Here is a 57,671-nt window from a genome sequence, read left to right on the forward strand (position 1 = left end):
TGGTTGCCTTCAACATCCTGGCGACCACGCGCGCGGATCTCGAACGCCTGTTCCGCGTCCTCACCGATCGTATCGCTTTCCTGACCCAGGGCGGCACGCCGCCGGTAATCGATTCCAAGTTCCCGCCGCCCGATTCCGGGCTGATGGGCCCGGTGGTCTCTCCCGACAATCTGACCATCACCGTGGGCGTGGGCGCTTCGCTGTTCGACCAGCGCTTCGGCCTCGCCGACAAGAAGCCGCGGCAACTGATCAAGATGCCGCAATTTCCCAACGACGCGCTGTCGGCCGAACTCTGCCACGGCGATCTGATGATCCAGATCTGCTCCAACACAACCGACAGCAATCTTCATGCCCTGCGCGACATCGTGAAGAATACGCCGGATCTGCTGATGGTGCGCTGGAAGCAGGAAGGCTTCGTGCCGCCACCCCGTGCTGCCGGCGAAAACCAGTCGGCGCCGCGCAACCTGCTCGGCTTCAAGGACGGCACGGCCAATCCCGACCACAAGGACGAGGCCGAGATGAACCGCCTGGTCTGGGTGCAGCATGGCGGCGCCGAACCTGCCTGGGCGACGGGCGGCAGCTACGGCGTGGTGCGCATCATCCGCAATTTCGTCGAGCGCTGGGACCGCACCCCGCTCGGCGAGCAGGAAGCCATCATGGGCCGGCATAAGCCGAACGGCGCTCCGCTCGGCATGAAAGCCGAAGCCGACATCCCCAGCTACCACGACGACCCAGAAGGCAAGCGCACGCCGCTGGACGCCCATATCCGCCTGGCCAATCCGCGCACGCCGGACTCGCGCAAGAACCTGATCCTGCGCCGCCCCTTCAACTATTCCAACGGCATCACCAAGTCGGGCCAGCTCGACATGGGCCTGCTCTTCATCTGCTTCCAATCCGATCTGGAAGCCGGCTTCGCCACGGTCCAGCAGCGCCTGAACGGCGAGCCGCTGGAGGAATACATCAAGCCGGTCGGCGGCGGCTATTTCTTCATTCTGCCCGGCATCCCCGACAAGACCGCCTTTCTCGGCCAGTCCCTCTTGGCGGAGACAGCCTGAACCGATCCTTCAACCTTGAACTGAAGAGAGAGAAAAACATGACATATCTCAAATGGCGCATGCTGCTGGGCGCCGCGATTGTCGGCCTGGCCACGACCGCCAGCGCCAACGCGCCGGCCGTCTCCCCGCTGGACCTGGTCCAGCCGGTGGCCGACTACAAGGTCTTCATCTCCAAGGGCGCCAAGAAGCTGGTGGAGGATACCGCCAAGTTCACGGCCGCGGTCAAGGCCGGCGATCTGAAGAAGGCCCAGGCCCTCTACGCGCCCACCCGCGTCCATTACGAGTTGATCGAGCCGGTGGCCGAACTGTTCTCCGACCTCGACGGCAGCATCGATTCACGCGCCGACGATCATGAGAAGAAGGAAGCGGATGACGCTTTCACCGGCTTCCACCGCCTCGAATATGGCCTGTTCGAAAAGAAGAGCACCGAGGGGCTCGCCTCCTTCGCAGACAAGCTGAATGCCGATGTCGTGGACCTGCAGAAGCGCATTGCCGGCCTCACCATTCCGCCGGAGAAGATGGTGGGCGGCGCCGCCGCGCTGATCGAGGAAGTCGGCGCCACCAAGATCACCGGTGAGGAAGATCGCTACAGCCACACCGATCTGTGGGACTTCAAGGCCAATATCGATGGCGCCCGCAAGATCGTCGAGCTGCTTCATCCGCTGACGGTGAAGGCCGACAAGGATCTGTCGCAGAAGATCCACGCGAATTTCGAGACGGTCGAGAAAATCCTGGCCAAGTACAAGACCAAGGATGGCTATGAGACCTATGACAAGCTGACGCCCGAGGACCGCACGGCCCTGCAAGGCCCGATCACCACGCTCGCGGAAGATCTCTCCAAGCTGCGCGGCACGCTCGGCCTGAACTGAGATTCGAGGCAAAATGATTCATCGGGCAGCGGGTCTTCGGGCCCGCCGCCTGTGCCACCGCCGCCTGGGTTCCTCGAGCGTATCTGCCCTACTTGTCGAGCAGTTCGATCGAGCGGGTCAGGGTGACCTTGCGGCCGCCGACATTATCCTTGAGCAGAACATCGATGCGATAAGGCCCCGGCTTGTCGTCCGGCTCGAAATGAATAGACAGGGTCGAGCGGCTGTCGACCAGGTTGAAACGGCCTGCAACCTTCTCCTTGAGCGCCGTCACTCCCTCCTGCGTCGAACGCGGATCGATCGTACCGTCGGGACCGGTCACCTTGATGTCATAGCTGACATCGGCGGAAAGATCCTTCTGCAGCCCCATGCCCGAAAACAGCACGCTCACGCCGATCGTGTCGCCCCGGCGCGCCTGCGGCATCGCTCCGGTCAGCGCCGTCGCCTCCGAGGCCCCGCCGTCCGCCGCGGGCTTGTCCGGCAATTTCAGCATGGCGATGCTGCCCGAAAAATCGCCGTCACGGTCAGGACCAGGCTTGAAGGCAACGCTTCTGCTGGCCAACAAAGCGTCGAGCACCTGCTTGTAGGGTCCCGAGGCCTCGCCAGCTCTCTGAAGGAGATAGCGTTCAAGCACCTCATGCTGGCGCAGATTATTGGCGAGGCCTTGCGCCGCATTGATGCGGATCGACTTGTCGAGTTGATTGTTGCCGGTCAACGGCCTGCGCGGATCGAGCGCATCGACCAAGGTTGCGAGGAACCCCGGATTGCCGGTCGCGAAGAAGGCGCCCCATTTGAGATCCATCTCCACCGGCCGGCTCGGCGCGAGCGTGTAGAGATTGCCGGGCTTGTCCCTGAGAAAACCGGGCTCCTCATGGAAAAGCGAAGCGATCAGGTCGGTATTGCCCGATTGCCACAGCGCGAAGGTGAGAACCGACTTGCTGTCGGGCGGATAGGCGCCGCCGGCCCCGATCCAGCCTTCCACGCGCGCGCGGTTCTGCAGGAACAGCATGGAGAAAAAACCCGCCAGCGTCGCGCGGGACAGACCGGTGCGAGCGATCGTTTCCGAATTCTTCAGGGCAGCGAATATCTCGGGCACCGCCGCAGGATCGTTGCGCACATAGAAGAAGACGATGGCCTCGGCGAGCCTGACATCGGCCGCGCTCGGCAGGGCCTTGGCTTGTGCGGGCGGCGAGGGCTGGGGCGGCAAGGCCGGCGGCGGCGGTGAAGGCGAAGAATTCTGCGCCGCAGCAGGAGCAAGGCAAAGGCTCGTCACAATGGAGGCCAGCAGCAAAGTGCGTATCAACGGAATTGCCATCCCAGCGGCGCCGCGGGATTGGGCGCCCAGTCCAGACCAGCTTACGGCACAAGGCGGCAAAATTGCGCTCGCCCCGCGGCAAAATGCCTTTGCAATGGGGCCCCTCAGCCGGCCGCCGAGCGCAATGCCGGATAGAGCGCGCGCCAACGGGCCAGCGCCTCGACATAGGCCGGTGCCAGAGCCGGATCGGGCTCGATCGTCTCGATACGGTGCGGCGGCGTGCAGACCGCCAGCGGGTCCTCGCCGGTGACGGCCAGGCGCGCCAGCCGCGCCGCCCCGAAAGCTCCGCCGGTTTCGCCATCCGCCAGGCGGTAGACCGGAAAGTTCAGGACATTGGCGAGGATCTCGAGCCAGAAGCGCGAGCGCGAGCCTCCGCCGATCACGTCGGCACCGGCAATTTCGGTACCCGCCGCCGCCAGGGCATCGCGACAGTCGGCAAAGGCGAAGGCGACGCCCTCCAGCACGGCCTGCACCATGGCCTCGCGTCCATTCTCATGGGCGAGGCCGGTGAAGGCGCCGCGGATGACGGCATCGTCATGCGGCGTGCGCTCACCGGACAGGTAGGGCAGGAACTGCACCGGCGAAGGCGCCGCCGGCTTGTCGCCGAGCGGAGCCAGCAAGGCGCTCTCCTTGGTCTGCAGCACACCGGCGATCCAGGCGAGACTGGAGGCCGCCGAGAGAATCACGCCCATCTGGTGCCAGGTCTTGGGCACGGCGTGGCAGAAGGCATGCACCGCACGGGCGGGATTGGGCAGGAAACGATCGGTCGTCGCCCACAAAACGCCCGAGGTGCCGAGCGAGAGAAAAGCCGAACCGGGCCGGATCGCGCCCAGGCCCACCGCGCCGGCGGCGTTGTCCCCGGCGCCGCCGGCAAACAAGGGAGCCTTGGCCATGCCCCAGCGCGCCACCAGGTCGCCTCGCAGGCGGCCGGCGGGATCGGAGCCCTCGACCAGGCGCGGCATGGCCTCGCGCGACAGGCCGGTAGCGGCAAGCGCCGCATCCGACCAGTCCCGCCGGCCGACATCGAGCCAGAGCGAGCCCGCCGCATCCGACATTTCCTCGATCGCTTCGCCGGTCAGGGCCAGGCGCACATAGGCCTTGGGCAGCACGACAAGACGTGTCGCGGCGAAGATCGCCGGCTCGTGGCGGGCCACCCACAGCAATTTGGGAGCCGTGAAACCCGGCATAGCCTTGTTGCCGGTCACCCGACGCAAATCGGGCCATTTGGCTTCGAGCTCCGCACATTCGGCATGCGAACGGCCGTCATTCCACAAGATCGCAGGCCGGAGCGGCTGATGATCGGCCCCGAGCAGCACGGCGCCATGCATCTGGCCGGACAAGCCGATGCCATCGACCGCAGCGATCTCCTTGGGATGCGTTGCCTTCAGGGCATCCACGGCCGATATGACCGCCTCCACCCAGGCCTGCGGGGCCTGTTCCGAGAAGCCGGGATGAGGCCGCTGTACCGTCAGCGCGACGTCATGGCTGGCGAGGACGCGCTGCTCGCCATCCGCGAGCAGCGCCTTGACCGAAGACGTGCCGATATCAAGCCCTAGAAACACGCATTCCTCCGAAGAATTATTCGAATCGATCATGCGCCAGGCTGGAAAGCCGGGGCAAGCCCCATCCTGCGGAAACTGCGCGCGGATACGGGCGCGGGGCGTCGAACCGCGAGTTTCACGGCCGTGTCACTGCGTCTGACCTATGCAAGGGGCTCGTGGACCCCGACTTCCATCAGGGGCTGTAGACGGCGACGCCATTCGCCGTCCTGGCCAGGGCACCTACGCTCTACAGCCCCTGATGCTTTTTTTGTCGCACGGTGGGGTGAACACGATGCCGATATCCTCCTCTGACAACATCGGCGCTTGCCTCTGATTCAATGGCCCGTCCTCGCACTCGACATGGGACTGGCTGAGGCGTGCGGCCTTGGACACAACCTGCCGGCCGCGCATCGGCGGACGGAAAGACGGCTCGCGCATGAACCGTGCAGCGAGCCGATGGGAATTGCACCAAGCGCACGGGTCCGCTCCCAATTCGTACGACAGGGCGAACGATTTTCTGACGGACACAAGCCGGAATAATGATTTTATGAAATATTCGTGAATAATAATTGAATACACCTACAAATCATAAAATAATTCAAAAGATTTACTAGTGCAATGTGGACGTAATGTTCGCCTGCATAATGGCCCATGTCTTTCAGGTGCTCGAATCGAGACAGGTGAGATGAGGCGAACCGCCATTGGTCGTTTCCTCCTCTGACGCCGAGCGCTGCAACGCCTGGCTGCGGTACGTCCCCGTGATTCTTACCGATGCCGGTGCGTCGCAGGGCGTTGTGATCTCGGCAAACCGTCACCACCGGCGAAAGACAGCCCGAAAGGGGCCGCTCCCTCAGCGGAGACACGGCTCCGGACCTGACAATCCGCGCGCCGGCTCGCCGTGGCAATTGCCGCGCAGCAGTCGGCGCGTGCAGTGGAGTAGACACGTGCGTACGCAATTGCCCATCCCCCTCGCAGCAGGCCTGTTGGCCCTCGCCGTGACCGGCTGCGGCCCTGCCTGGGCCGAGGACTATTACGACACTTCCCCCAGCTACGCGCCGCCCCCGTCCTTCAGCGGCTCCTATGTCGGCGTGCATGCCGGCGCAGCGTCGGCCAAATCGGCCAACCCCTTCGCCAAGGGCAACAGCCTCCAATTGGGCCTCCAGACGGGTTACGACATGCGCCTTGGCCCGGCGGTCATCGGCGCCGAAGTCGAGGGGTCCAATCTCGGTGGCGCCGAGCGGCAGGCGCGAGGCGGCAAGATCAGGGAAAAATGGCGGGCCGCGCTGAAGGGCCGGGCCGGCATCGCCCTCGATCGCACCTTGCTCTACGGCACGGCCGGCTTCGCCTTCACCAAATTCGAGGGCACCGGCGGCGCCCGCGTCAGGGACGGCTGGAAGACCGGCTATCTGATGGGCGCCGGCGTCGAACAGGCCTTGTCCGACAGGGTCTCCTTCAAGCTCGAATACAATTATGTCCGTACCCCCGGCCTGAAGACGCGTTCATCCTTCGGCCATGCCAAGGAAGACATCGGCAGCCACGCTTTGAAAGCGGGCCTCAACTACCGATTCTAGGGATCGCTGTTGGGGTCCCCGACCGGATCCGGCGCCAGGCCGGATCCGGTCGGCCCCTCGTAATGTCGGCGCAATCTTCAGCTTCTAGAGCTAAATACAGTCTGGAATCATCAATGTCTTTTCATCGCGCTTTCGCAGTCGCGCTCGCCGCAGGCCTTCTCCTATTGGCGGGTTGCGCTTCCGCCGTCATGAAGAACTATGTCGGTGGCCCGGTTGAAACGGTGATGCTGGACTATGGGCCGCCGACCAGCATACTCGATCTCGGCGCTGGCCAGCGCGCCTACCAGTGGCGCAAGGTTTCCACCAATGTGGTGCCCGGCAGCGCCAGGAGCGAAGTCCGCCGGACCCGGCGAGGCACCGACGTCGAAACCACGGAAACGCCCGGCTATGTCGAGCGACAGGAATGCTTCTATACCTTCTACGCCCGCGCCGCAGGCGAGCGCTGGCTCATCACGAATTTCCGCAAGCCAAGCCTGGAATGCGAGTGATCCGGGCTCGTTGTCGAGACCGGCGCGAACTGAAGACGGACGAAGGGTCCCATGCGCATCCTGCTGATCGAGGATGAACCGGAAATGGCGTCCGTGCTCAAGACGGCCCTGGAACGCCAGGACGTCGTGGTCGACCATGCCTCGAACCTGGCCGATGGCGAGGCAATGGCCCGCATCGGGTCCTATGACGCCATCGTGCTCGATCGTCGCCTGCCCGACGGCGAAGGCCTGACCTTGATCCCGCGCCTGCGCGCCCTGCATATCGAGGCCCCGGTCATCGCCCTCACAGCCATGAGCGGCCTGCAGGACCGTGTCTCCGGGCTCGACGCCGGAGCCGACGACTATATGGGCAAGCCCTTCGCCACCGAGGAACTGGTCGCTCGCCTGCGCGCCCTGCACCGCCGCCCCTATACGTTGCGGGCCGACCAGGCCGTCGTCGGCCGCCTCACCTATGACTTCCGCCATCGTGAGGCGCTGATCGACGACCAGACGCTCGACCTGCCACGGCGTGAGCGCCTCGTCCTGGAAACGCTGATCCGCCGCCCGGGACGCACCATCATGCGCAGCGCGCTGGAGGAAGCTGTCTACGCCCTCGACGACGAGATCGGCTCCAACGCGCTCGATGCGCATATTTCCCGCCTGCGCCGCAAGCTGGACGACCTCGCCGCCGGCATCGAGATCCGCGCCATCCGCAATCTCGGCTATCTCCTGCGGGCCGTCTCATGAAGCAGGCGCGAGCGCGGTCCCTGCAATGGATCCTAGTGCGGAGGCTGATCCTGCTGCAGGCGGCGATGCTCGTCTTCTTCATCGTGCTGTTCATCACCGCGCTCTCCGTCGCCAATCCCCAGCTCATGGTCGACAACGAGGCGGCGGTTGCCGCGATCACCGGTGCCATCGACCGCGACAAGGACGGCAAGCTCATCGTCAGCGACACCAAGGAACTGGCCGACTTCCGTACCGAATATCCCTATGTCTGGTACATCATCCGCGACCAGTCGGGACAGAGCCTGCGCATCGGCTCAGTTCCGGCTGACTATGATCGCGATCTCGGCGACCTGCTGCGGGCGGTCGATCACGCCAATATCGGCTTCGCCGGCAAGGAAGAGGGCCGGGAAATGCGCCCAGAAGCCTATGTGCAGAAAGTGGACACCAAGGCCGGCCCGGTCCAGATCGTCACCTCCACCCTGCATTCGCGGGCCGAAGCGGACGGCTTCATCATCAACGTGACCGCCACCGTCGACATGGCCCGCAATCCCGACGGCAGTGCCAATTGGGCCCGGGTCCTCCCGGGCATCGTCGTGGGCCTTGCCATCTTCCTGGTGCCGATCATCGTCGTCATGGGCGTGACCACATTGGTGACGACGCCCGCCGTGGTGCGCCGCTCCCTGGCCGGCCTGGTCGGCACCGCCAACGAGGCCGCGCGCATCGATGTCAGCACGCGCGCCATACAATTGCCGGTCGAGAACGTGCCGCAGGAGATCGTGCCGCTGGTGCATGCCTTCAACCAGGCATTGGCCCGCCTCGCCCAAGGCTTCGACCGTCACAACCGCTTCCTGACCGATGCCGCCCATGAGCTGCGCACACCGATCGCCATTCTGCGCACGCGGGCGGAATTGTTGAAAGAAGAACCCCAGAGCCTGCGGCTGAGGCAGGACATCGAGCGCCTCTCACATCTGGCCCAGCAACTGCTCGACCATCAATTGGTCGATCGCCCCGCCAACCACCGGCAGGCGGTCGACCTTGCCGAACTCGCCGGCCGCGTCGCCGCCGACTTTGCGCCGCTCGCGATCGAGGCCGGCTACGACCTCGCCTTCGAACCGCCGCACGGCAAGGTCGAGGTCGAAGCCAATGTGCTGCAGATCGAGCAGGCTCTCGCCAACATCATCCGCAATGCCATCGAGCATGGCGGCGGCCATGGCACCATCACGGTGGCGGTCGACGCAGCCGGCGGCCTGGAGGTGCGCGACGAAGGACCCGGCATCCCGGCCGAGGAGCATAGGAACGTGTTCGAACCCTTTTATCGCCTGCATCCGCTTTCGCGCGGCGCCGGACTCGGGCTGAATCTCGCCCGCCAGATCGCGCAGTTGCATGGCGGCAGCATCGCAATCGTCAACGGCTCCTGGAAAGGAGCTCACGTGCGGATCGAGCTTCCGCCGCTCCGCGCGGCGGCCTGAGGCAATACCCGCTCGGCATACCGGGGCCTGGCCAATCGCAGAGCGATCAGCGCCCGTCTTCGCTGGCAACGACGCCGAGTATCGGCACGACCAGGCGCGGTAGCTCATGCGCCACGGTCTTCACGAACATGTTCTCGATCTTCATGGCCTGGATGGGCCTCATCGCTTCCGTGCCATAGATCTTCGCGATCTCGTCGATACTCTGGTAGATCTTGGTACTGGCCGCCTGCACCGTCCTGTCCATGTAGCGCAACTGCCCGATCGGCGTTCGATAGGCATAAAAGGCATGGTAGCTCATCGAGCCGGAGCGTTCGAATTCCACAATGACCATCACCACGCTGCCATCGTGTCCGACCATACGCGCGACGTCCTGCTCCGCCTTGACGACACGGATGGCGCCGCAACGCGCACCGAGACGAGTCAGCATCCTCTCCATCCCCTGCATGGAAAGGCCGCCGAGCGCACCGATGTCGAGGCCGGCCGCCTTGGCAAGGTCGTCCACGGTGACGAAGAGCTTGCCGTCGACCTTGGCGCCGATCTGCGTGAGGGCCTTGGCCGAAGCAACCCAGGCGCAAATGCCGGCATTCGGATTGATGTCGACGATGAGCTTGGCCATGATCGCGCCCTTGACGGAGCGGACCATCTGGGCCGCCTTGCCTACCGGCAGGATCGCGAGGAGCCGCAGCCCATCCTGCCCGGCGCCGGCCGCCGTGCCCTTGGCGAGCCCATCCCCAAGCCGCAAGACGTCGACGAAACCGGCACCGAACGTCATCAGGGTCTTGGTACCGGCCCCCACGATCATCGCGCCTTGGCTGTAGTTTGAATCCTCGACCCACTTGTCCAGGATCGCTTCGGATTCCTTCTGCTGCTGGCTCCACCAATCCGCGAGCTCAGTGAACTTCCACATGGAACCTCCGTGCACAATCGCTTGCGCGAGAGGCCCTGCCGCCGCGCCGATCCCGCCGAGATATAGGTTCGGGCATACCGGGCCACAGTTCCCTGGAGAACCGCAACCCCAAGCAACGCGCCGAAAAATGAAGAGAGGTTTCGGCCAGAACGATATGACGGCATAGGCCGATGCCGCTGGCCCAATGCCGAAACCGGCGCGACGCGGGAGCGACGCAGCGCTTCACAAAGCGGAAAAACTCGGGAAACACCCCTCCGCTATAGTGCCATCCTTCACACGGGAAGGTGCGGGACCTTGACCATCGCAGCCATGCTCTTCGTCATGCTGGCATTGCTGGGCCTCATCTATGTCACCTTCGACATCTGAGGAGGCCATTAGTCCAGCACGGCCAGACAGCCGACGATCCCCATGAGAATGGCCGCAGACAGCATCAATACGGTCTCGGCCAGGTTGTCCCGGCCGGCGAGACGCTCCAGCCAGACTGGTCCGGCGGCTCCGGCGATGGTCTCGTCGCATGGCAGCAAGCCCGTTTGCCGCGGTGGCTCGCCACAGCCGAGGCCGATCAGCAGATCGGCCGCCGTCGTATGGAGATGGGCGGAAAGCCGCGTGGCCATGGCCGGTCGCAGGTCGCGTTGCCCGCGGGCCCAGGCATCGATATCGCCCGCATTCACTCCGGCACGGCGTGCAAGCGAGGCGGCGTCCACCCCGGCTGTCGCCATGGCCGCCGCCAGACCATTGGGGCGAGGCGTGCGATCGAAACTCGGCTTGATCGGATCCAACATCGCGCAGCCGCCTCCGATCAGGCGTGACCGGGACGGGTCCTTGCCGGCGAGTTGAGCCGGCGGCCGTCCAGACAATCGTCGTGTGCGAGATATTGAGGCGATCTACAAAGGCCGAGCAAAGCTGCATCGGCGATGGGATAGGGACACATGGCCTGTCTTCCACGATGACACCTTCCAGCATAGGGCGCGAATCACCCTGAAACCTTCGATGTTTCCCCTATCGCTCGCCCATATTGCACGGACATTGCGTCCCCTCCGTCCGGCTGCCAACCGGTCCACATGGCTTCCGCCGGTAGGGCATGCCCCCTCATGCCGGACAAACAAAAATCCTCCGGCCCGTGAAGGCCGGAGGACTTTTGTTGGCAAATCCGGCGGACAGCTCAGATCAGGCTGTATTGCCTGGCCTTGTTGCGCAGGAAAGGCAGGCCCTCGGCCAGGATCTCCTCGCGGCTGTTGGCGACAGGACGCCAGACCGACAGGGCGGAGGCGAGCTGCGGCGGCATATGGATGAAGCTTTCCATGGCCATGCCCCCCTTGAAGCCAATGCCGGCCAAGCCCGCGAACACCTCGTCCCAGGCGATCGTGCCGGTACCAGGCACCCCGCGGTCGCTCTCGGAGAGGTGGATATATTTGAGGTGCTCGCCGGCCTTGAGGATGCCGTTGGCCTGCCCCTTCTCCTCGATATTCATGTGATAGGTATCGAGGTGGAGGAAGACGTTGGGCGCACCGATGCGCTCGATGACGCGAACCACCTGCTCGGTGGTGTTCATCATGTGGTTCTCGTAGCGGTTGACCGCCTCGAGCCCGAGTTCCAGGCCGCGCTTGCGGGCATGGGCCGCCGCTTTGTCCATCACCTTGACGACCGCGTCATATTCGGCCTCGGTCGGCGGGTTGCCGGTGCGCTCGCCGATCGAGCCATAGACGACGCCGGACAGGGCCTTGGCACCGATCTCGGCGGTCTTGTCGAGCGCGAGGGTGAGGAATTCCAGCGCCTTCTCCGGATTGTTGGTGGGGCGGGAATCATTGGGCAGGCCGAGAGAGCAAACCGCATCGACGCCGTGCTTTTCCAGCAGGGCCCGGGTATGGCCGGTGTCGGCCTTGGCCGGCTCCAGCAGGGCGATCTCGACGAAGGCCAGCCCATATTTGGCTGCCTCCGCGATCGACAATTCCGCGGCTTCGCGGGTCCAGCTATGCGACCAAAGGCTGGTATGAATGCCAAAGCCCTTCATGGCGATATCCTCAATGTGTTGGCTTTCGGGTGAAGAGAAGTTGAAGGAAATCCCTGGCCCAGACCCAGCGCAGGATCATGACCACCAGCAGGAAGGCGCCCCACATCGCCGTGGCCAGATGCTGGTTGGCGCCGAGCAGGTTCAGGCCGGAGGCGATGACCTGCAGGATCACCAGGGCGATCACCACCGGGATCACTCGTCCGAATCCGCCGAAGGGATCGACGCGGCCGAGGAAGCAGGCGAGCACGGTGATCAGCAGATAGGCCTCGCCATGGCCGACACGCACCGAATTGAAGCGGGCCAGCATCACCACGCCGGCAATGCCGCACATCAGGCCGGACAGCGTATAGATCAGCGTCACCGACCGCCGGGTATCGATGCCGGAATAGCGCGTCGCCTCGATGTTGGAGCCGATCATGCGCGTGGCGAAGCCGAGCCGGGCCCGCGTCATCACCACATGCCAGAGCAGAGCCGCGGCGGCGAGGATCCAGAGCGGCACGGGAATGCCGACCAGCGTGCCATGGCCGATCTCGCGCACGAAATCGGGAAAGCCCGATATGTCGCCGCCATGGGTGAGGAATTCGCCGAGCCCGCGCAGGAAGATCATCATGGAGAGCGAGACGAGGATCGGATGGGCACCGGTATAGGCGATGATGATGCCCATCAGCCAGCCGGCCGCCGCACCGGTCAGCAACGCCGAGGCCACCCCGAGGACGAAGGCACCGACGCCGGCATCCACGCCGCCGTAGGATTGCAGCACCCAGGCCATGGCAAGGCCGGCTATATTGGCCGTAAACGTCGCCGCCAGATTGAAGCCGCCCGAGATGATCGGCATCAGCATGGCCAGGGTCAGCAGGCCGAGCTCGGGCAGCTGAAAGGCGATGGAGGCAAAGGTCGTAGCGGTGAAGAAGCGGTCGGTGCTGAAACTCAGCACCGCAACGACCAGGACGAGGAAGCCGATCAGGCCGGCAATGTCACTGCTCAGCAAGCCCGCGAGGCCGGGCTTGCCGCTCTGGCTGGAGGTAGACGTCGGTGTCATCAGGCCGCCCTCCGGGCATTGGGCGTGCGCCGCGAGCCATTTTTCATCGATCCGATTAGCCGAGCGACACCGTCGCTCGACAGGGTGATGGCGATCAGGATGATGGCGCCGATGATCATCTTGAAGGCATAGGGGGTAATGCCGAGCAGGTTCAGGCCGTTCTCGGTGATGGCGACCAGGAAAATGCCGAGAATGGCGCCGAGCAGCGTGCCCCGGCCCCCGCCGAGCCGCGCACCGCCGAGCACGACGGCGGCCAGAACGTCGAGCTCGCGGCCATAAAGCGCGTTCGGCACCACTTCCTGGGCATAATGGGCCTGCATCAGCCCGGCAATGCCAGCCATCAGGCCGAGCCAGCCGAAGGCGAGGTAATGCATGGCGCCGATATTGATGCCCACCCGCCGCGCCGCCTCGGGATTGTCGCCCATCGCGTAGAGGCGGCGGCCCGGCGTGGTCCGGCGCAGCAAGAGCCAGGTGGCGAGTACGCATAGGGCCATGACGGCGACGGGCAGCGTCAATTCGGCCGAGCCGTCGCCCGTCGGGACGCTGACCAGCACGATGCGGTCGGTCAGCCAGTCCGGCAGGTCGTAAAGCGAGACGCCGCCGGTGAGGAACATCAGCGTGCCGAAGAAGAGGTTGAAGGTCGCGATCGTCACCACGATGGAGACGATGCGGAAATGATAGATCAGCGCGGCATTGAAGGCGCCGAGCAGGAAGCCGAAGCCGCCGGCGACCATCAGGCCAACCGCCCAATTGCCGCCGCCCAGCTGCATCACCGTCAGCGCGGTGAGGTACTGCACCACCGAGGCGCCGACGGCGAAGGAAATGTCGATGCCGCCGGCAATCAGCACCACCAGGAGACCGGCCGCGAAGATCACGTTCACCGCCGAGGTGTTCAAGAGGTCGAACAGGTTCGACAGGGTGAAGAAGGTATCGGTGGTCAAAGCGAGGCCGGCGACCAGAGCCAGGATCACCAGGATGAGCCAGCGTTCCGTGGCGCCGATCGGCCAATTGCGCTTGTCAGGCATGCACATCCTCCTCGATCTTGTCGATGGACACCTCGCCCGGAATGTATTCGTCGATGATGCGGCCATCGCGCATGTGCAGGATGCGATCGGCGTTGAAATAGACTTCGGTGATCTCGTCGGAAATCAGCAGGATGGCCATGCCCTCCTGAGCCAGCCGGTGGATGATCGCGAAAATGCCGGCGCGGGCACCGACATCCACGCCGACTGTGGGTGAATCCAGGATCAGGAGCTTGGGCTTGGTGGCCAGCCATTTGGCCAGCACGACGCGCTGCTGGTTGCCTCCCGACAAGGTCGACACCGCGTTGTCGGGGTTGAAGACCTTGATGGCGAGAGCCTTGACCCAGTCGTCCACCAGGGATTTGCGCCGGGCGGGCGAAATCAGCCGAAAAAGATCGAGCAGCCTGTCCAGCACGGTGATGGCGGTGTTGTCGCCGATCGATTGCGGCTGGATCAGACCGAGCTGCAAACGGTCTTCGGAGACATAGGCGATGCCGGCATCGATGGCGGCCCGGTTGGAGGCAAGCGACAGGGCCTTGCCCTCGAGGCGAATGCTGCCCGCGCTCGGCCGGGTCAGTCCGAACAGCGAGAGGGCGAGTTCGGTGCGCCCTGCCCCCAACCGTCCGGTCAGGCCCAGCACCTCCCCGCGCCGGACAGTCAGGCTGATATCCTCGTAGTCGCCCGGGCGCGTCAGCTTCTCCACCTGCAGGACCACGGGCGAGGCGGCATGATCGCGCGCCTGCACGGCCTGGTCGAAGGTCTTGCCGGTCATCAGCTCGGTGAGGCGGGTCTGCGTCATGCCGGCGGTGGGATAGGTGCCGACATAATGGCCGTCGCGCAGCACCGTGACGCGGGTGCAGACATCGAGCACCTCGGCGAGGCGATGGCTGACGAAGACCACGGCGATGCCATCGGCCGACAGGCGCCGCACGATCACCAGCAGCGCATCGGTTTCAGCCTGGCTGAGCGAAGCGGTCGGCTCGTCCATGAAGACCAGCCTGGCATCGGCGACCAGGGCGCGAGCGATCGCCACGATCTGGCGTTGGGCGATCGAGAGCGTGCGCACGGGCGCATCGAGATCGAGATCGACGCCCAGCCGTTCCAGGATGCGCCGCGCATCCGCCTTCATGGCCGCATAGTTGACCAGGCGCGGCGCACCGCCGAGATTGCGTTCGAAGGCGATGTTCTCGGCCACTGCCATTTCGGGAAAAAGCGCCAGATCCTGCCAGATGACCTGGATGCCCAGCGCACGGGCCCGCGCCGGGCTGAGGCCGTCGATGGTGCGTCCGTCGAACAGCATCTCGCCGCCCGGCTCGGGACGATAGACGCCGCTGATCAGCTTGATCAGCGTGCTCTTGCCGCAGCCATTCTCGCCGGCAAGGCACAATACCTCTCCGGGGAGCACCTCGAAGGAGACGCTTTCGAGCGCGCGCACACCCCCGAAGCGCTTGGAGATGTTGCGCAGGAAAAGCAGCGGCGTCGCGGACGTATCGCTGATTGCGGCTGTGGCGGCCATGACGGTCTCCCGGCCAGGGGGAAGGAATGAAGCGAAGCAGGAGGCATGCCCAAGCGTGGAGTGTCGACCTCCAGGTCGACACCCTCCTTGCCGGCAGATGTCTCGGTTCCAAGAATGTCGACCTGAAGGTCGACACGCCGAGCTTTCGATCCCTACAGGCCCATTTTGGCGAGGTCGTCGACGGTATCCTTGTTGAGGGACACGAGCTGGTCGACGATGAGGTTGTGCCCGTCGGGATGAACGACGCCCAGCCCTTCGATCGTGGTGCCGTCCTTGATCTCCTGCCCCTTGGCCACCATGGTGCCCAGGGTGACGAAGACCTCTCCCGCCAGCATCGGATTCCACATGAAGCCGCCGGTCAACGTGCCGTCCTTGACGAGCTTGCGGCCCTGGCCGGGAGAGAACGGGCCGAGCACCTTGATCTGCCCCTTCTTGCCTTTCTCGGCCACGGCGCGCGCGGCACCGATCGGGCCCTGGCTGCCGAAGGCCAGGAAGCCCTTAAGGCCGGGATGGGCACGGATGAGGTCGAGAGCCGTCGAACGGGACGCATCGACATCCTCGGCGACGCCGTAGCGATCGCCGACCAGTTTCATCTCCGGCGTGTTCTGCTTGATATAGGCGATGGCCGCATCAGCCCAGGCATTGTGCAGCGGCACCGTAAGCGAGCCGACGAACACGGCATATTCGCCCTTTCCGCCCAGCGCTTCGACCAGCTGCTTGCCATAGGCATCGCCGAAGCCCTTCACCGAGGCGAGCTCGAAATCCCAATCCGCCTGCTTCTGCTTGGGCGATTCATGCGTGATCACCTTGATGCCGGCCTTGCGGGCCCGCTCCAGCACCGGCTCGAGCACTTCGGCGTCGTTCGGCACGACGCCGATCACGTCGACGCCCTTGGCAATCAGATCCTCGATGGCGCGCACCTGCAGGGCCGGATCGGCGCTGGTGGGCCCCACCATGAAAGCCTCGACGCCGAGTTCGGCCGATTTCTTCTTGATCCCGGCTTCCATGGCGTTGAACCAGGGAATGCCGCCGATCTTCACCACCACGCCGATGACGGGCTTGTGCTTGGAAGCGTAAGCCGAGCCGAGCACGCCCGGCAGCAGCAGCGAGCCGGCCCCCAGGGCAGACGCAAGAAATCTGCGGCGATCGAGCCTAGCCGCGCGAATGGAATCAGAATTCGACGCCATGGAACAGTTCCTCCCTCATTGTTCTGGCTGCCGCGGCTCCGAATTCCGCCAGCAGTACATCCGAGCTAAATCCATTCAGCATTTGTTGTCAAGGTAGCTAAAAGGATTTAGCATGGAGGCGATGATCGAGTCTGCAATTCGATCCGCAAGACAAAAGAGGGACGATGGCGCGCTTACCCAGCGGACGCAGGTCCACCATCTATGATATCGCCGCCGCGACCAAGGCCTCCCCTTCCACGGTCAGCCTGGTGCTCAATGGCAGCTGGACTCGCTACCGTATCAAGGAGGACACCGCCAAGCGCGTGCTGAAGGCGGCCCAGGAGCTGGGTTACGCCGTCAACATGAAGGCCCGGGGCCTGCGGCTGTCGCGCTCCGGCCTTGCCGGAATGATCATCCCACATTACCGCAACCGCTTCTTCGCGGGCCTGGCGGAGGCCTTCGAAACCGATACGCGCCAGCGCGGCCTGTGCCCCATCGTGGTGAGCACGCAGCGAGACGAAGCGATCGAGGCAAGCGTTACGGCCACCCTGCTCTCCCAACAGGTCGAGTTCCTCTTCATCGCGGGCGTGCGCAATACGCAGCCTCTCAATGCGCTCTGCCGCGCCGCCGGCATTCCCTGCGTCAATCTCGATCTGCCCGGCAGCGACGCGCCTTCGGTGGTGACCGACAATTACGGCGGCGCACGCACCCTCACCGAGAAGCTGATCGCCAAGCTGCAGAAACGCCGGACGGCGCCGCGCGACCTGCTGTTCCTCGGCGGCATCGCCGGCGAGCATGCCACCGACCGCCGCATTGAAGGCTTTCGCGACGCTGTGGCGGCCAACGGCCAGGAGATGACGCCGGAGGTTTCCTGCTGCGGCTACCGTCCCTCATCGGCACGCGAGGCGCTCGCCGCCCGCTTCCAGGCTCTCGGCCGCATGCCGGACGGCCTGTTCATCAATTCCATCACGGCCTTCGAAGGGCTGGTGCAATTCTCCCTGCAGGTGCCGCGCCAGGCCATGCGCGAGGTCAGTACGGTATGTTCCGACTGGGATCCCTTTGCGGCCCATCTGCCTTTCGACGTGACGATGACACGCCAGAACGTCGAAGCCATCATCGCCGAGGGCTATGCTCTGGTCGACAATTACGTTCCGGGCGAGAATCCGATGGTGGTGGTGCCGCCCGAATTCGCGCCGAGTTCGGAACGGGAGAGCAATTGGCGCTGAGGATCGCGCCGATCGCGCGCAACCGACCTCGCGGCAATCCACCGTCTTGAACATCCTGTCTGCCCGGGCACAAGGTCCTGACCGGGCCATGGGCGCGCTCGAAAGCCCCGCAAGCGCCAAGGGAGGGAGCATCATGAGAAAGCTGAAAATGTCATCGGCCGAGATGGTCGCGGCCGCTCGCGCCCGAATCGAGGAAATCGAGACCAGGGACGCGATCGCCATGGTCGGCGATCCCAATGTGGTCATCGTCGACATCCGCGATCCCCGGGAGAGGCAGCGTTCGGGCTACATTCCCGGCAGCTTCCATGCCCCCCGCGGCATGGTGGAATTCTGGGTCGACCCCGAAAGCCCCTATTTCAAGGAAATCTTCGGAGAGGACAGGAAGTTCGTCTTTCATTGCGCCTCCGGATGGCGCTCGGCCCTGACCGTGGCAACGTTGCAGGACATGGGCTTTGCCGCGGCTCATCTCAAGGACGGTTTCTCGTCCTGGGAAAAGGCCGGCGGGCCCATCGAGTTTCCCGAGCCCCGTGACGGCAAATGAGGACGGGCGTGGTCCATCTGCCTTTCCATCGCTGCTCGTTTCAGCCGGAGCGAACAGAATTGACCGGGGCCTGACCCCATAAGGCAAGGCAGGGAAAGGCGAAAGAACGTTTGTCTCCAACATGATGGCGGTCATCCCTGAATCGGACGCGCAGCCGTTTCCTTATGCAATCCTGATTTGTTGGAGCAGCGCCGACGCCCTACCCTCGCGCTCATTGTCGATGTCAATCTGTCTGTCGCACATGACCGTACCCTATCTGCGCGAGGCGAGTCCGGCGGATCTTCCCGCCCTGGTCGACCTCGAAAACGAGGCCTTCGCCGGCGACCGCATCAGCCGCCGCGATTGGCGCCATCTGCTGACCAGCCCTTCCGCCCTCGTCATCGTGAGCGACGATGCTGAGGGCCTCACGGGCTGCAGCGTCATTCTCACCAATCGCCGCACGGCTGTCGCGCGGCTCTATTCCCTTGCCGTCGCACCGCGCGCCCGTCGACAGGGCATCGCACAGGCGCTCCTCCGGCAAGCCATGGCCAGCAGCGCCGGGATCGGCGCCCATCTGCTGCGCCTGGAAACCCGCAGCGACAACCTGCCCGCCCAGGCCCTGTTCAGCCGTCTCGGCTTTCGTCCCTTCCGGCGTGTGGCGGACTATTACGAGGACGGGGCCGAGGCCATCCGCTTCCAGCGCCTGATCGACCGCGACTGCCTGAGGCAAAATGCGCTGCAGTAGATGCGCCTGCAGCCATAAGCCCTTGCTTGAACGCATCTTTCGGCTTTTCAAAATCACTTGCGGAAAGACGCATCAGGCGATCGCAACGCCGCGCGCGCCTTCCTTCTTGAAAGCAGCCAATGCCCGCTCAACTGATCATCGTCGAAAAATCCAGTGATTTTCGCTGGTCCGTCCCCGGTGTCCGAGTGGTCACCGCACAGGACTTCATCGCAGAAGGGCCGAGCCTGCTGCAGCGGCCACGCCGCATCGTCAATCTGTGCCGCAGCTATGCCTATCTCAGTATCGGCTACTACGCCTCCCTGCTCGCCGAGGCGCGCGGCGAACGGGTGACGCCGAGCATGGAGGCGATTACCGACCTCCAGGTGAAGGCGGTGCAGAGCCAGAAGCTCGCCGGCCTCGAGCGCTGCCTCGGCCCGCTTGCTGCCGTACCCCGGGCGGTCGATGCGATGCGGATCCAGGTGTTTTTCGGCCAGGTCGAAGACAAGGATCTCGCCGAGTTCGCAAGCCGCAGCTTCGAGCTGTTTCGATGCCCCCTGCTGGCCATCGACCTCGAGCGCCTGGAAGGCGGTGGCGGCTGGAAGGTCGCAGCCCTGCATCCGCTCGATCCGCGCGATGTCGATCCGGCCCGCGACGGCCTGTTCCTCGACGGGCTTGCCCGCTTCTGCCGGCGCCCCTGGCGCCATGCCCCCTCGACCAGCGGCCCACGCATGGACCTGGCAATCCTGCACGATCCTAAGGAAGCCCTGCCGCCTTCCAAGCTGAAGACACTCCAGGCCATGATGCGCATCGGGCAGGACATGGATATTGCCGTGGAGTTGATCGAGAAGAAGGATTATCCGCGCCTCACCCAGTTCGACGCCCTGTTCATTCGCGAGACCACGGCGATCGCGCACCACACCTTCCGGTTTGCCCGCAAGGCTGCCAGCGAAGGCATGCCGGTGATCGACGATCCCGGCTCGATCCTGCGCTGCACCAACAAGGCCTTCCTGTCCGAGCTCCTGGGCGGCAACGGCATCGCCACGCCTCGCACGCTTTTCCTCACCCGCCGCACGCTGGCGGGCTTCGAGACGCAGCTGACCTATCCCGCAGTGCTGAAAGTGCCTGATGGCGCCTTCAGCCTCAGCGTGAAGAAAGCCGAGAATTGGCAGCAATTTCAGGATATTGCCGCGGCCATGTTCAAGCAATCCGGCCTCATCCTGGTGCAGGACTATGTCTATACGCCCTTCGATTGGCGGATCGGCATCCTCGCCGGCGAGGTGATCTTCGCCGCCAAATACTTCATGTCCTCCGGCCATTGGCAGATCATCCAGCATGGCGAGGCCGGAGCCTACACCGAAGGCCGCACCCAGGCCGTGCCAGTCCAGGAGGTGCCCCGCGAGGTGATCGAACCGGCAGTGCGGGCGGCAGGCCTGATCGGCACCGGCCTCTACGGGGTCGATCTCAAGCAGACCAAATCAGGGGTCGTGGTCATCGAGGTCAACGACAATCCCAATATCGATCTCGGCCTGGAGGATGCCGCCGCCGGCGAGGGGCTCTACCGCAAACTGCTCTCCCACTTCCAGGCCCTGGTCGATGCCCGCCATCGTCCGCCCACACCTGCGCTTCCCTCCGGGGCTATTCACCGCCCTCGTCTGGTGCATGATCTGCGCGACACGGGCTCGTAGGATCAGCTCGCAGAACTTCGGGGCTAGAGCGTTTTGCGATTAGACGGAGTTACCTAGAATCGCAAAGACGCGTCAGAACAATGAGCTAGAGCAAATAAGCGTTCACGCTTGAACGCGCTTTGCTCTAGTCCTCACCGCTACAGCAGACGCACCAGCCCTTCGTGAAGAGCGATGATGAGCACGGCGAGCATCGCGCTCACCGCCAGGAGGGCGGCAACGCTCGTCAACGCTCCCTGCAGAAAGACCGAAACGGCATTGGCTCGAAACGACATGGCAATCCTCCCGATGGAGAATGCAGTATCGGGCCCGGATGCTTCCGGCCTCGGTCTGCCATGTAAAGTTTCGTTGCGACTGCGGGGAAGACGCCAGGGTGACGCGTCGAGCGCCTTCAGATGTCGTAGCTGACGTAATAGAGGCAGCAGGCCGAGGCCAAGGCGAACAGCAACGCATAGAACATGACACGACCCTTCGTAACCAAGGCCGCATCATGCCCGGCAAACCTTTCCAGGACGTGTCTGGCCGATGGCCGGATCGTGTTAAAGTGTGCTCTGATGGACTTAGTTTGAAAGTTCGCACATCACATTGAAAATATGGAAAAAAATGGATTAACGAGACACTCTCTTCGCCATGGCTAGCCATCGGTTTGCGGGCACTCGGCTCCCTTCCGTTTCAGCCTTGGAAAAGCCCTTTCCGGCCCCGTCCCCGCCTGTCGAAAGAGGCCTGCTCAACCACCGATGATCAAATCGTTCTGCAACTTGAGCTGCCCCTTGAACAGCATCACCGTCAGCACGTCGTCGAGCCGCTCCTTGAGCACGGAGCTGGTGGCCGCAAAACCGAACAGGCGGGCGGCCGCCACGATCAAGGCGTCGCGGGGCGCCCCGTAATTGGCGGCAATTACGGCCAGGAAGGCGGCTTCTATCTCTTCATTGGGCAGCATATCGGGGCGCCGGAGGCCGGCGCTTTCCACCGCGGAGCGATCACGCAAGACCACCTGCGTTTCCGGCAGCTTGTAGAACGGGCCGCCGACGATCCTGCCGGTGACGCGGGCGACGTCGATGCCGTCCTGCACCGCTTCGCGCACCCGGTTGCCGGCCCGTGCCAAGCCGAAGGAATCGCGGATGCGCGCCACGATCTCCTGCTCATGTACCGGCCCCTCGATTTCGACCACATCGAGGACATAAGCCGCCATGCGGGCCGTCGGCACCTCGTGCAGTTCAGCCGTGCCCGCCACGCGGAGGCGCGCCTCGACATAGGGACGTGCCAGCGCGGATAGTGCGGGCCCTTCCGCAGGCCTGGGCCCGGCCAGCGGCTCATCAAACGGCGGCGGCCGCGGCTCTTCTTGCATCCCGTCTTCCGGCTCGGTCGGCACGGCGAGTTCCTCGTCCCGTTTGCGCCAGACAGCCCTGGCGCGTTCGATGGCGGCCTCCACCTTGCCGAGTTCCTCACGGGGACGCAGATACCAGTCCGTCGACCAGATGCGATGGATCACCCAGCCCTGCCCTTCCAGCACATGCTGGCGCAGCCTGTCGCGGTCGCGGGCCGAACGCGAGGCATGATACTGCGCACCATCGCATTCGATGCCGAGCAGGAAGCGTTGAGGGCGGTCGGGGTCCACCACAGCAAGGTCGACGAAGAAGCCGGCACTGCCGATCTGGTGTGCGATCTCATGCCCGCGCGCCCGCAGCTGGCCGGCGACCTGCTCTTCGAACAGGGAATCGGGCGCCTTGCCGGTTTGGACGGGCGTGCCGAGCCGGCCGGTCTCGGCATAGTCGAGAAACAATTTGAGCGCCGCAACGCCGCGCGCATTGGCGCGGGAAAGATCGATGTCCTCCCCCCGGATGGAGGAGAACACCTCACAGCGATATTTGGCGCGCGAGATCAGCACGTTGAGCCGTCTCTCGCCGCCGTCCAGATTGAGCGGGCCGAAGCTCATGGCCAGATAGCCCTCGGCGCTGCGGCCATAGCCCACCGAAATGAAGATGACGTCGCGCTCGTCGCCCTGGATGTTCTCCAGGTTCTTGACGAAAAAGGGCTCGTTTCCTTCGCGGTTGAAGAACACCTCGGTGGCGGGGCTTTCCCGCCGCAACAATTCGAGTTCCTTAAGGATGGCCTGGCGCTGCGCCACCGAGAAGGTGGCCACCCCGAGCGAAAGCGAGGCGCGATGGCGGGCATGCGCCATGATCGCCTGCGCCACGGCCCGGGCTTCCTCGGCATTGGTACGGCTGTTGCCGCGATCGTAGACGGCCTTGGGGAGATAGCGGAAGATCAGGCCCATCGCCTCGCCACCGTCCGCCGTGCCATTGGGAAGGCGGCCGCCGGCATGCGGGCTCGGCACCACCAGCAATCGATTGTCGTAAAACTCACGATTGGACACGGTGATCAGCGATTGGTGACGGGAGCGATAGTGCCAGTTGAGCTGGCGATAGGGCATGCCCTTGGCGAGGCAGAGATCGAGGACGCTTTCGGCATCGCTCGCCTTGAAGGTCTCCTCGTCGGCTTCCTCCTCCGGCACCTCGCCGGTCAGCTTGGCGAAGAAGCGCGTCGGCGGCAATTGGCGCTCGTCGCCCACCACGACGAATTGAGACGCGCGCGCCACCGCACCGAGAGCATCGACCGGTTCGATCTGTGAGGCCTCGTCGATGACGAGCAGGTCGAAGCTGAGCGCTCCGGGCTTGAGAAACTGGCTGATGGAGAGCGGGCTCATCATCATCACCGGCTTCAATTGCTGGATGGCCGGGCCGGCCCTGTCGAGCAATTGCCGGATCGGCAGATGGTTGCGTTTCTTGGCAAACTCGCCATTGAGCACGCCGAGCGGTCCGATGCCGCCGGCCGCGGCCGGACGTTCGCGCAGATGTTTGAGCGCCACGCTCTCGCGCGCCAGGGCGATGCGCCCCTTGTCCAGGGAGCGGAATTGCTCGACCGCACGGTTCTGCAATTCACCATCGAAACGCTTGAGATCGGGGTGCCGGGCAAAGAGATCCTCGCGCAAGGCCTCGTAATAGGCCCGCTCGAAGGTCGCCACCAGGCTGGCGCCCGGGATGCGGCCATCGAGCAAGCCGCCGACGAGTGCACCGAGCCCCGCCTCTCCAGCCACACGGCAGCGATGGGTGAACGCTATCCAACGGGTGATGCTTTCGAGATTGGCCAGCCAGAGGCGCAGTTGCCGCGCAAGAACCGCTACCTCGAGGTCGGCGCAATCGGCGATGCCATGACCTCCCTCCAGGTCGTAATCGAGGAAATCACTGAGCGCCTTCAGATCCTCGAACAGGCGCGGAACACTTTGTACGATCACCGCGCCCATGGCGCCGAACTCGCGGCCGCCTGGCCGGGCAGCCAGCCGATCCAGAAAATCAGGAGCGAGCGCGGGATGGCGATGATCGCGCCACCAGTCGGTGATCGCCTGCAGGCGCGCCCAGTCGGATTTCTCGCCGTCCCAGAGCGCGCCGAAGGCACGTGCACCCAGATCCTTCTGGCTCTCGAAACGCCGGCGAATCTCCTGCGCGGAAATCATGCCGTCGAGAAGCTGCAGCCGCTTCACGAGATCGCCGGGCATCTCGGTGGCAAGCAGGGCCTTGAACTGGGCCTTGGCGCTGCAGTAGCGCCCGGAGAAGAAGCGCAGGAAGGATGCGCCATGCGCAGCGAAAGCCTCGCGGACCGGCCGCAGATCCGCCATCCAGGCCTCGGCGCGATAGACCTGCGCCATCGTGTCGACGACCTTGCGATAGGCCTTGCCGAGAGCGACAAGCTCGCCGAGAGCGCCGGCATCCTCGCGCCACGCCGGCTGGGCCAGCAGACGCCGATCGGCATGGGCGGGCAGCGACACCGCCGCACAGGTGGTGCGCCAGACCGCATCGAGATCGCGGATCGTCACCACTTCCAGGGTAAAATCGCTGATGACACCGGCTGCCGCCTCCTCCACCGCCTCCAGATCCGCCTCGACGCTGCGCATCAGGCCGGCGAGCCGTTCGAGTTCGGCGGGATCGATGGCATCGCGCCTGACCCCGCGCCAGATGCTGGCGGCGGGATCGCCGACCGTGGCGAGGCGTTCGGCGAGTTCGGCCATCAGCTCCTTGTTGGCGCGCGCCTGCTCGGCGTCCCATCGGCTGGCGCCATCGACGGCAAAGCCGGGCAGGCCGCCAGCCTCGCGCAAGGCGACGAGCTGGCCGAGCAACCGGTAAGGCGTGAGGCCGCTCGGCCTCATCGGCTCATGCAACAGGGTGGCGTGGCGGTTGAGCCCGTCCTGGACGTCGGCCAGGCGTTGGGTGACGCCCGCATCCTGCACCGGCACCTTCTGGGTTAGTTCACGCGTTCGGCGCAGTTCCTCCAGGAGCAGGCGCTTATTGGCCTTGGTCGAGTGCAGTTCGAGCGTCATCGGCCCGAGCCCGATCTGGCGCAACCGCCGATGCACCACGTCGAGGGCCGCCATCTTCTCGGCTGCGAACAGCACCTTCCTGCCCTGCAGGGCGGCGCCAGCAATGATGTTGGCAATGGTCTGGCTCTTGCCGGTGCCCGGCGGGCCCTTGATCACTAGGTGGCGACCGCGCAAGACCTCTTCGATGGCGATCGCCTGTGATGAATCGGCGTCCAGCACATGGTTGAGCGCCGGCGGCGGAATGACCGGATCGATCGGCTGGCCATCGGGAACGATCGGCTCATGGGCCTCGAAACCTTCTCCCAGCAAAGCCGCCACCGGCCCATGTTCATGGATGGCGCTGCCTTGGGGCCAGTTGTCGGGATCGAGATCGCGATACATCAGGAATTTGGCGAAGGAGAAGAAGCCGAGCACCATCGCATCCGGCAACACCTCCCAGCGCGCCTTGCCCGAGACGGTCCTGGCGATCCCGGCGACATAGGCGGGAATGTCGACCTCGTCCTCGTCGGGCAAATCGTCGATCACCATGCCGAAATCGCCGCGCAGCTTGGCCTGGATCGACAGATTGGGCGAGGCCGGTTCACCCCGTGTGCGCAGGCTGAAGCGCTCGGCGGCGCTGGAGCGCTCGAGACGCACCGGCAGCAGCACCAGCGGAGCGTGGCGGGCAATGTCGGATTTGTCGTCCTCGTACCAGCGCAGCAGGCCGAAGGCGAGATAGAGGATGTTGACGCCCTGCTCTTCCTCGATGGTACGGGCATCGTACCAGATGTCGAACAGGCGCTTCTGCAGGGCCTCGGCGGCCAGGCGGGTCTGCAGCCGGTTGGGGGCCGGCGCTTCGCGGCTCGGTGCGGCTTCCAGCGGTGCCGGTGCCGAAGGGGCCGCGCCTTCGATGGCCAGCTCTTCCTGTACGGTCTCCTGCGGCTCCTGTCCGGGCAGGAAGGTCAGTGCCTTGCCAGCCGCCAGCAGATCATAGGTTTCGGCCGCCTTGGCCTCGATGATCTCGATGGTGCGCACACCCTTGGTGCGCATCGGCAGGTCGATCAGCCGATTGCGCAGGCCGAGATCGAGCAAAGCCTGCCGCTGTTCCAGCAGACGCTTGCGCACCGGATTGTCAGGCATCGATTCGAACCCCTCCGCGGAAACTCTATACTGGCGGGGGTCGCGTTTTCCAGCGTGACACCGCTGGCCGGCGCAAAATACCTCACCATATGGAAAACGGCGCAGCACCGGGGTGCCGCGCCGATTCCGAGCCTGTGTGCCGGAGGATCAGGACGGAATATTGTCGAGATCGCGATCCTTGGTTTCCGGCACGAACAGCATGCCGATCACGAAGGTCACCGCCGCAACCACGATCGGATACCACAGGCCGTAATAGAGATCGCCGCTGGCCGCTACCATGGCGAAGATCACGAAGGGCACCAGGCCGCCGAACCAGCCATTGCCGATGTGATAGGGCAAGGACATGCCGGTATAGCGGATACGGGTGGGATAGAGCTCCACCAGGGCAGCCGCCATCGGGCCATAGACCAATGTGACGAGGACGATCAGCACGATCAGCATCACCACCAGCATGGGCTTGTTGATCGCGGACGGATCGGCCGGCGCCATCGCATAGGTGGTGGCGGTCTTGTCGGTACCGTCAGGGTTCTTGACGACGGCGCCGCTGGCATCCTTCACGGGCGCCTGCTTTTCGGCCACCGGATATTCGTGATCCTTCAAGGCCTTGTAGAGCGCCGTGGTGAACTCCGCCTTCTTGGCCTTGGCGGTTGCGGCGTCGAGACCCGTCGCGACATAGGACGGGATCACGGTATTGCCGATCTTCACCGATGCCGGCGTTCCCGGCGCGGCGACTTCATTGGTGTAGGACACCGAACTCGAGGCCAGGAAATTCTTGGCCACATCGCAGGACGAGGTGAATTTGGCCGTCCCGATCGGGTCGAACTGGACCGAGCAGTCGGCCGGATCGGCGATGACGGAAACCGCCGATTTGGAGAGCGCCGCTTCGAGGGCCGGATTGGCATAGTGTGTGATGGCCTTGAAGATCGGCTGGTAGAACACCGCCGCTAGGAGGAAGCCCAAGAGCATGATCCATTTGCGGCCGATCTTGTCGGAGAGCCATCCGAAGAACACGTAGAGCGGCAGGCTGATCGCCAAGGCGACGCCCAGCAGAAGCGAAGCGGTGGTGAGATCCACGCGCAGGGTCTTGGTCAAATAGAGCAGGGCGTAGAACTGCCCGGAATACCAGACGACGGCCTCGCCGGCGACCATGCCGAACAGAGCGATCAGGCCGATCTTGAGATTGGACCATTTCAGGAAGGCCTCGCTCAAGGGCGCCTTGGAGGTCGCTCCCTCCTCCTTCATCTTCACGAAGGACGGGCTTTCGGCGAGCTGCATGCGGATCCAGACCGAGATCAGCAGGAGGATGATCGAGATCCAGAACGGAATGCGCCAGCCCCAGTCGCTGAAGGCGGCATCGCTCATATATTGCCGGATCAAGAGAATGATGATCAGCGAGAGCAAGAGACCACCGGTCGCCGTCGCCTGGATCCAGCCGGTATAAAGGCCGCGCTTGCCGGTCGGCGCATGCTCGGCCACATAGGTCGCGGCGCCGCCATATTCGCCGCCGAGAGCCAGGCCCTGCACGATGCGCAGCCCGATCAGGATGGTGGGCGCGATGGCGCCGACGCCGAGATTTTGCTCACACCAGGCATAGCTGGGCAACAGGCCGACCAGGAAGGTCGAGGCGCCCATCAGCGTGATGGTGACCAGGAAGGTGTATTTGCGCCCGACAAGATCGCCCACGCGGCCGAAGACGAGAGCCCCGAAAGGCCGGACGATGAAGCCCGCCGCCCAGGCCAGCAGGGTGGCGAGGAAACTTGCGGTCTCGCTGAGCGAAGAAAAGAAATGGGCGGCGATATAGGTCGCCAATGAACCATAAATAAAGAAATCATACCATTCGAAAGCCGTGCCCAGAGAAGAGGCGAAGATAACCTTCTTGTCTTCCCTGCTCATCGGAGCCGAAGGGCCCGCACTTACCGTACTGACTGACATCGATGCTCTCCCCCGCCGGCCGGGCACAGCCCAGCGCACCCCGTGCCGGATGTCGTGTTTCCTCATCGGCCGTTGACCGGTCCGTTGTCGGCTGTCATGCCGGTGGACGATGCCTGAGATGCAGGATTCCCCAGACGATCGTCGCTCTGTTCAATCAAGTTTCAGCACGTGCCGGCGACTCTGTCCGGAAAAACCACGGGCCCGAATTCGAACGGTTTCATAGATACTTGGCAGCGTCAAATCGTGATTGGAGTTATACTTAGCGACGTTGAGGTGTTCAGCTTCATGGGGCAGGCATCGGGTTCGCCTTTCGCCTGCCATATGGAGGAGAGGCAGAGGCCCCGGTGCCATCGCGTGTTACCGGCATGACTGTCGCAGGCGCTCGGAGTGCCGTATGATAGACCGCAACCCCCGGTTGAGACTTTTTCCGATATCGTAAGGAAGCCCGTTATGCGGATGGCCTGGTTGACCTGCCTGCTCCTCGCAGCCGGCCTTTCGATCGGAACGCCGGCCGCGGCCCAGATCAAGCTCGGCGTTGCCGGCCCCATGACCGGGCCGAATGCCGTCTTCGGCGAGCAGATGCGAAAGGGCGCCGAGGCGGCCGTGGCGGCCATCAATGCCAGGGGCGGCATTGCAGGCCAGCAGGTCGAGATCGTCATCGCCGATGACGTTTCAGACCCGAAGCAAGGCGTGGCGGCCGCCAACAAGCTTGCATCCCAGGGCGTCAAGCTGGTGGTGGGTCATTTCAATTCGGGCGTCACCATTCCGGCCTCCGAGATCTACGCCGAGCGCGGCATGATCATGATCTCTCCTTCCGCCACCAACCCCAAGGTGACCGAGCGCGGCTTGTGGAACGTCTTCCGCGTCACCGGCCGTGACGACCGTCAGGGCGGGGTCTGGGCCGACTATGCCGCCAAGAACTTCAAAGGCAAGCGAGTAGCCATCCTCAACGACAAGACCATCTATGGCCAAGCGCTGGCAAATAGTGCCCGCGATGCCTTCGCGCGGGCGGGGTTCAAGCCGGTGCTGGAGGCTGGCGTCGACGTCGGCGAGAAGGACTATTCCGCCATCGTCGATCGGCTGGGCAAGGCGCGGGCCGACCTTCTGCTCTGGGGTGGCCTCTATACCGAGGCGGCGCTCATTCTCAGGCAGCTGCGCGAACGGGGCCTCAACACCGTGCTGTTTTCCGGCGACGGCCTGATCGGCAGCGAGTTTCCCGCCATCGGCGGCGATGCCGTGATCGGCACACTGATGACCTTTCCCCCGCCGCCCAGCCGGAACCCCGCGGCCGCCGACGTCCTCCGTACCGCGCCGGGCCTCGTGGACGGCTACACCCTCTACGCCTATGCCGCGGTACAGGTTTTCCAGCAGGCTGCTGCCCAGGCCGGGACGCCCGAACCACGGCGCATGGCGGCGGTGATGCACGCCAGCGCCCCCTTCCACACGGTGCTCGGCGACATCGCCTTCGACGCCAAGGGTGACCGTACCACGCCCGATCTGATCGTCTATCGCTGGCAGAAGGGCAGCGACGGCACCATCACCTACGAGCCGGTCGAACCGCAGACCCCGATCGCTGCGGCCGGCACCCCGCCGGACAATGCCGCTGACGAGATCGAAACGGCCCAGGATACGCCAAAGCCCGCGCCCGCCGTCGAGACGGCTCCCCTTGCCGAGACCGTCCCCGTCGCCAAGGCAGCCCCCGTCGTCGACACGCCCGCAGATGCGCCTCGCCGCGTCGCACTGGTCATCGGCAATTCGGCCTATCGTTCGGTGTCCCGGCTCCCGAATACCCTGCGCGATGCCGATCTCATCGGGCAGGCTTTGCGCCAGACGGGTGTGGACGACGTCACGGTTGCGCATGATCTCGATCGCGCCGACATGATCGCCGCTCTCAAAGCCTTTGCGCGCAAGGCCGACCAGTCGGACTGGGCCGTCATCTATTATGCCGGGCACGGCATCGAGGTGGACAACAGGAACTACCTGATCCCGCTGGACGCCGTGCTCGAATCCGATCGCGACGTTCCCGACGAGACCATTGCGCTCGATCGGGTGATGAGCACGCTCGACGGCGCACGCAAGCTCAAGCTCGTGGTGCTCGATGCCTGCCGCAACAATCCCTTCGTCGCGCAGATGAAGCTGAGCGTCGCGAGCCGTTCGATCGATCGCGGCCTTTCGCGTGTGGAGCCGGCCGGCGCCACCCTGGTCGTCTATTCGGCCAAGGAAGGCACCACGGCCGCCGATGGAGATCAGGCCAACAGCCCCTTCGCCCTCTCCCTCGCCAGGCGCCTGGTCGAGCCGGGCGTCGAGATCAACAAGATCTTCCGCTTCGTGCGCCAGGACGTGCTCGACGTCACCGGCAACCGGCAGGAACCCTATGTCTACGGCTCGCTGCCGCCCACGGATTTCTTTTTCGTCTCACCGCAATGACGAGGCTCGTTCGCCGGCTTAGCCGGGGTCGCCATTCCGGCGCAACCTATCATGGATGCGTTGGTCCCGGCTGGCCGAGGCCCACCTCATCGAAATAGCGTTGCAGCAATGCCATCTCAGCGGAAGCAAGGATGGCGCCGACATAGCCATCGGGCCGCACGAGCACCCAATCGCCCGGCGTGAGACCATAGATCTCGCCGACATGGCCAGCATGGTCGAGAATGTCACCGCGTTCGCCGATGGAGTGGATATGCAGCCCACGGCGGGGCGGCAATGGCGCCTGATTTGCCTCGTAAGCCAACAGAGTCCAGTGCGCACCTTTGAACAGGTCGAACAGGCGCAGGGGCCGGCCGGCCGCCCCGCGGACCGGCGCGTCCGGCGCACGGTCTCCCGCACGCACGCCACCTTGTCGCGGCGGCCGCTCGATCGCCAGCGACGACTTGGGATAACCGAGATCCAGCTGCTGCGTCTCGCGTCCGCGCCGTATCTCACCGCGCTTGAGATCATCCAATAATTTGGTGGAAAGCCCCAGCATGGACGCCGCGACGGGTCGGCGCTCCTCTTCATAGGTGTCGAGCAGTTGGTCGCCGGCACCAGCCAGAACAGCCGCCAGCTTCCAGCCCAGATTATAGGCATCCTGCACGCTGGTATTGAGCCCTTGCCCGCCGGTCGGCGGATGCGTATGCCCCGCATCTCCAACCAGGAATGTGCGTCTGACGCGATATCGATCGGCGAGGCGGGCGTTCATGGCGTAGGCCGAAGCCCAGGAGACTGAAATCACCTGGATGTCGTCCCGGCCGGTGCGCTGCGCAACCATGGCATTCAGCCCCTCTGCGGAAAGGTCGACGTCGCCTTCCAGCGGAACCGGCCCCTGTATCTGGAACAGATCGGTTCCCGCGAGCGGACAAAGCGAGATCTGCCGCTGCATGTCCTTTTCGGCAAAACGATGCCAGACATCGCGGCTCAGACCGGTCAGGGAAACGTCGGCGACGATGGCGCGAACGCCGAGCGTCCTGCCCGGGAAGCCCACCTCGAGCGCCTGGCGCACGAAACTGCGGCCGCCATCGGCGCCGACAAGCCAGCGCACGCGAACATTCTCCTCGCCCTCTTTGCCGGCGATCCGCAGGGATACACCGGCCTCGTCCTGGTCGAAGCCAACCAGTTCAGAGCCAAACTCGGGGCAGTGTCCCAATTCTGCAAGACGATCGCGCAGAATGCTCTCGGTCAAGAACTGCGGCAGCATCAACGGGATGCGATAAGGTTCGGCCGGTAATGAAGCCTGCTGCTCCATGATCCCGGAATCGCTGTAACTGCCATCATCATGATGGCTGCGCTGCGGCGGATAGGGGCCGCCCGCCGCAGCGAGGCGGTCGAGAACGCCGAGATCCTCGAAGATCTCCAGCGTTCTTGGCTGGATCCCCTTGCCGCGTGAGCCGTGAAACGGCTTGTCCATTTTCTCGATCAGCCGGAAGGACACTCCGCGCCGCGCGAGATCGATAGCCAGCGTCAGCCCGGCCGCCCCCGCCCCGCAAATGAGAACATCGACTGCGAATTGCTCTGTCATGGTCGCCTCCATATGTGTAATATGCACATAATAGGAGAGCAAAGATGCCGTCAACAGATAATGTGCAAAATACACATATGAGTGCCTTGCTGCGCGAGCTTCACGGCGCTCTGATCGATATCGCCAGCGTGATGAACCGCCCCCAGCGCGACGAGGCGATGGTGCGCGCAGCCGGCATCTCCCTCGATCGTGCTCTTTTTCCACTGCTGGTCATGGTGGAACGCCTCGGCCCCATCGGCGTGGTGGAACTGGCCGACCGCGTGGGGCGGGATTACACGACGGTCAGCCGGCAGGTGGCAAAACTCGAAAGCCTCGGCCTGGTGGACCGTCAAGGCAGCCCCGCCGATCGTCGCGTGCGCGAGGCGACCATCACGGCCAAGGGGAAGGCCATGACCGATCTGGTCGATGCCGCCCGCGAGAAGATGGGCCGTGCGATCTTTGCCGGATGGGAGCAGGATGATGTTCGCGAACTGGTGCGGCTCATGCGCAAGTTTGCGGATGACATCAATGCGACCTCTCCGGAATGACCGATAGCACCTGCCGCGTAACCCCCGAATTGGCTTGACCATGCATGCCCGGCCGGTGCTGGAATCGCCGGCCTCACATCCACGGCGTCGAGGCTGGCTCACGGCCCCGGCATCATATGTTCGCTGATCGAGGAGCCCATCATATGCGGCACATCGCCCTGCTGCGCGCCATCAATGTCGGGGGAAACTCGACGATCAAAATGGCCGAGTTGCGTGCGCTCGGCGAAAGGCTCGGCTTTACCGGGGTTACAACCCTGTTGCAGAGCGGAAATCTGACGTTCGAAGCCGCCGGCACCGAACCACAAGCCCTCGAGCAGCGCTGGGAACAGGCGGTCGTCGAGACCTTCGGCGTTCCGGCTGCCTTCATGATCCGCACCCTGCCGGAATGGCGGGCCCTGATCGCAGCCAATCCCTTCCGGGACGAGGCGGAGGCGGACCCTGCCCATGTGCTGGCTCTTCCAAGCAAGGGCGAGGTTACCGGCTCCGCCGTCGTTTCCCTGCGCGCGGCGATCCAGGGGCGCGAGCGCATCGCCGCCGGCGGGCGCTGCCTCTATGCCCATTACCCGGACGGCATCGGCCGCTCCAAGCTCACCACCAAGCTGATCGAGCGTCATCTCGGCACGCTGGTGACCGGCCGCAACTGGAATACGGTCTTGAAACTGGCCGCCTGACGGTGCCGCGCTGGGTAGCCGGAATCATCATTGATTCCTGCCGCCGCCTGGTTGGAGCGTCCTACCAGCCGAGTTCGCGCAGATAGGCCGCGCGGGCGCCGACGCCCGTATGCGTGAAATCGGTGAAGACGCCGTCCACGCCCAGGCGGAAGAACTTCAGATATTCCAGGCTCGGATCGCCATGATAGTCGGCGGCCAGATATTTCTTCTCGTTGCGGAACGTGAAGACATGCACGAACAGCCCCGCCTTGTGCGCATCGGCGACAAGGCTGCTCGGATCCTGGGTCGAGGCTTCCGGCGTCGAGCCCTTATAGGGCGTGCCGTCGGCGTTGCTTTCCTTCCAGGGCGAGATCTTGAGCGAGACAATCTGCGGCTTCCAGGGCCCGATGCCGTCCGCGTAGGTCTTGATCTCCGCCAGGCCCTCCGGGCTCAGCATGGCGTCGAACCAGCGCGCATCGCCGGCGACCGTCCAGTCGAAGGGGCGTGAATTGGTGATGTCGTCATAGAGCACCTTACCGGTCTTCAGGTCGACACCATCCGCATCGATGAGTTGGACCTGCCGGGTCTCCAGACCGTGTTGACGCATATATTTCAGGCTGCTCGGCTCGAAGCTCTGCACCAGGATGGGAGCATCCTTGGCGTTCAGGCCATTGTCCTTGATGATCTTGATCAGGGCATCCTCGAGCGGACGGCTGCCCGGCGCGCCGCAGCCATTGGCAATGGCCTGCGCATTGTTCCAGGTCGGATTCTTGGTCTCGGGATAGACGGCGATCGGGCGGCCGGTCTCCTTGCTCTTGGCCCTGGCAATATCGATGATCTCTTGGAAGCTGAGGACCGGGAACTTGCCGTTGAACACTTTCGGCCGCTCATTGGCCGCGTCATAGGTGGTGCCGGCGATCCAATTCTTCAGCTCGGCCATAGTGAAATCGGTGATCGACCAGTCATTGGTATGATCTTCGCCGTCGACGACCAGGGATTTCAGCACCGATTTGGGATTGGCCGGATCGGTCAGGTCGGTGAGATATTCGGCAGGCCCGCTGGTCGGCGTCCGGGCCCACTTCACCGTGACCATGACGCCCGGCACCGTGCGCTTGCGGGCGGCGACCTCGGCATTGGTCCTGGCCACTTCGGCGATGTTGGTATTGTCGCTCAGCCAGGGATTGTGACGTGCCACCAGTACGCAATCCTTGGTCAGGTGCAGATCCTCTTCGAGTGCATCCGTTCCGAGGGCAGCGGCCAGGTCATAGGAGGCCTCGGTCTCTTCCGGCACCAACCCGGGCACACCGCGATGGCCGATCACCAGCGGCGGCTTGCCGTCGAGGGTGAGGAAAGGCCTGGCGCCAGTCGGCGCTGCATCCGCCTGGGCAAGAGCCGCCGACGGGACGGCAAGCCCCAGGGCGGCAGCGCCAATCAACGCTACAGCGCCCCGTACATTCCATCGCGCGCAACCATATCTCATGACCGGATCTCCAACCTTTTGCTCGCATCAACCGTGAAGCCCCCCGGCTTTCTTGTCGTAATTTCCTGACAAAGGGATGACCCGCGGAACGGACCGGCGAGCAGGGACAGAGACCCTCTCTTGGAGCATGCGTCATTGAGCCGGGGACAAGAACTCAGCCGAATCTGCGGCGACGGGATCAAAAAAGTATCAACACAACTCGTGAAACGTGGTGGCACGTAGTTTCCTCAATGGGTTAGCTTGCCGTTACTGGAGAGCCGCTGGCTCGACAGCAAGAGCGGCAGGCTCAAGCCGGCCGCATTTGGGGGAGACGGTCATGCCCAGGCATCCGATAGCGGTCCTGGAGAGGCGCTGCGAGCATCATCGCCGATCCATGTCATCCCGGTCCGAAACGGCGTCGCGCTCGGCGGATAACGCGCCGGGGCTCCCCGCCACCCCGCTTGTTGCTTTCGGCCATGACCCTGCTGCAAGCCGGGCCTGACACGCCGATCAAAAAATAGCAGCGCCTTGGCACTCCGCGGCTCGCCAATGCGTTGTACCGCCAAACTCCACCCCGGAACGCGGCGGAAGCAAGACCGGTTCTCGGCCGCGCAACGTCACCATCGCTCAAGTCCAACAATCATAAAGTCCCAGGGAGAAGCCCAATGAAACTCACCACCTTGAAATCCGCCGGTATCGCCGCCCTGGCCCTGTCGCTGCTCGGCAGCGCATCGGCCCTGGCCCAGGATGCCGCCGTCAAGGACGCCACCGTGGCGTTCCTCATGCCCGACCAGGGCTCGACCCGCTATGAGGAGCATGATCATCCCGGTTTCGTCGCCCAGATGAAGAAGCTGTGCGAGAGCTGCAAGGTGCTCTACCAGAACGCCGACGCCTCGATCTCCAAGCAGCAGCAGCAGTTCAACTCGGTGATCACGCAGGGCGCCAAGGTCATCGTGCTCGATCCGGTCGACTCGGCCGCCGCCGCCTCCATGGTCAAGCAGGCGCAGAGCCAGGGCATCAAGGTCATCGCCTATGATCGCCCCATTCCCGATGCCAAGGCCGATTTCTACGTGTCCTTCGACAACAAGGCGATCGGCAAGGCCATTGCCGAATCTCTCGTCGAGCATCTCAAGGCCACCAAGGCGCCGACCGAGGACACCGGCGTGCTGCAGATCAACGGCTCGCCGACCGACGCGGCCGCCCGACTGATCCGCGACGGCATCCATGAAGGCCTCAAGGACAGCGGTTACAAGACCCTGGCCGAATTCGACACGCCGAACTGGCTGCCCTCCAACGCCCAGCAATGGGCCAGCGGCCAGATTTCCCGCTTCGGCAAGAAGATCGTCGGCGTGGTCGCCGCCAATGACGGCACCGGCGGTGGTGCGATCGCGGCCTTCAAGGCCGCCGGCGTGGACCCCGTGCCGCCCGTCACCGGCAATGACGCCACCCTGGCCGCCCTGCAGCTGATCATCGCCGGCGACCAGTACAACACCATCTCCAAGCCGAGCGAGATCGTCGCCGCCGCTGCCGCCGATGTCGCCGTCGAGCTGCTCGCCGGCAAGACGCCCAAGGCGGAGGCCACCTTGTTCGATACGCCCTCCAAGCTGTTCGTGCCGGCCATCGTGACCTCGAAGAACCTGAAGGCGGAGATCATCGACAAGAAGATCGCCACGGCCGACCAGCTCTGCGGCGGCCGTTATGCCGAAGGCTGCAAGAAGCTCGGCATCACGCAGTAAGCCTGCCGTCGCCCCCGGCCGCCTGCGCGGCCGGGAGATCATAACACAGGCGCGAACTTAACGGGATGACACGGGATTGAAGGGCCGATCCCCTCAGCTCCATCAGGGGATGGAGCGGGATCGACCATCTTCGCCCTCCATCTCGCCCGATGTCGCCAAGATGGTCGATCTGGAGATCGACCCTCCGGACTTCCGTACCGCGACGCAGCGCGAGGCCGGGCCCTATTGCCCTGCCCCGCCCGACAGCCAGGCATTCCCGATCCCTCTATGAAAGGACCCCGGCATGACTGACCTTTCTGCCAGTTCCGCACCGGCCACCGCGCCAACGGGCGAGCTCATTTTAAGCCTGCGCAACGTCTCCAAGCATTTCGGCGCCGTATCGGCCCTGACCGATATCGAGCTCGACGTGCATGCCGGCGAGGTGGTGGCGCTGGTCGGCGACAACGGCGCCGGCAAGTCGACACTGGTCAAGGTCCTGGCCGGCGTCCACCAGCCGAGCTCCGGCACCATCACCTTCCACGGCAAGCCGGTGACGCTCTCGACGCCGAGCGACGCCCTCAATCTCGGCATCGCCACCGTCTTCCAGGACCTCGCTCTGTGCGAAAACCTCGACTCGGTCGCCAATATCTTTCTGGGACGCGAACTCGAGCCCTACCGGCTCGACGAGGTCTCGATGGAGATCAAGGCCTGGAAGCTGTTGAACGAATTGTCGGCCCGCATTCCCAGCGTGCGCGAGCCGATCGCCTCGCTTTCGGGCGGACAGCGCCAGACCGTTGCCATCGCCCGCTCGCTGCTGCTCGAGCCCAAGATCATCCTGCTCGACGAGCCGACGGCGGCGCTGGGGGTCGCGCAGACCGCCGAGGTGCTAGACCTCATCGAACGCGTGCGGGACCGCGGCCTGGGCGTGGTGATGATCAGCCACAACATGGACGACGTACGCGCCGTGGCCGACCGTATCGTGGTGCTCCGGCTCGGGCGCAACAACGGGGTGTTCTATCCCCATGATTCCCATCAGGACCTGATCAGCGCCATCACCGGCGCCGCCGAGAATTCGGTGTCCCGACGCGCGACGCGGCGTCAGGCACAGACCGAACAGAGCCAGGAGAGCCAGCCATGACCAGCAATATCGAGCAGGGTCGCGCAGAATCGGGCCCTTCCAAAACACCGCTCGACCGCGCCGATGTGCGGGTGAAGCATGACGACAGCATCGGCGGCGCCATCAGCGCCTTCCTGGAACGGATACGCTCCGGCGATCTCGGCTTCCTGCCGGTGATCGTGGGCCTGATCCTGATCTGCATCGTCTTCCAGAGCCTGAGCCCGGTCTTTCTCTCGGCCAACAATCTGGTCAACCTGCTGTTCGACTGCTCGACGGTCGGCGTGATTGCGCTCGGCATCGTCTGCATCCTGATGCTGGGCGAGATCGACCTGTCCGTCGGCTCGGTGAGCGGCCTGTCGTCGGCCCTGCTCGGCGTGCTCTGGGTCAATCTGAACTGGCCGGTCGTGCTGGCCATCCCCGCCGCCATCCTGGCCGGCATGGCGATCGGCGCCGTCTATGCCTTCCTGTTCAACCGCTTCGGCATGCCGAGCTTCGTCGCCACTTTGGCGGGCCTGCTTGCGGTCCTCGGCCTGCAGCTCTATCTGCTCGGCTCGACCGGTTCCATCAACCTGCCTTACGGCTCGGAGGTGGTGAATTTCGGCCAGACCATGACGATGCCCGACGCGGTGGCCTATGTGCTGGCCGCCATTGCCGGCGCGGTGATCTTCTATGCCGATTTCCGCACCGCATCCCGCCGCCGCGAGGCTGGGCTCTCCGCCCGCCCCTTCGCCTTCATCGTGCTGCGCGCCGCCGCGATCACAATCGCGCTCGAACTCGTGGTCTTCTATCTCAACCAGGATCGCGGCGTGCCGTGGATGTTCACCTTGTTCGTCGTGCTGGTCGTGGTGATGAACTATGCCCTGACGCGCACCAAGTGGGGCCGCTCGATGAGCGCGGTCGGCGGTAATCGCGAGGCGGCGCGGCGTGCCGGCATCAATGTCCGCTTCATCTATGCCTCGGCCTTCGTGACCTGCGCCGGCCTGGCGGCGACGGGCGGCATCCTGGCCGCGGCACGCCTGGCTTCCGCCAGCCAGCAGGCCGGCACCGGCGAGGTGAACCTCAACGCCATCGCCTCGGCGGTCATCGGCGGCACCAGCCTGTTCGGCGGTCGCGGCAGCGCCTATTCGGCCCTGCTCGGCATCATCGTCATCCAGGCGATTTCGAGCGGGCTGACGCTGCTCGATCTGTCCTCGTCGCTGCGCTACATGATCACCGGCGCCGTGCTCGCCATCGCCGTGATCGTCGACTCCCTCGCCCGCAGGTCTCGCGTCTCCCACGGCCGCGCCTGACCTTTTCCCGAGCCGACGAGCCCTTATCGATCAAGGGTTTGCCGGCTGTTCTTTTCCTATTTTCCTTGTTCGTCGGCAAAGGCGGAGACGCCTTTCCGAAGATCTCTCCAGGAGACGACCATCATGCAACAGGATCCCAACAGCCAGAATTTGTCGGGGCAGGATTTTTCCGGCAAGGTCGCAGCCATCACCGGCGCAGCTTCGGGCATCGGCCTCGAATGCGCCAAGGCCCTGCTGGCGGCCGGCGCCCGGGTCGTCTTCGTCGACCGGGCCGAGGACGCCCTCAAGACGATCTGCGAGGAACTCGGCCCCAACGCCATTCCGGTGGTCACCAACCTGCTCGACCCGGCCAGCGTGTCGCGCATGATGCCTCAGATTCTCGACAAGGCCGGCCAGCTCGACATCTTCCATGCCAATGCCGGCTCCTATATCGGCGGCGAGGTGGTCGAGGGTGACCCCGACGCCTGGGACCGCATGCTCAATCTCAACATCAATGCCGCCTTCCGCACGGTGCGCGAAGTGCTGCCGCATATGGTGGAGCGCAAGACCGGGGACATCATCGTCACCTCGTCGGTCGCCGGCATGGTCCCGGTGGTGTGGGAGCCGATCTACACCGCCTCCAAGCATGCGGTGCAGGCCTTCGTCCACACGGTCAGGCGGCAGGTCGCCAAGCACGGCATCCGCGTCGGCGCCGTGCAGCCCGGCCCTGTGGTCACCGCGCTGATCAGCGATTGGCCCAAGGCCAAGCTCGACGCGGCCCTGGCGGCCGGCGACCTCATGCAGCCGACGGAAGTGGCGGCGGCGGTGATGTTCATGCTCAGCCGCCCCCGCAACGTCACCATCCGCGATCTGGTGATCCTGCCCCAGGCCAATGATCTGTGAAAGATCGCCGGGAATGGGCGCTGCTTCCTGAACCGTAGTGTAGCCCCTCACCCTTACCCTCTCCCCGTAAGAACGGGGCGAGGGGGCGCAAGCGTTGCGATTGGTTTTTGGAGTTTTCATCTCGCCCGACCGTTGGGCGAGACAACGGGCTTTCGGAATGGAACTCGATGTCGAAGTCCCCTCGCCTCGCCACCTGCGAGGAGAGGGTAAGGGTGAAGGGCAGCACTACTCTCGAGCAGAGCATGTGTTCTCGCCGAGGCCCGATGCTCCCCTGCGAGACGATCAGGCCTGCCGGCGCACCATGTCCAGGAACCTCGACAGGCTGGGGCTGGGTTCGTCCGCGCGCCGCGCGAGATAGAGCTGTGCGGTCAGCCGCGTCGTGCCGTCGAGGCGCCGATAGACGATGCCGTTCGTCTCCAGCTTCGCCATGGACGCCGGCACGATCGAAATGCCGAGGCCGGCCGAGACCAGGCTCAGTGTCGAGACCATCCTCGGCGTTTCCTGTCCCACCATCGGACTGAATCCAGCCGCGCGGCAGGCCGCGATGATGTCGTCATAAAGGCCGGGGCCGGAGGGGCGGCGATTGAGTACGAAGGTCTCGTTGGAAAGAGCGGCGAGCGGCAGGCGTTGCCGGCGCAGGGAAGCAGCGGCAAGCGGATGATGGTCCGGCAAGGCAACCAGCATCTCCTCGACATGGAGGGGTTCGACAAGGAGCCCGTCAGGCCTTGCAGCCGGCGCACGGACGAAGGCCGCATCCAGCCGGTCGGCGCGCAGCAATCCGATGAGATCTCCGGTGCTGCCCTCCTCCAGTGAGAGGGCGATGCCGGGCGCCGCCTCGCGCAGCCCGCGGACCACGGCGGAGACCAGCGGATGGAAGGCCGCCGAGGTCGTATAGCCCACCGCAAGCCTGCCCTGTTCGCCGCGGGCTGCCCGTCTGGCTGCTTCCAGGGCCGCATCGACATCCTGCAGGACGAGCCGGGCCCGCTCCACCAGCACCCGCCCCGGCTCGGTCAATCGGACACCGCGGGGCAGGCGCTGGAACAGGGGCGCGCCGACTGCGCGCTCCAGCACGCGGATCTGCTGGCTGAGCGGCGGCTGCTGGATGCCGAGCCGCTCGGCCGCACGTGTCACATGCCCTTCGTCGGCGACCGCGACGGCATAGCGAAGATGGCGCAGTTCGATCATGTCATATCCCATGGATATGGATATTGCAGCTATCATATATTGGACATGATGGATCGGGAAGCCTAGCGTCCGCGCAAGTTCTCCAAGCAAGGCCCAACTCCATGGACGCTGCAAGCTCTTCCCTCTCGGTGGAGAGAAAATCCCCCGACATTGCCGACCTCTTCTGTGGGTTCCTCACTCTGGGCCTCATCGGCTTCGGCGGTGTGCTGCCGCTGGCGCGCCGCATGGTCGTGGAAGAGCGCGGCTGGCTGAATGGGCAGGAATTTGCCGACTTGCTGGGCCTGTGCCAATTCCTGCCGGGCGGCAACATCATCAACATGTCTGTCGCCATCGGCCTGCGCTTCCGCGGTGTCGCCGGCGCCTGCGCGGCTCTTCTCGGCCTGATCGCCGCCCCGACGGCCATCGTCATCGGGCTTGGGATGCTCTATGATCGCTTCCAGGCCGATCCACATATCCACCATCTCTTCGGAGGGCTTGCCGCGGCCGCGGCGGGGCTGCTCATCTCGATGGCGATCAAGGTCGCCCGGCCGCTGCGCCGCGACCCCGCCGGCATCCTGATCGCCTGCGCCTGTTTCCTGGCTATCGCCGTACTGCGTCTGCCGCTGCCGGCCACCATGCTCGTCCTGGCGCCTCTCGGCATTCTGCTGGCCTGGAGGAAGGCATGATGGCATCGACCCTGCTCTCCCTCGCTTTGATCTTCACGCAGCTGTCCCTGCTCGCCTTCGGCGGCGGCAATACCATTCTGCCCGAAATGCACCGGCAGGTGGTCGACATTCATCACTGGATGTCGGCCCAGCAATTCGGTGCGATGTTTGCCCTGGCGCAGGCCGCTCCCGGCCCGAACATGATGATCGTGCCGCTGGTCGGCTGGCATGTCGCTGGACTGCCGGGCGTATTGGTGACCTCGCTCGCCAAGTTCGGCCCCTCCTCGCTCATCACCGGTATTGCCCTCAGGCTCTGGGATCGCTTCCGTGACCGACCCTGGCGGAAGAAGGTGCAGGCAGGCCTGCTGCCGATGACGGTGGGGCTGGTCACGGCGAGCGCCGCGGTGATCGCCGAAGCCTCAGCCGGAACCTGGCTGCTGGCCGGCATCATCGCCGTCTCCGCCTTTCTCACCACGACGACACGCATCCATCCCTTGCTGGTGCTGGCGGGAGGCGCCGCGGTCGGACTGAGCGGGCTTACCCAAATCTGAGGCGAGGACGACGAAGAAGGCTTTCGATCATGGCGACACCGGCATCCGATACGCTCGATCCCCTGCTGCGCGACCTCCTGGCCTGGCTGTCGTGCTGCGACCGCCCCTATGCCGAGGTGATGGACGCCTGGCGGACCTCCTGTCCGCGCCTGCCGGTGTGGGAGGAGGCCAATGATCGAGGCCTGGTCTCCCGCAACCGGATCGACGGCGCCGCCATGATCGGCCTGACCGAAGCCGGAAGGCTCTTTTTGCGGCAGGAAGACGGTGTCCGATCCGCCGCCGGCTTCGGGTTCTAGCCCAGGGCTACGCCGCGGGCCTCCAGGAATGACAGCAGCCACGGCTCGCCCAGAAATACTTCCGCCTGGAAACCGGCCTGCCTTGCAGCGTCCACATTGGCGGGCAGGTCGTCGAAGAAGATGCAGCCGGCAGGATCGATGCCGGCCTTCTCGGCCACCACCTGAAAGGAACGCAGCGAAGGTTTCTCATGCCCGATCTCATGACTGAGGAAGGGCTCGAAACCCGCCAGCACGCCGCCCGATGCCTCGCGCACGAAGTCCCAATGTTCCTGATTGGTGTTGGAGAAGATGATGACCCTGTTACGCTTCGCCAGGCGCTCCATGACGGCGAGCATCGAGGGATTGATGGCGAGATGGCAACTCCAATCCTCGACGAAAACCTCCCACGGCGCCTCATATCCACCGGTCTCCGCCAATTGCTGGTGAAACAGGCGGATCGGCGTTCCCGTTCCCCAACGCGATTGCCGGAACAGGTTCAACACGTCCCCGGCCGAGCAGGAAGGGCGGCATCGCGAAGCCAGGCGCTCGAACAGGACGGCATTGTCATGCTCGACCACGACACCGCCGAGATCGAAGACGAGCGCTTGGAAAGGCGACGACGACATGATGCCTCCTGCTTTCGACCGAATCCGACGCAAGGACTAGAAAAGTATTGTGGTGCCGATAGGTTCATCGGCGCCGCGCGATCACTTTTCCCATGTATCCGGTCGAAGACGTTATGGAATTGGCAGAGGTACTCAGCGGCGTTGGCCTTGCTACACTGCTTCCGTAGAGCAGCCATCGGTGGTTCGGTGATCCCTCCCGCGCGATAGCTTCCAACGCGCCTGGAAATTAGCGTTCGCCGGAGCAACACTGCATGGCTCCAACCTTAGTCCGCCCATGTCACGGTAGAGTTACGCTTGTGGACGTTAGTTCACCATGCCGTGCAATGACAGGGCAGAAGACCGAAATCGGAATGAAAGCAAAAACGCTATTGATCGAAGCCATGAATAGGGAGGAAACCGTGCACGCCACCAAATCTTGGAGCTGGCGGATATCCGTTGCCGCCATATGCGTCATCGCCTCTGGTCTTGCCGCATATGCAGGTGGTGGAAGGCTCGTTAGGGAGAACGACCTTCAAGCCTGCAAGGAAAACCGAAAGCAATTTTGTCCTCAAAGCGCACCTGGAAAGGCCGGCGCTTGTTTGCGCGAGCACATGGCCAAACTAACCCTCGCATGCCAAGCCAAGATCCGAGCGAATTCGTCGAAATAATGAACCGAGTCAGGGGGGCGCCACCCCCCTGTACTGAAGGGGCAGCGTCACACATGAAATGCCTTGTCCACCAGCTGTCCGGATCCAAAGATCGGATAGCTGAGAATGGCCAGAGCAGGCTCACTCCTCATGCACGCTCGAGAGCGGCAGACCCTCGAAGCGCTTCAGCGTGTCCAGCACGATCGAGGTCTTCACATGCTGCACGGAATCATGGGGCAGCAGTACGTCGTTGACGAAGCGCGACAGGCCGGCGAGGCCGCGCGTGGCGACCTTGAGGTGATAGTCCATCTCGCCGGTCAGAGCGTAGGCCTCCAGCACTTCGGGCAGGTCGTTGACCAGTTGGGCGAATTTACGCGCATTGTCACGGTTGTGGGTGGCGAGCGTCACGGAGATTACCACCAAGAGGTCGAGCCCGACCTTATGCGCATCGAGGCTGGCCTGATAGCCGCAGATCACCCCTGAAGCCTCCAGGCGGGAGCGCCGGCGCGAGCATTGCGAAGCCGATAGCGCGATCTTTTCCGACAGCTCGATATTGGTCAGCCGGCCGTCACGCTGCAGCTCCCGCAAGATTCTGAGATCATAAGCATCGAGATCGATCATTGCATAAATCCAGGGTGTCATGCGTGTTTCGTGCATAGATTTGCGGTGAGCCATCAAGAATGCAAGCACATTGCGCGATGATCCTGGCAGAATCCCTCTCAATGCGGAGGGCGCCCGGCCGCCCTCCTGACAACCAGGAGGAAATTATGGGCCCCTTCCCGCACGATGCACCGCCCGCGGCGATCACACCCGAAAATCCCGCCGGGACCGACGGCTTCGAATTCGTCGAATTCGCCCATCCCGAACCCGCCAAGCTCCAGGCGCTGTTCACCAGCATGGGCTATGTGCCGGTTGCCACCCACAAGACCAAGGACATCACGGTCTGGCGGCAAGGCGACATCAACTACATCGTCAATGCCGAGCCCGGCAGCCACGCCATGCGCTTCGTCGAGACCCACGGGCCCTGCGCGCCCGCCATGGCCTGGCGCGTGGTCAACGCCAAACATGCCTTCGAGCATGCGGTGGCGCGGGGCGCCACCCCCTATGAAGGCAACGACAAGACGCTGGACGTGCCGGCCATCGTCGGCATCGGCGGTTCCCTGCTCTATTTCATCGACGCCTATGGCGATAAAGGCTCGGCCTATGACCGCGAATTCGACTGGCTGGGCGAGCGCGATCCCAAACCGGCGGGCGTCGGCTTCTATTACCTCGACCACCTGACCCACAATGTCTATCGCGGCAACATGGACACGTGGTGGGCCTTCTACCGAGACTTGTTCGGCTTCAAGCAGATCCACTTCTTCAACATTGACGGCCGTATCACCGGCCTCGTCAGCCGCGCCATCACCTCGCCCTGCGGCAAGATCCGCATCCCGCTCAACGAATCCAAGGACGACACCAGCCAGATCGAGGAGTTCCTAAAGAAATATCACGGCGAAGGCATCCAGCACATCGCCGTCGGGACGGAAGGAATCTATGACTCGGTCGACAAGCTGGCCGCCAACGGCCTGAAATTCATGCCGGGCCCGCCCGACACCTATTACGAGCGTTCCCATGCCCGCGTGAATGGCCACGACGAACCGATCGGGCGCATGAAGAAGCACGGCATCCTCATCGACGGCGAAGGCGTACGCGATGGCGGCATGACCAAGATCCTGCTGCAGATCTTCTCGAAGACGGTGATCGGCCCGATTTTCTTCGAATTCATCCAGCGCAAGGGCGATGAGGGCTTCGGCGAGGGCAATTTCCGCGCTCTGTTCGAGTCGATCGAAGAGGACCAGATCCGGCGCGGCGCCCTGGCGGCGGAATAGGATCCTTCGGCGCTCGCCTCGTTCGCCCACGCCAGCCTGGCACGGGCCCGCCGTCGCGTCTCGGTCGGCGCGGCTCGTGTCATCCTGCACAGTGTCTTGGCCGCCCTCCCCCTAGAAGAGCCCCAGAGCAAAGCGCGTTCATGACTGAACGCTTGTTTGCTGCGCAAGGACAGGGAACGCCATGACACGCAACGACATCGCCGAGACACTTTTTGCCAGCTTCCTGCTCGGGTTGGCGGTCCTCTTGCTGCTGTCCTCCGGCGTTCTGGCGGCCGAACCTTTCACCAGTGCCTATACCCATTTCGACACCGCCAAGTGCCCCCACCAGCCGGGGAACGACGAAGAGGATTACGGCAGCTGGCGCTGCCCCGGTTATCGCGGCCTGCCCATGCGGCTCTCCGCCGGCGACCAGCGCATGTTCGTCAGCTTTGGTAAGCCTGGCGCCCATGATCTGGCTGCCAGCGAAACCTTCACCGGATTCAACAGCGCCGATCATGGCACGGTGGAATGGCGCCTTGCCGCCGGCCAACCGCAGCCCTTCGCCACCATCCTGCAATGGCAGGTGATGACGGAAGCGGACCACCAGGCAGAGGCCAAGGGTCCCTCGCCGGCCTCGGGCCGCGTCCTCGTCGTCACCAGGCTGGGGAAGGACGGCACCTGTCACGTCGGTTATGTCGACGCCCGCGCCAATGCCGGCACAGCCAACGCCCTGGCACGCAAAATCGCCGACGAGCAAGCCCGTTCCTTCCGCTGCGGCAAGGACAAGCCGGTCGTGCTTGGAGCCGTCTCATCCGGCTTGAGCCTGCCTGGCAAAGCCCGCTGACGACCGCTCTTCAGGCCATTCCAATTCCCTTGGATATCTTCCCGGCTGGTGCTTCACCCTGCCGGCTATCCGTGCCAAGCTGCGTCCTTCGATCGAAGCCCACGAAGATCGGGCGCTTAACGGGAACGTCAAAGGGAGACGCCGCGTGGGCCGTTCCTTCCGCGCCGATGCCGGGCTGCCGCAAGAGCTTGCGGCATGAATTACGAGTTCGAGTTCGCTGACGTCTTCGCCTATTGGCCGGAGCTCGCGGCCGGCGCCCTGCATACGCTGGTACTGTCGGGACTGGCCATGGCGATCGGCATGGTCGTGGCGGTGGTCGGCGCGCTTGCCAAGACCTCAGGGCCGCCCCCGCTGCGCTACGCCGTCGACGCCTATATCGAGCTGATCCGCAACACTCCCTTCCTCATCCAGGTCTTCATGATCTTTTTCGGCATGCCCTCGGTCGGCCTGCGCCTGTCCTCGAACAGTGCGGCACTGCTGGCACTGGTGGTCAATGTCGGCGCCTATGGCATCGAGATCATCCGGGCCGGCATCGAGAGCATTTCCAAGGGCCAGATCGAGGCCGGCAAATCGCTCGGCCTCAAGCCGCTGCAGATCTTCCGCCTCGTCATCCTCAAGCCGGCCATCCAGGCGATCTATCCCTCGCTGACCAGCCAGTTCATCCTGCTCATGCTCAACTCCAGCGTCTGCTCAGCCATCGCCGCCGGCGAGCTGACGGCCGCGGCAGGCGACATCCAGTCGCGCACCTTCCGCAGCTTCGAGGTCTATTTCGTGGCGACCAGTATCTATCTGGCGCTTTCGATCGTGTTCTGGTGCCTGTTCGCCGGCATCGAGCGCGCCTTCCTGCGCCAGCCGAGCCGGCGATAGGAGGCAGCATGCGGACCCTCGGCGAAGCCGACATCCTCTATATCCTGCTGGCCTTGCGCTGGACGCTGCTGCTTTCGCTGGTCGCCTTCATCGGCGGCGGCATCGGCGGCCTTCTGGTCGCCCTGGCGCGCACGGCCGAAATCCGGCCCCTACGCTGGCTGGCGCTGGGCTATATCAAGCTGTTCCAGGGCACGCCGCTGCTGATGCAGCTTTTCCTCGCCTTTTTCGTGCCGGGCATTTTCGGCATCGACGTCAATCCCTGGACGGCAGCGGCGATCGGCCTCTCCCTGAACGCCAGCGCCTTTCTCGGCGAGATCTGGCGCGGCGCCATCGAAGTGGTCCCCCCAGGCCAGAGCGAGGCGGCCCGGGCACTCGCCCTCACCTATCTGCCGCGCATGTTCAAGGTGGTCATCCCCCAGGCCGTGCGCATCGCCATTCCGCCGACCATCGGCTTCCTGGTGCAGCTCATCAAGGGCACCTCGCTTGCCTCGATCATCGGCTTCGTCGAGATCACCCGCGCCGCCCAGATCATCAACAACGCGGCCTTTCGGCCCTTCACCATCTTCGGCCTGGTGGCGCTCGCCTATTTCCTGGTGTGCTGGCCCCTGTCGATCTGGAGCCGCGCTCTGGAGCGGCGGCTGACGGTCGCCAGACGCTGAGATTTTCGATCAAGGAGAAAACGATTATGGCTTCGACAGATCCGATTTCGCGCCGACGGCTGGGGCTGTATCTGGCCGCGGGCATGGCCACCCTGGCCCTGCCTCTTGCAGCCGGGCCGGCGGCCGCCGCAACGCCCGATGAAATCAAGGCGCGCGGCAAGCTGATCGTCGGTGTCCTCACCGACTATCCGCCCTTCGGCGGCACCGATGCCGAGCAGAAACCGGCCGGGTATGATGCCGATGTCGCGGCCCTGATGGCCAAGAAGCTCGGCGTCTCGCTGGAACTGGTGCCGGTGACCGGCCCCAACCGCATCCCCTATCTGCTCACCAATAAGGTCGATCTTTTGATCGCCACCTTCGGCATCACGCCCGAGCGCATGAAGCAGGTTCTGTTCTCCAACCCCTACAGCACGCTGACCACCTACATCATGGGTCCGAAGGACCTGAAGGTGACCAAGCCCGAGAACCTCGTCGGCGTCACCGTGGGAGTCGCCCGCGCCTCGACGCAGGACATCACCGTCTCGCAGATCGCCCCTCCCGGCACCCAGATCATGCGCTTCGACGACGACGCCACCACCACCCAAGCCCTGATCTCGGGGCAGGTGCAGTCGATCGGCGCTTCCAACACCGTGCTTGCCCAGCTCACCAAGGACTATGCCAGCCTCGGTATCGAGGCCAAGTTCAAGATGAAGGAGCAGGCCAACGGCATGGCCTTCCGCAAGGCCGACACCGCGTTGCAGGAATGGTGCAACGGCTTCATCGGCGAGATCGTGGCGGACGGGCAGCTCAGCCAGATCAACCAGAAATGGTTCGGCGCACCCCTGGCTCCGCTGCCGCCCATGCCGAAATTCTGATGATCCCACTTTCGTAGACCGATCGACCCATCGACCTCGACGCCATCTGCGGCGGGCGGGTCTCCGGACCCGCCTGCAAGCGATGCGTTCCCCATAAGAAGCCGTTGAGGAAACCGACAGAGTTGGTATAGGCAACGAAAGTCCCGGCGCTCCCGGCGCGATCACTGCATAAGGGGCCTGACCTGGCCGAGAGAAGACAGCGAAGCAACGAAAGTCTGCCGTGGCAATTTCCTCCAAAGCGACGACCCTGACCTACGCCCCCGACGACATCGTCATTCGTTCCGCCCTGCATCGGGGATTGCTGCAGATCGGCCTGCCGCGCTTTGCCTTGCGCAAGGCTGCCAAATGGTCGCGTCACCGATATGGGCCGCGCGACGATTTCATGCGGGCCCTGGTCAAGCAGCGCTTCGGCATCAGCGTGGGCAAGTACAGCTATGGATACCGCCCTCTCTGCACCAAGCAATCCAAGATCGCCGAGATCGGCGCTTTTTGTTCGATCGCGACCGAAATCAAGGTTTCCGGCGGCAATCATCCCCTCGATCTCGTCTCGACCAGCCCCGCCACCTATCTCAAGGGCTGGGGCATCGTCGACGAAGCGATCGATCGCCATTATCCCAAAAACCAGCCGATCGTGATCGGACACGATGTCTGGATCGGCATGGGGGTGACCCTGATGACCGGCATCACCATCGGTCATGGCGCCGTGATCGCCGGCGGCGCGGTGGTTACCAAGGACGTGCCTCCCTACGCCATCATGGGCGGAGTGCCTGCCAAGCTGATCCGCTACCGTTTCGATGACGCCACCATCGAAAAACTGCTCGCCAGTGCCTGGTGGACTTGGCCGGACGAAGCCCTTCAAGCCAAGGCATCCCTCTTGCGAGACCCGGCCGCCTTCCTCGCCGCGCTTTAGACGCCCGGATTGGGCAATGTGAATGCCTTGGACCGATGGTGGGATATTCTCGCCCCACACATCGCTATGATAACCAGGGTATTATCTTAACGCCTTGGCGGAATAAATCACCGGACTCACAACTCCGAAATCGAGCATGACGACTGTTGTAATCACCCAACCTATGCTGTTCCCCTGGCCGGGCTTTTTCGAGCAACTCGCCTTGGCGGATGTCTATGTTTATTTGGATGATGCTCAGTTCTCGAAAGGAAGCTTTACCAACCGCGTCCAGGTCAAGGTGGGCGATCAGGTCAAATGGATGACCATTCCCCTTGCCGGCGGCGGCACCTACAAACCCATCATGGATCTGGATGCAACCGCGGTCGATTGGCGGACAACCCACCAGTCGCTCCTCAAGCAATCGCTCGCCGGCGCCTCCCACGCGCAGGATGCGATCGACATTCTCAGCAAGTCGTATGAGCGAGAGAAACTGTGCGACGCCCTGATCCAGAGCATTGAGCTGTCCGCGGCCTATATCGGCATCGGGAAATCGCGCAAGATCACGCATAGCAGTGAGCTGGATATACCGGGCTCCTCATGGAAACGCGTGCTGGACATCGTCCTCAGTCTGGGCGGGACGCGCTATCTCACCGGGCATGGCGCCGCGCGATATATGGACCATGAGGCGTTCGAGGCGAGCGGCGTGAGCGTCGAGTATATGGACTACAGCCTGACGCCCTGGCCGCAAGGCGATACCGCCTTTACACCCTATGTCTCCATTCTCAATCTGATCGGCCATGCCGGGCGGGATGCCCATCAATATCTCAAACCCCGAACCACGCCTTGGCGTGAATTCCTCGCAAAGCAAGCGCCATGACGAATCGGCAGTCCCCTCCATCGTCTCATGTGCTCATGGCAGTGCCATAGGACAGCCGCATACTCGTCAGGGACTTTCGATCACCTTCTTCCTGGAAAACACAGTCGAGCGGACAGGAATGCGACATTGAAGCATGTAAGCTTGAGATCTCCGGAAGAGAGTGATTTCGAATTTCTCGCTTCGCTTCGCAGAGATTCTGCGCTGCAGGCTCTGCTTCTCAATGTGGTGGCGTCGACGGATGACGGCGCGGTCGCCGAATGGCTGGAACGCCGGAAAACCGACCCCAATGGCTGTTTCATGGTGATTGCGGACAGCGAGACGGACGAGCCGATCGGCTTTGCGCAGATCACCAACATCCACCATCGCAACCGGCATGGCTTTGCCGGCATCGTCATTGCGCAAAACGCCCAAGGCAAAGGCCTGGGACGCATTGCAATGGAGAGCCTCGTTGCCATGGCGAAAGAAAAGCACCACCTGGAAAAAATACTTCTGGAAGTCAGAGCGGATAACCTCGTCGCGCGCTCCCTCTATCAATCCATAGGGTTTAGGACTGTAGGAACATTACGAAGCCATTTTCGTACGGAAGACAATATGTATGATGTCGTATTGATGGAGAAACAATTATAAAACTATATTTAAACTTGAGCAATTTTATACTCGATCTCCTTTAAACAGGGCTGCAACCTGCCTGATGGCAACACGAGTGATCTTCCCCACCCGGGCAACTCTTTTTCCGACATAGAAAAAAGTAATTCCCCTCAGGGCGAGCCTCCTTATTCCACGAAATCCGGCTTCATCAATATTGTGGAGGCAAGCCTTCCAATAGGCTCGTCGCAGCCGGATAAGATGCATGGCCGGCACGATCCTCATCGAGCGATTGGCCTCCTTCCAGATGACCCTCTGAGAAAATTGAGCCTCAGGTGCCATCGCAACGGCTCTGCGTATGAAAACCGGATACATCACCAGATGATCGGATCCCCAGGGGTCCGGATAGGCCCGATTTACATAATCCAATATTTCCCGCAGGGCTTCCGTCCGCCACATGCCGTAGAACCAGCTTGCATGGGACTTATAAAGAAGGTCGGAGATCTGTCGCAGTTGCGACCCCCGCAGCTCTCGGGGACGTGCGACGGCATCAGGCCTGTCGCTTCGATAGGTCATCACGGTCGGAACGGCCAGCAAGGCATCCGGCTTGCGATTAAACGCCTCGACCAGTCGCTCGACATAATCGGCCGAGGACAGATCATCATGCGCACGCCATAGAAATAATGGTGTCTGCGCCGCGTCTACCAGGCCGCGGAAATTCTTGACAGGCCCGACATTCTCCGGTCGGCGCAAATATGTAATTCTATCGTCGGTTGCTGCATATCGCTCGACGATGGCCTGCGTGCCATCCGTTGAAGCATTGTCTGATATAATAACGCGAATATTCCTGTATGTCTGATTCAGTAAACAATCCAGACATTCCGCAATCATGTCTTCTGCATTATAGATAGGGATCCCTATAGTTACGCAGGGCTCTGACATGTTCACGGGCTCCACCGGACATCAATCGCTGCATCTCCTATTCCTTTGCCGCAATGCCCGCAACTGGCAATTCAGGCACCGGCCCCGCCTTTCTGATCGCGCTGGCGTCGCTTAGTCGGCCGCGGTATGTATCGCCCGCCACTCATATAGAGCCGAGTCCCCGTGATCATTGCTCCCGAACGCATCCCCGTCGCAGGCCCCTCCATCACAGACAGAGAAGCGGAGCTCGCCGCCGAGGCGGCCCGTACGGCATGGTACGCCAACCACTATGCCTACAATGCGCGTTTCGAGCGCATGATGGCCGACTATGTTGGCGTGAAACATGCCGTCAGCGTACCACATGCAACGGCAGCCCTGCATCTCATCCTGGCCGCGCTCGGCATCGGCCCGGGCGACGAGGTGATCGTACCCGACGTGACCTGGATCGCCTCGGTTGCGCCGATCACCTATGTCGGCGCCGAACCCGTGCTCGTCGACATTCTGCCGGACACGTGGTGCATCGATCCCCGTGCCGCGGAGGCTGCCATCGGTCCCAGGACCAAAGCAATCCTGGGCGTGGATCTCTATGGTTCCATGTGCGACTGGCGGGCTCTGCAGGACATTGCCGACAGGCACGGCATCCATCTCATCGAAGATTCGGCCGAGGCCCTCGGCTCCCGCTATCACGGCCGCCGGGCGGGCAGCTTCGGGCGGGCGGCAGCCTTCAGCTTCCACGGCTCGAAGACCGTGGCCACCGGCGAAGGCGGCATGCTGGTGACCGATGACGACGATCTCCACCAGCGCGTGCTCTGCCTGCGCGATCACGGCCGCGCGCCCGGCGATCATCGCCTGTTCATCAACCAGGAGATCGCCTTCAAATATCGCATGAACGGCGTCACGGCGGCGCTCGGCGTTGCGCAGATGGAACGCATCGACACGCTGATCGCCCATAAGCGCGCCATTTTCGGCTGGTACCGGCAGCGGCTCGGCGGGCTGAACGGCGTCACCCTCAACGCCGAGCCCGAGGGGAGCGAGAACTCCTTCTGGATGGTGACGGTGGTGCTCGATCCTGCGCTCGGTCTCGACAAGTTCAGCCTGATGGCCGAATTCGACAAGCGCAACATTGATACGCGCCCCTTCTTCTCGCCGCTGTCGAGCATGCAGGCCTTCGCCGATCGCCCGTCGGCCAAACGCCTGGTGACGCCGCATGACAAGGGGCAGGCAATCGCCAAACACGGCATCAATCTGCCGTCGGGCTACAATATGACCGAAGACAAGGCTGATATCGTCGCTGGCGCCTTGCGCGAAATTCTCGCAGGCAGGGCCTGACGCTCATGGCGGCGGCGCAGCCCTCACGCCGCTGATCGATGCCGCGAGAGCGCCTTGCCGCTCCTCTCCCGAATGGCCCTCCCTGGGATTGAACGACAACAACATAAGCCACCCAGCCTGTCCGTTTCGGCCCTTTTATCGCCTCTGAAAAGTAAATCGATATAACTTCCGCAACGGATGCTCCGATTCAATTTCGTACTGGACAGCGGCGAAATTGTTTGTAGCATCCTACCTCGTTAACAAAGACGCTACTGAGGTTGTGGGCGCCATTTCTGCCAGGCGTTGCTTCACATAGTAACCAAGTGCAGATTTCGCTTGCGAAAGCTTGGCGTTTCGAGAAATCGGTGAACGGGGGAAGAAGCATTGCTTCTTCCCCCGTTTTCGTAGTCGGCCTTTCAGGTTCGAGGAATCGCTTTACCAAAATACCGCTTGTCATTCGGCGACAACCGAGAAACACGGCATTGCGGCATGAAGGAGCGCGTATTTCCACTTTTGCTGCCTTTCCGTGATCGCCAGCGCCTTCTTCAATAGTACGGCCTTGCCGATGGTCACGATCGCGTCCGCAACGCGCTCGAAGCCTTGAGTCGGGCTCTCGCCGAAAGGAAGATCGCGGTGCCGGCCGAATGAGCCCAGCCGAATCCGCGCGAACGTTGCCTCTGTCGACGATGGATAACGCCCTCTCCTAAAGAGGTATCCGGATCGACTTCCTGTCGGCGGCCAAACCTGCTAGATCTATTCCAATCTATGCATTTACCTAAAAATGCCTTGTCCTCGCCCGCTGCGGGGCTCGCGCGCTATTCGCGCCCTTCTAGCCAATCCGTCAAATTCGACATGTCATATTTGACGGAGTGTGCTCCTAGTGCCGCCCGTCTAGATTGACCTTGCGAACGGCGCAGCGATCTCCAAACAGATCCCCTCCATGCTGTGCTGTTCGCACCTTCGCTCGGTTCTCTCGATACCCTCCCAAGCCCGCGCAGCGGGCTTCTTTTTGTGATCGGCAAGTCGGACAGAAGTTTGAAATTTCGAATGATATCAACTCGGTAGGCTGTTTTAGCCCAGAACGGTTTGGAAGATCATTGGCATTTTGAGGCCTGACAATGGCGCTCTCTCCCTTATCGTCCCCCCTGAACGACCGGCAAAATCGCGAGCCGGACCAGCCCCGTGAAATCCTGCCGCTCGCCGAGTCCGGCCATCCGGCGAAGTTTATAGCCGACGTCTTTCCCTTCCAGGCCAGGGACCCGCCAGACCCCTCTTTCCATCCCTGTTTTCCCTGGCTTGACGCCCCCTCCGGCCGGCGCATTGCTGGCCGGTTTCCTCCTCCGACCAAGAAAGTAGCCTGACGTGGAAGCTCGCCTCGATCCTCTCGCACTCGACAGAATGTTCCATGCGCTCGCCGATACCAGCCGTCGCACCATGGTCGATCGTCTTGCCCGCGGACCAGCCTCTGTCAGCGAACTCGCCCTCCCCCTCTCGATGGGCATGCCCGCGGTGCTCAAGCATCTCGGCGTGCTCGAAGCCGGGGGTATCGTCGTCTCCGAGAAGGCCGGCCGTGTGCGCACCTACCGCATGACGCCGCATGCCTTGGCCCTGGCCGAAAGCTGGGTCGCCGAACGGATGGCCCTGCACGACCACGCCGTCGATCACGCCGTCGATGATGCTCCCCTGCCGGTGAAGCTGCCGGAACGCTCCCTGGTGGCGCAGATTCGGTCGGTCGAAGCCAGATAGGCCTCCCCTGCCAAGGGGAGCCGGCGCGGGCGCCGTTCAGGTGCCCGCCCGTTTCGACGTGATGAACGCCACGAATTGCCTGAGTTCGCGGCCGACATGCTCCGCAACCGGGCAATTGGGCTCAAAGCCCCACCAGGCGAGCGAGCCCTGCCATTGCGAAGCCATCAATTGGCCAAGCCCCTGGCGCCTGCCGCCCTGCTCAGCCAGACAGGTATCGAGCACGCCGACGAGCGTATCCCGCCAGCGCGCGCCCCGCGCCCGCAACAGGGGATCGCGCAGATCCTCCCTCAGGATCAGCAATCCTTCGGCGTAGGATTCGATGGCGCCGTAGTCGCTGGAAAGAGCTACCAGCAGATCGACCGCGCCCGCCGGCGTGCGGTCAATACCGGCCGCCAGCTGCGAGGTTTTTTCGTCCAGACGATCCCAGGCATGGAGCAAGGCCGCCTGCTTGAGCTGCGCCTTGCTGCCGAAGCGCTGCACCAAGGTTGCGGCCGCCAAACCACAAGCCTGCGCCAATCCCGCAAATGTCAGAGCCTCAGGCCCTTTGGTGTGCAGAAGCTGCAGGGCAGCCTCCAGCACGGTCTGATCAGGCAACGTCTTGGGGCGAGTCATCTTGACATCCAATTATAAACGAATGATCATTTATATATAGGTTTGAGCTCCGGGAAAAGATGCTTGCCTGCGAAACCAGGAGTACTCCATGCTTGACGGAAAGATTGCACTGGTTGCCGGCGGCACGCGTGGCGCCGGCCGGGGCATTGCCATCGAACTGGGGGCTGCAGGCGCGACGGTCTACGTCACCGGCCGCAGCACACGGAGGCAACGCTCGGAGTATGACAGGCCGGAAACCATCGAGGAGACGGCTGAATTGGTCAACGCGGCCGGCGGCCGGGGCATCGCCATCCGTGTCGACCATCTCCTACCTGACGAGGTGCGCGGCCTGGTGAACCGGATTCAAACTGAACAAGGCCGCCTGGATATTCTCGTCAACGACATCTGGGGCGGCGAGAAATTGTTCGAATGGAACAAGGCTGTCTGGGAACACGATCTCGACAAGGGATTGCGCCTGCTGCGCCTGGGCATCGACACCCATCTGATCACCGCGCATCATGCCCTGCCCCTGCTGATCGAACGCCCCGGCGGGCTGCTTGTGGAGATGACGGATGGAACGGCCGGCTACAATGCCGACCATTATCGTCTCTCGCCCTTCTACGATCTGGTCAAGTCAGCCGTGATCCGTCTTGCCTGGGCGCATGCCAAGGACCTTGCCAAACACGGTGCCACCTCGGTAGCGCTCACCCCGGGCTGGCTGCGCTCGGAAATGATGCTGGAGGCTTTCGGTGTCACGGAAGAGAATTGGCGGGATGCCACGGCAGCGGTACCGCATTTCGTCATTTCGGAAACGCCCCGCTTCGTCGGCCGCGCCGTAGCAGCCCTCGCGGCCGATACCGAAAAGAATCGCTGGAACGGTCAGTCTCTTTCGAGCGGACAGCTGGCGCGAATCTATGGTTTCACCGATCTTGACGGCTCCCAGCCCGACGCTTGGCGCTACATTCCGGAGGTCGAAGAAGCCGGAAAGCCGGCCGATGCGACCGGTTATCGATAGGACGTGTCGTCAGTTATGGTTTTGACCTTACCGCCTACGGCGCGGCGCTTTTGGCCGATTGGCGCGGCGCTTTTGGCCGATTGGCGCGTCGCGTATCGTAGCAAGCAGAGAGGCTTGCGTCCTCGCTCTTCCGCACACTTGCTTGGCAAGTGCGAACACACTCGGCCAAAATCGCTCCCGTCCAACCCGACACCATAACTGACGACACGTCTTAGGTTCCTCATGGCCATGCCTGCCTCTGCCGAAACCACAGGATCTGCCCGCGGCATCCTGGCCATGATCATCGCGATGGTGAGCGTGCCGACCGTCGACGGCATCGCCAAATATCTGAGCGCGGACTATTCGCCCTTCTTTATCGGCTGGGCGCGCTACGCGGTCGCCGGCCTGGCGGTCCTGCCTCTCTCGGCCCTCCTCCATGGCCGGAAGATGTTCCCATCGGAGCATCTCGCCTCCCATGCCGCGCGCACCGTCTTCCTGGTCGCCGCGATGACGCTATATTTCCTGGCCATCGCCCGCATCCCCTTGGCGACGGCCCTCTGCGCCTATTTCGTCGGCCCCATCCTGGCGGTCGCGCTTTCGGTCGTCGTGCTCAAGGAACGCCTGACCCTGACCAAGGGCACCAGCCTTGCCTTGGGCTTCGTCGGCTCGGTCATCATCCTCCAGCCTGGCGGCGCCATCGAACCCGGCATCCTGCTCGCCCTTGCCTCGGGCATCTGCTTCGCCTTCTACCTGATCGCCACCCGGCGGGCGGCACAACGGAGCGACCCCGTCAAGACGCTGGCTTTCCAATGCCTCGTCGGTGCGGCGCTGCTCACGCCGCAGGCCGTGCTTTCCTGGTCCGCGCCCGCCGCCGATCATCTCCTGCTCTTCGCCGGCCTC

Annotated in this window: 50 protein-coding genes and 1 pseudogene (2 of these 51 running past the window's edge); 32 read left to right on the forward strand and 19 right to left on the reverse strand. The window is 63.5% G+C overall.

Annotation, left to right across the window (positions count from 1 at the left end):
- Positions 1–1,055, forward strand: the 3' portion of a protein-coding gene (gene efeB / locus C5L14_RS11150) for an iron uptake transporter deferrochelatase/peroxidase subunit (RefSeq protein WP_105862129.1). The gene continues 238 nt to the left of window position 1, outside the view; the window shows 1,055 of its 1,293 coding nt (coding positions 239–1,293); its start codon lies off the left edge, out of view; it ends in the stop codon at positions 1,053–1,055.
- Positions 1,056–1,093: 38 nt separating this feature from the next.
- On the forward strand, positions 1,094–1,924 hold the full coding sequence (gene efeO / locus C5L14_RS11155; RefSeq protein ID WP_105862130.1) for an iron uptake system protein EfeO: 831 nt from the start codon (positions 1,094–1,096) through the stop codon (positions 1,922–1,924).
- 88 nt (positions 1,925–2,012) lie between these two features.
- On the opposite strand, the gene C5L14_RS11160 is transcribed toward efeO, so the two are convergent.
- Positions 2,013–3,224 carry a hypothetical protein gene (locus tag C5L14_RS11160; protein ID WP_146126885.1) on the reverse strand — a complete coding sequence of 404 codons (1,212 nt, stop codon included), beginning with the start codon at positions 3,222–3,224 and terminating at the stop codon, positions 2,013–2,015.
- Between the two features lie 116 nt (positions 3,225–3,340).
- Positions 3,341–4,798, reverse strand: coding sequence for a xylulokinase (gene xylB, locus C5L14_RS11165; RefSeq protein ID WP_105862570.1), 1,458 nt, complete (start codon positions 4,796–4,798; stop codon positions 3,341–3,343).
- 923 nt (positions 4,799–5,721) lie between these two features.
- Between xylB and C5L14_RS11170 the strand changes: the two genes are divergently transcribed.
- The 4 genes from C5L14_RS11170 (at position 5,722) to C5L14_RS11185 (ending at position 9,010) form a co-directional block, all read left to right on the forward strand.
- Entirely contained in the window at positions 5,722–6,348 is a 627-nt protein-coding gene (locus C5L14_RS11170; protein WP_105862132.1) for an outer membrane protein, read from the forward strand.
- 113 nt (positions 6,349–6,461) lie between these two features.
- Positions 6,462–6,836, forward strand: coding sequence for a hypothetical protein (locus C5L14_RS11175; protein WP_105862133.1), 375 nt, complete (start codon positions 6,462–6,464; stop codon positions 6,834–6,836).
- Between the two features lie 51 nt (positions 6,837–6,887).
- The gene (locus C5L14_RS11180) at positions 6,888–7,562 is read left to right on the forward strand and encodes a response regulator transcription factor (RefSeq protein ID WP_105862134.1); all 675 of its coding nucleotides are present in this window, start codon (positions 6,888–6,890) and stop codon (positions 7,560–7,562) included.
- Positions 7,559–9,010: a sensor histidine kinase gene (locus tag C5L14_RS11185; RefSeq protein WP_105862135.1), complete on the forward strand. Its 1,452-nt coding sequence runs from the start codon at positions 7,559–7,561 to the stop codon at positions 9,008–9,010. The genes C5L14_RS11180 and C5L14_RS11185 overlap by 4 nt, the downstream gene beginning before the upstream one ends.
- Before the next feature lie 46 nt (positions 9,011–9,056).
- Here C5L14_RS11185 and C5L14_RS11190 read toward each other — a convergent pair whose 3' ends face one another.
- From C5L14_RS11190 to C5L14_RS11220, 7 genes are all read right to left on the reverse strand, one after another.
- Positions 9,057–9,917, reverse strand: a complete 861-nt coding sequence (locus C5L14_RS11190) for a hypothetical protein (protein WP_105862136.1) — start codon at positions 9,915–9,917, stop codon at positions 9,057–9,059.
- Positions 9,918–10,291: 374 nt separating this feature from the next.
- Positions 10,292–10,699 carry a hypothetical protein gene (locus C5L14_RS11195; protein WP_105862137.1) on the reverse strand — a complete coding sequence of 136 codons (408 nt, stop codon included), beginning with the start codon at positions 10,697–10,699 and terminating at the stop codon, positions 10,292–10,294.
- 380 nt (positions 10,700–11,079) lie between these two features.
- Positions 11,080–11,928, reverse strand: a complete 849-nt coding sequence (locus tag C5L14_RS11200) for a sugar phosphate isomerase/epimerase family protein (protein WP_105862138.1) — start codon at positions 11,926–11,928, stop codon at positions 11,080–11,082.
- A 10-nt stretch (positions 11,929–11,938) separates the two neighbouring features.
- Positions 11,939–12,967 (reverse strand): ABC transporter permease, encoded by a 1,029-nt coding sequence (locus C5L14_RS11205; RefSeq protein WP_105862139.1) that lies wholly within the window; start codon positions 12,965–12,967, stop codon positions 11,939–11,941.
- Positions 12,967–13,992, reverse strand: coding sequence for an ABC transporter permease (locus C5L14_RS11210; RefSeq protein ID WP_105862140.1), 1,026 nt, complete (start codon positions 13,990–13,992; stop codon positions 12,967–12,969). Before C5L14_RS11210 ends, C5L14_RS11205 begins: the two co-directional genes overlap by 1 nt.
- Positions 13,985–15,505, reverse strand: a complete 1,521-nt coding sequence (locus C5L14_RS11215; RefSeq protein ID WP_105862141.1) for a sugar ABC transporter ATP-binding protein — start codon at positions 15,503–15,505, stop codon at positions 13,985–13,987. Before C5L14_RS11215 ends, C5L14_RS11210 begins: the two co-directional genes overlap by 8 nt.
- A gap of 152 nt (positions 15,506–15,657) precedes the next feature.
- A complete protein-coding gene (locus tag C5L14_RS11220; protein ID WP_105862142.1) occupies positions 15,658–16,692 on the reverse strand; it encodes a substrate-binding domain-containing protein in 1,035 nt (344 codons plus the stop codon).
- 164 nt (positions 16,693–16,856) lie between these two features.
- Between C5L14_RS11220 and C5L14_RS11225 the strand changes: the two genes are divergently transcribed.
- The 4 genes from C5L14_RS11225 (at position 16,857) to C5L14_RS11240 (ending at position 20,826) form a co-directional block, all read left to right on the forward strand.
- Positions 16,857–17,897, forward strand: a complete 1,041-nt coding sequence (locus C5L14_RS11225) for a LacI family DNA-binding transcriptional regulator (protein WP_105862143.1) — start codon at positions 16,857–16,859, stop codon at positions 17,895–17,897.
- Positions 17,898–18,030: 133 nt separating this feature from the next.
- Positions 18,031–18,438, forward strand: coding sequence for a rhodanese-like domain-containing protein (locus C5L14_RS11230; RefSeq protein ID WP_105862144.1), 408 nt, complete (start codon positions 18,031–18,033; stop codon positions 18,436–18,438).
- 241 nt (positions 18,439–18,679) lie between these two features.
- Positions 18,680–19,162 carry a GNAT family N-acetyltransferase gene (locus tag C5L14_RS11235; protein WP_181161125.1) on the forward strand — a complete coding sequence of 161 codons (483 nt, stop codon included), beginning with the start codon at positions 18,680–18,682 and terminating at the stop codon, positions 19,160–19,162.
- A 119-nt stretch (positions 19,163–19,281) separates the two neighbouring features.
- Entirely contained in the window at positions 19,282–20,826 is a 1,545-nt protein-coding gene (locus C5L14_RS11240) for a RimK family protein (RefSeq protein WP_105862146.1), read from the forward strand.
- Positions 20,827–20,963: 137 nt separating this feature from the next.
- Here the strand turns inward: C5L14_RS11240 and C5L14_RS30830 are convergent, their stop codons facing one another.
- The 3 genes from C5L14_RS30830 to C5L14_RS11250 all read right to left on the reverse strand — a co-directional run bounded on the left by C5L14_RS30830 (position 20,964) and on the right by C5L14_RS11250 (position 28,249).
- On the reverse strand, positions 20,964–21,098 hold the full coding sequence (locus C5L14_RS30830) for a hypothetical protein (protein ID WP_281062571.1): 135 nt from the start codon (positions 21,096–21,098) through the stop codon (positions 20,964–20,966).
- A 452-nt stretch (positions 21,099–21,550) separates the two neighbouring features.
- The gene (locus C5L14_RS11245) at positions 21,551–26,317 is read right to left on the reverse strand and encodes a DUF3320 domain-containing protein (protein ID WP_105862147.1); all 4,767 of its coding nucleotides are present in this window, start codon (positions 26,315–26,317) and stop codon (positions 21,551–21,553) included.
- A 147-nt stretch (positions 26,318–26,464) separates the two neighbouring features.
- Entirely contained in the window at positions 26,465–28,249 is a 1,785-nt protein-coding gene (locus tag C5L14_RS11250; RefSeq protein WP_105862148.1) for an MFS transporter, read from the reverse strand.
- A gap of 456 nt (positions 28,250–28,705) precedes the next feature.
- On the opposite strand from C5L14_RS11250, the gene C5L14_RS30905 reads away from it, so the two are divergent.
- Positions 28,706–30,676 (forward strand): ABC transporter substrate-binding protein, encoded by a 1,971-nt coding sequence (locus C5L14_RS30905; RefSeq protein ID WP_342588406.1) that lies wholly within the window; start codon positions 28,706–28,708, stop codon positions 30,674–30,676.
- A 49-nt stretch (positions 30,677–30,725) separates the two neighbouring features.
- Here C5L14_RS30905 and C5L14_RS11260 read toward each other — a convergent pair whose 3' ends face one another.
- Positions 30,726–32,240, reverse strand: a complete 1,515-nt coding sequence (locus tag C5L14_RS11260; protein ID WP_105862571.1) for an FAD-dependent oxidoreductase — start codon at positions 32,238–32,240, stop codon at positions 30,726–30,728.
- Positions 32,241–32,284: 44 nt separating this feature from the next.
- Here C5L14_RS11260 and C5L14_RS11265 point away from each other — a divergent pair, with 44 nt between their 5' ends.
- Positions 32,285–32,767, forward strand: coding sequence for a MarR family winged helix-turn-helix transcriptional regulator (locus tag C5L14_RS11265; protein WP_105862149.1), 483 nt, complete (start codon positions 32,285–32,287; stop codon positions 32,765–32,767).
- A 143-nt stretch (positions 32,768–32,910) separates the two neighbouring features.
- On the forward strand, positions 32,911–33,438 hold the full coding sequence (locus tag C5L14_RS11270) for a DUF1697 domain-containing protein (protein WP_181161127.1): 528 nt from the start codon (positions 32,911–32,913) through the stop codon (positions 33,436–33,438).
- A 61-nt stretch (positions 33,439–33,499) separates the two neighbouring features.
- Here C5L14_RS11270 and C5L14_RS11275 read toward each other — a convergent pair whose 3' ends face one another.
- Positions 33,500–34,852, reverse strand: coding sequence for a glycerophosphodiester phosphodiesterase family protein (locus C5L14_RS11275; RefSeq protein ID WP_245443349.1), 1,353 nt, complete (start codon positions 34,850–34,852; stop codon positions 33,500–33,502).
- A gap of 689 nt (positions 34,853–35,541) precedes the next feature.
- Here C5L14_RS11275 and C5L14_RS11280 point away from each other — a divergent pair.
- From C5L14_RS11280 to C5L14_RS11295, 4 genes are all read left to right on the forward strand, one after another.
- A complete protein-coding gene (locus C5L14_RS11280; protein ID WP_105862152.1) occupies positions 35,542–36,612 on the forward strand; it encodes an ABC transporter substrate-binding protein in 1,071 nt (356 codons plus the stop codon).
- Positions 36,613–36,895: 283 nt separating this feature from the next.
- Positions 36,896–37,729, forward strand: a complete 834-nt coding sequence (locus C5L14_RS11285) for an ATP-binding cassette domain-containing protein (RefSeq protein ID WP_105862153.1) — start codon at positions 36,896–36,898, stop codon at positions 37,727–37,729.
- Positions 37,726–38,997: a sugar ABC transporter permease gene (locus tag C5L14_RS11290; RefSeq protein WP_105862154.1), complete on the forward strand. Its 1,272-nt coding sequence runs from the start codon at positions 37,726–37,728 to the stop codon at positions 38,995–38,997. Before C5L14_RS11285 ends, C5L14_RS11290 begins: the two co-directional genes overlap by 4 nt.
- Positions 38,998–39,120: 123 nt before the next feature.
- Positions 39,121–39,879: an SDR family oxidoreductase gene (locus C5L14_RS11295; RefSeq protein WP_105862155.1), complete on the forward strand. Its 759-nt coding sequence runs from the start codon at positions 39,121–39,123 to the stop codon at positions 39,877–39,879.
- A gap of 282 nt (positions 39,880–40,161) precedes the next feature.
- Here C5L14_RS11295 and C5L14_RS11300 read toward each other — a convergent pair whose 3' ends face one another.
- On the reverse strand, positions 40,162–41,064 hold the full coding sequence (locus C5L14_RS11300) for a LysR family transcriptional regulator (protein WP_105862572.1): 903 nt from the start codon (positions 41,062–41,064) through the stop codon (positions 40,162–40,164).
- Positions 41,065–41,165: 101 nt separating this feature from the next.
- Here C5L14_RS11300 and C5L14_RS11305 point away from each other — a divergent pair, with 101 nt between their 5' ends.
- From C5L14_RS11305 to C5L14_RS11315, 3 genes are read left to right on the forward strand one after another with little or no spacing between them, the layout of a single operon-like run.
- Positions 41,166–41,729 (forward strand): chromate transporter, encoded by a 564-nt coding sequence (locus tag C5L14_RS11305; protein ID WP_105862156.1) that lies wholly within the window; start codon positions 41,166–41,168, stop codon positions 41,727–41,729.
- Complete coding sequence (locus C5L14_RS11310) at positions 41,726–42,259, forward strand: chromate transporter (RefSeq protein WP_245443350.1); 534 nt, start codon at positions 41,726–41,728, stop codon at positions 42,257–42,259. The genes C5L14_RS11305 and C5L14_RS11310 overlap by 4 nt, the downstream gene beginning before the upstream one ends.
- A gap of 29 nt (positions 42,260–42,288) precedes the next feature.
- The gene (locus C5L14_RS11315; RefSeq protein WP_105862158.1) at positions 42,289–42,555 is read left to right on the forward strand and encodes a hypothetical protein; all 267 of its coding nucleotides are present in this window, start codon (positions 42,289–42,291) and stop codon (positions 42,553–42,555) included.
- Here the strand turns inward: C5L14_RS11315 and C5L14_RS11320 are convergent.
- Positions 42,552–43,160, reverse strand: coding sequence for an HAD-IA family hydrolase (locus C5L14_RS11320; RefSeq protein ID WP_105862159.1), 609 nt, complete (start codon positions 43,158–43,160; stop codon positions 42,552–42,554). The two genes, C5L14_RS11315 and C5L14_RS11320, sit on opposite strands and share 4 nt — an antisense overlap.
- 767 nt (positions 43,161–43,927) lie before the next feature.
- Positions 43,928–44,407: an Lrp/AsnC family transcriptional regulator gene (locus C5L14_RS11325; RefSeq protein ID WP_105862573.1), complete on the reverse strand. Its 480-nt coding sequence runs from the start codon at positions 44,405–44,407 to the stop codon at positions 43,928–43,930.
- Between the two features lie 146 nt (positions 44,408–44,553).
- On the opposite strand from C5L14_RS11325, the gene hppD reads away from it, so the two are divergent.
- The 8 genes and pseudogenes from hppD (at position 44,554) to C5L14_RS11365 (ending at position 51,253) form a co-directional block, all read left to right on the forward strand.
- On the forward strand, positions 44,554–45,657 hold the full coding sequence (hppD, locus tag C5L14_RS11330) for a 4-hydroxyphenylpyruvate dioxygenase (protein ID WP_105862160.1): 1,104 nt from the start codon (positions 44,554–44,556) through the stop codon (positions 45,655–45,657).
- Between the two features lie 181 nt (positions 45,658–45,838).
- A complete protein-coding gene (locus C5L14_RS11335; protein WP_105862161.1) occupies positions 45,839–46,480 on the forward strand; it encodes a hypothetical protein in 642 nt (213 codons plus the stop codon).
- 195 nt (positions 46,481–46,675) lie between these two features.
- Positions 46,676–47,347, forward strand: coding sequence for an amino acid ABC transporter permease (locus C5L14_RS11340; protein ID WP_105862162.1), 672 nt, complete (start codon positions 46,676–46,678; stop codon positions 47,345–47,347).
- A gap of 8 nt (positions 47,348–47,355) precedes the next feature.
- Positions 47,356–48,006 carry an amino acid ABC transporter permease gene (locus tag C5L14_RS11345; RefSeq protein WP_105862163.1) on the forward strand — a complete coding sequence of 217 codons (651 nt, stop codon included), beginning with the start codon at positions 47,356–47,358 and terminating at the stop codon, positions 48,004–48,006.
- Between the two features lie 26 nt (positions 48,007–48,032).
- Positions 48,033–48,860 (forward strand): transporter substrate-binding domain-containing protein, encoded by an 828-nt coding sequence (locus C5L14_RS11350; RefSeq protein WP_105862164.1) that lies wholly within the window; start codon positions 48,033–48,035, stop codon positions 48,858–48,860.
- 628 nt (positions 48,861–49,488) lie between these two features.
- Positions 49,489–49,695, forward strand: a pseudogene (locus tag C5L14_RS30955) (CatB-related O-acetyltransferase); the annotation flags it as partial.
- A gap of 211 nt (positions 49,696–49,906) precedes the next feature.
- Positions 49,907–50,626, forward strand: coding sequence for a WbqC family protein (locus tag C5L14_RS11360; RefSeq protein ID WP_105862166.1), 720 nt, complete (start codon positions 49,907–49,909; stop codon positions 50,624–50,626).
- A gap of 126 nt (positions 50,627–50,752) precedes the next feature.
- Positions 50,753–51,253 carry a GNAT family N-acetyltransferase gene (locus tag C5L14_RS11365; RefSeq protein WP_181161128.1) on the forward strand — a complete coding sequence of 167 codons (501 nt, stop codon included), beginning with the start codon at positions 50,753–50,755 and terminating at the stop codon, positions 51,251–51,253.
- Between the two features lie 24 nt (positions 51,254–51,277).
- On the opposite strand, the gene C5L14_RS11370 is transcribed toward C5L14_RS11365, so the two are convergent.
- Positions 51,278–52,153, reverse strand: a complete 876-nt coding sequence (locus C5L14_RS11370) for a glycosyltransferase family 2 protein (protein WP_105862168.1) — start codon at positions 52,151–52,153, stop codon at positions 51,278–51,280.
- Between the two features lie 162 nt (positions 52,154–52,315).
- Here C5L14_RS11370 and C5L14_RS11375 point away from each other — a divergent pair, with 162 nt between their 5' ends.
- Together C5L14_RS11375 and C5L14_RS11380 are read left to right on the forward strand one after the other, a co-directional pair.
- A complete protein-coding gene (locus tag C5L14_RS11375; protein ID WP_105862169.1) occupies positions 52,316–53,461 on the forward strand; it encodes a DegT/DnrJ/EryC1/StrS family aminotransferase in 1,146 nt (381 codons plus the stop codon).
- Between the two features lie 1,377 nt (positions 53,462–54,838).
- The gene (locus tag C5L14_RS11380) at positions 54,839–55,186 is read left to right on the forward strand and encodes an ArsR/SmtB family transcription factor (protein ID WP_105862170.1); all 348 of its coding nucleotides are present in this window, start codon (positions 54,839–54,841) and stop codon (positions 55,184–55,186) included.
- Positions 55,187–55,222: 36 nt separating this feature from the next.
- On the opposite strand, the gene C5L14_RS11385 is transcribed toward C5L14_RS11380, so the two are convergent.
- Positions 55,223–55,798: a TetR/AcrR family transcriptional regulator gene (locus C5L14_RS11385; protein ID WP_105862171.1), complete on the reverse strand. Its 576-nt coding sequence runs from the start codon at positions 55,796–55,798 to the stop codon at positions 55,223–55,225.
- Positions 55,799–55,886: 88 nt separating this feature from the next.
- On the opposite strand from C5L14_RS11385, the gene C5L14_RS11390 reads away from it, so the two are divergent.
- The gene (locus C5L14_RS11390) at positions 55,887–56,792 is read left to right on the forward strand and encodes an SDR family oxidoreductase (protein WP_105862172.1); all 906 of its coding nucleotides are present in this window, start codon (positions 55,887–55,889) and stop codon (positions 56,790–56,792) included.
- Between the two features lie 228 nt (positions 56,793–57,020).
- A protein-coding gene (locus C5L14_RS11395; protein ID WP_181161129.1) for a DMT family transporter crosses the window boundary here: on the forward strand, positions 57,021–57,671 show its 5' portion. 216 nt of this gene lie beyond the right edge of the window; 651 of the gene's 867 nt are visible here — the first part of the coding sequence; its start codon is at positions 57,021–57,023; the stop codon falls past the right edge of the window.

The sequence above is a fragment of the Labrys okinawensis genome, from assembly GCF_002982075.1.
GTDB classification, from domain to species: Bacteria; Pseudomonadota; Alphaproteobacteria; order Rhizobiales; family Labraceae; genus Labrys; species Labrys okinawensis_A.

Coding starts and splice junctions, on each gene's coding strand:
- C5L14_RS11230 (WP_105862144.1), top strand. CDS start 18,031: ATGAGAAAGCTGAAAATGTCATCGGCCGAGATGGTCGCGGCCGCTCGC.
- C5L14_RS11310 (WP_245443350.1), top strand. CDS start 41,726: ATGATGGCATCGACCCTGCTCTCCCTCGCTTTGATCTTCACGCAGCTG.
- C5L14_RS11220 (WP_105862142.1), bottom strand. CDS start 16,692: ATGGCGTCGAATTCTGATTCCATTCGCGCGGCTAGGCTCGATCGCCGC.
- C5L14_RS11225 (WP_105862143.1), top strand. CDS start 16,857: ATGGCGCGCTTACCCAGCGGACGCAGGTCCACCATCTATGATATCGCC.
- efeO (WP_105862130.1), top strand. CDS start 1,094: ATGACATATCTCAAATGGCGCATGCTGCTGGGCGCCGCGATTGTCGGC.
- C5L14_RS11360 (WP_105862166.1), top strand. CDS start 49,907: ATGACGACTGTTGTAATCACCCAACCTATGCTGTTCCCCTGGCCGGGC.
- C5L14_RS11285 (WP_105862153.1), top strand. CDS start 36,896: ATGACTGACCTTTCTGCCAGTTCCGCACCGGCCACCGCGCCAACGGGC.
- C5L14_RS11320 (WP_105862159.1), bottom strand. CDS start 43,160: ATGTCGTCGTCGCCTTTCCAAGCGCTCGTCTTCGATCTCGGCGGTGTC.
- C5L14_RS11190 (WP_105862136.1), bottom strand. CDS start 9,917: ATGTGGAAGTTCACTGAGCTCGCGGATTGGTGGAGCCAGCAGCAGAAG.
- hppD (WP_105862160.1), top strand. CDS start 44,554: ATGGGCCCCTTCCCGCACGATGCACCGCCCGCGGCGATCACACCCGAA.
- C5L14_RS11350 (WP_105862164.1), top strand. CDS start 48,033: ATGGCTTCGACAGATCCGATTTCGCGCCGACGGCTGGGGCTGTATCTG.
- C5L14_RS11215 (WP_105862141.1), bottom strand. CDS start 15,505: ATGGCCGCCACAGCCGCAATCAGCGATACGTCCGCGACGCCGCTGCTT.
- C5L14_RS11175 (WP_105862133.1), top strand. CDS start 6,462: ATGTCTTTTCATCGCGCTTTCGCAGTCGCGCTCGCCGCAGGCCTTCTC.
- C5L14_RS11185 (WP_105862135.1), top strand. CDS start 7,559: ATGAAGCAGGCGCGAGCGCGGTCCCTGCAATGGATCCTAGTGCGGAGG.
- C5L14_RS11390 (WP_105862172.1), top strand. CDS start 55,887: ATGCTTGACGGAAAGATTGCACTGGTTGCCGGCGGCACGCGTGGCGCC.
- C5L14_RS11235 (WP_181161125.1), top strand. CDS start 18,680: ATGACCGTACCCTATCTGCGCGAGGCGAGTCCGGCGGATCTTCCCGCC.
- C5L14_RS11345 (WP_105862163.1), top strand. CDS start 47,356: ATGCGGACCCTCGGCGAAGCCGACATCCTCTATATCCTGCTGGCCTTG.
- C5L14_RS11335 (WP_105862161.1), top strand. CDS start 45,839: ATGACACGCAACGACATCGCCGAGACACTTTTTGCCAGCTTCCTGCTC.
- C5L14_RS11315 (WP_105862158.1), top strand. CDS start 42,289: ATGGCGACACCGGCATCCGATACGCTCGATCCCCTGCTGCGCGACCTC.
- C5L14_RS11340 (WP_105862162.1), top strand. CDS start 46,676: ATGAATTACGAGTTCGAGTTCGCTGACGTCTTCGCCTATTGGCCGGAG.
- C5L14_RS11325 (WP_105862573.1), bottom strand. CDS start 44,407: ATGATCGATCTCGATGCTTATGATCTCAGAATCTTGCGGGAGCTGCAG.
- C5L14_RS11270 (WP_181161127.1), top strand. CDS start 32,911: ATGCGGCACATCGCCCTGCTGCGCGCCATCAATGTCGGGGGAAACTCG.
- C5L14_RS11380 (WP_105862170.1), top strand. CDS start 54,839: ATGTTCCATGCGCTCGCCGATACCAGCCGTCGCACCATGGTCGATCGT.
- C5L14_RS11280 (WP_105862152.1), top strand. CDS start 35,542: ATGAAACTCACCACCTTGAAATCCGCCGGTATCGCCGCCCTGGCCCTG.
- C5L14_RS30905 (WP_342588406.1), top strand. CDS start 28,706: ATGGCCTGGTTGACCTGCCTGCTCCTCGCAGCCGGCCTTTCGATCGGA.
- C5L14_RS11180 (WP_105862134.1), top strand. CDS start 6,888: ATGCGCATCCTGCTGATCGAGGATGAACCGGAAATGGCGTCCGTGCTC.
- C5L14_RS11265 (WP_105862149.1), top strand. CDS start 32,285: ATGCCGTCAACAGATAATGTGCAAAATACACATATGAGTGCCTTGCTG.
- C5L14_RS11195 (WP_105862137.1), bottom strand. CDS start 10,699: ATGTTGGATCCGATCAAGCCGAGTTTCGATCGCACGCCTCGCCCCAAT.
- C5L14_RS11385 (WP_105862171.1), bottom strand. CDS start 55,798: ATGACTCGCCCCAAGACGTTGCCTGATCAGACCGTGCTGGAGGCTGCC.
- C5L14_RS11245 (WP_105862147.1), bottom strand. CDS start 26,317: ATGCCTGACAATCCGGTGCGCAAGCGTCTGCTGGAACAGCGGCAGGCT.
- C5L14_RS11370 (WP_105862168.1), bottom strand. CDS start 52,153: ATGTCAGAGCCCTGCGTAACTATAGGGATCCCTATCTATAATGCAGAA.
- C5L14_RS11290 (WP_105862154.1), top strand. CDS start 37,726: ATGACCAGCAATATCGAGCAGGGTCGCGCAGAATCGGGCCCTTCCAAA.
- C5L14_RS11250 (WP_105862148.1), bottom strand. CDS start 28,249: ATGTCAGTCAGTACGGTAAGTGCGGGCCCTTCGGCTCCGATGAGCAGG.
- C5L14_RS30830 (WP_281062571.1), bottom strand. CDS start 21,098: ATGTCGTTTCGAGCCAATGCCGTTTCGGTCTTTCTGCAGGGAGCGTTG.
- C5L14_RS11240 (WP_105862146.1), top strand. CDS start 19,282: ATGCCCGCTCAACTGATCATCGTCGAAAAATCCAGTGATTTTCGCTGG.
- C5L14_RS11205 (WP_105862139.1), bottom strand. CDS start 12,967: ATGACACCGACGTCTACCTCCAGCCAGAGCGGCAAGCCCGGCCTCGCG.
- C5L14_RS11260 (WP_105862571.1), bottom strand. CDS start 32,240: ATGACAGAGCAATTCGCAGTCGATGTTCTCATTTGCGGGGCGGGGGCG.
- C5L14_RS11295 (WP_105862155.1), top strand. CDS start 39,121: ATGCAACAGGATCCCAACAGCCAGAATTTGTCGGGGCAGGATTTTTCC.
- C5L14_RS11305 (WP_105862156.1), top strand. CDS start 41,166: ATGGACGCTGCAAGCTCTTCCCTCTCGGTGGAGAGAAAATCCCCCGAC.
- C5L14_RS11210 (WP_105862140.1), bottom strand. CDS start 13,992: ATGCCTGACAAGCGCAATTGGCCGATCGGCGCCACGGAACGCTGGCTC.
- C5L14_RS11200 (WP_105862138.1), bottom strand. CDS start 11,928: ATGAAGGGCTTTGGCATTCATACCAGCCTTTGGTCGCATAGCTGGACC.
- C5L14_RS11300 (WP_105862572.1), bottom strand. CDS start 41,064: ATGATCGAACTGCGCCATCTTCGCTATGCCGTCGCGGTCGCCGACGAA.